This window comes from Bacillus sp. Xin1 (genome assembly GCF_013314535.1).
Taxonomy (GTDB): domain Bacteria; phylum Bacillota; class Bacilli; order Bacillales; family Bacillaceae_G; genus Bacillus_A.
On the sequence record NZ_JABUAE010000020.1, the window covers coordinates 1 to 57,671 of the forward strand.

Consider the following 57,671-nt stretch of genomic DNA (forward strand, 5'->3'; position numbering starts at 1 on the left):
TTTGAGGTCTCTTTTGTTGATTTAAATTAAAAAATTTTTTTAATTGAATGCTCTTTTGCAACTCTTCCTTTGCAGAAAAGATGGTAATGGAAATTTCATTTCAACAAGTTATCCAGTTGACTAATAGAGGGGAAAAAAATATATGCTATTTTAAAAAAATCCAGAAAATCCGGTTTATCAGTTCTTAGCAGCAACATTTCATCAAGATACATTTTACGAAGAAGCACTCCAAGAGTTACTTGAAGAAGAAAGTACGGAATATTTACAAGACACTATTATTTTTCTAGCTGAATTTATTCAAAGTGATTATAGTGATGAAGAAAAAAATGAGTACATACAGTTTTCTGCAGATGGAATATATTTTAAAGGATTAGAAATAACACCATTAGAATGGCTTGAACAAACAGTTAAAACGCTAAAACATGCATTAAAAAACACTTAATAAGAAAAATCGACCGCCCGTAAAAGGCGGTCTTTTTTCGTTAAATTAACGAACATTCACATACGCATCACTAGCCGTAATATAGTACGTACTCCCTTTCGAATTGTCACAAAAACGTTGTTTTATCAAGGTTTTATAAAAGTGATGTTTCATAGTGTAAAATGTACCTTTATGTTTATTTACACTTTTTGCTCGAGAAGTTTTCTGGTATAGATGGTTACCCATTTCCTTGGCAGCAATCCCACAGATTTAGCCATGAGTTTATTTTTAAAGCCAGGGATAATTACCCTTTTATTCTTCATTAATCCTTCAAAGCCGCACTTGGCAACCGTTTGTGGATCCAACATGTTCTGATTGAACACTTTCGTGCCTGCTCCGGCGAATTGCTGCGTGAGCGGTGTTCTGGTAAAGCTGGGACATAATACAGAAACTTGAACCCCGGTTCCTTTCAGTTCTTCAGCAATCGCTTCCGAAAAGGATAAGACGTACGATTTGCTCGCTCCATACATCGACATTCGTGGAACTGGTTGAAAGGCCGCTAGTGAAGCCACGTCTAAAATTTTTCCTTGCTTTCGTTTCACCATGTCATCCGCAAAAAGTCTGGTTAAATACGTAAGCGAGATCATATTGAGCTGCAGATATTCCATTTCCTTCTGAATATCCACTTCCGTCATGAATCCAAACCCGCCAGCTCCGGCATTATTTATCAATATATCGATGTCAATTCCCTCGGTTTTCAAGTGGCGATGCAAGCTCTCTACCGTTGTATAGTTACCTAAATCACCGGCAAAAGTATTCACTTGCATGCCATAATCCTTTTTTAAATTCTCGGCTTGTCGCTCCAACAACGTTGCGTCTCTGGCGACTAACACCAAGTTATAGCTATGACCTGCGAAAATTTTAGCGAATTCCAAACCAATTCCTTTTGTAGCACCTGTAATTAAAACAGTTTCTGTTGTCATCCGTCTCCTCCCCATGTATTATTTATCCGGTTGAGAAATGAGAAATTGCTTTATCCATACCTTGAACAACAGATTCAGGATCTGTTACATCCAGTGCCAGGACAAGTGCTCGTTTCCCTAATACTCAGATCTCTTTCACAACTTTCTCGTAAGCCTCTATACGACGCGAACATACTACAACGTTTGCATCTTCCTTTACCAACGTAAGCGCTTTTAATCTCCGTTAACCTGCTACCATCTTCATTAACTATTTCTGTCTGTCCTGTTAAACCAAACAATTGTTTAGATGACATTCTAGACACCTCCAGTATTTTGAATATTCCTAAACTTATGAATATTCTTATTGTTTTTGATTATACTCATAAATTATAATTAAATAAAATTAAAGATTTTAATGTGTAAGTAAGTATTACTAATATTCAAAAAGGGGGACCGTCATGAACATTGAGCAATTAGTATATATTATTGAGGTTTCAAAACACAGTTCTCTGACTATAGCAGCACAAAATCTTCATGTGACCCAATCCACGATTAGCCAATCCATTACCAGCTTAGAAAAGGAGTTAGGGATTAAGATTCTTAATCGCTCACGGGGACACGGTGCTGTACCAACCGATGAAGGTAGAATCATTCTAAAACTTGCCTACGGAGTACTGAAAAAAATTGAAGAAATAAAAGAGACAGCCAACTCATTCAATTCCGTGGATGTGGGGGAACTAAGATTATCTTCTTTACCCGGATTGACGACGTTTCTAGTAAAAGCTATCGCTACTTTTAGACATGAATATCCACATGTAAATGTGGAGGTTACCGAAAAAAGTGGGCCTGCTGTGATTGAAGATATTCGACAGCATAAGACCGACATCGGACTGATTACGTATTCGGCCGATTTAAATGTAAACATGGAAGGAATAGTTTTTGAAACACTATTTGAAGGGAAACAGAAAGTATATGTTTCTAAGCATTCTCCCTTAGCAGTTCTTGGTGCCATAACTCCTCATGATATACTTGATCAAACTCTCGTTACATATAAAGGTGAATTTATGCAGTATTTTGTTCAAGATTTCTTTAACAAATATAAACCCTTAAAAATCCTATTTACATCAAACAATATGGATGGAGTTCTCCAAGCCATCATCGAAAGTTTAGCTATTACATTTGCCCCTGATTTCGTAATGAAAAATTATTCCCCTGTCATCAATGGTGATATCGTTCCGGTTGATTTGATGAATCATAGGACTGTAAATATTTCTTTAGGGATGGTTCAATCAGAGAATAAACATTTATCCACTTTTGCCAACAAATATATTCATCATCTAAAATCCAAAATTATTAAGAGTTAAGAAAGAAAAAAGAGAAGCATCTTCGCCGCATGTGAACGTCGATCTTCTCTTTTTTACGAATCTATCTTTTAGAATTTAGTCACATCGACAGGTTCAATTCCTTCAGCTGCGCAATGGTCATGGTATTTTTTCAGGAATGACTGCCAATTATCTCTGGCAATAATTTCTCCATTCTCACCTAAATAATCTAATGTTCCTTCAACAATATTAAGCGTAATAACCTCTTCATCTCCTACAGCTTGAGGTGTATGTGAGGAGCCAGCTGGCTCATAAACAACATCACCAGCTTTGGAGACCCAAGGATCCTCGAGATATCTCCAAGTACCTTGGACGGTATAAACAATAACCGTACCAGGATGAAAATGAGCAGGAAGTTGCATAGCCGCAGGAACTTTTAATAGCGTAACCGTCTGTCCTGTCACCGGATTTGCCTTAAGCAATTTAAACTTCGCATCTCCAAAATAAGGAATCCAAGGTAAATCATCTGGACAAATATTATTGGCATGAAATGCCACTACCTCTTTTACACTTTTTACGTTGCTCACTTATATCCCCTCTTTCATTTTTTTGAAATCCGCATATTGATAACGCTTACACTAGTCAAAGGATTAACTATTGAAAATTTATTATTTTCAGCATATTCATAATTAAAGATTAAGTAAAATTATTATTTATAACTTATAATTAAGTTATATTAATTTACACCATCAATTTGATATATTCACGAATTAAGTTTAATTATTTGGGTGGAATTTACTTAGCGCCAAGTCCCCCATCAAGAGTCAATATTTGTCCTGTACAATAATCAGAAGCTGCTGAAGCAAAATAAAGGACTGCTCCTACTAAATCTTTGTCTTCACCTAACCTCCTTACTGGAACTTGGGAGGCGATAATCGGGCCGGCCTTATGCACAAGTGTTCCCGGTATTTCTGGGTTATTCATTCCAGTAGTGAAAACTCCAGGAGCAATGGAATTCACATGTACTCCATGGCGACCCCACTTAACTGCAAGATCCTTCGTTAAAGTCATAACTGCACCCTTACTTGTTGTATATCCTACAGAATCTACAGCTTCTGGGTCAGTACCTTTAAAGCCGATTGAAGAAGAAATGTTAATGATTTTTCCGTATTCGTTGTCTATCATATGTCTTCCTACAGCCTGACACATTAAAAATGTTCCTGTCACATTTGTATCGAGCATAGTTTGCCATTGTGTTAAAGGCATGTCCGTAGCAGGCGTTTCAAAAACCGTTCCGCTACTGTTGACTAAAATTTCGATTTTTTCATAATGAGAAACTGCTATCTCCACACCTTGAGCGATAGATTCAGGAACTGTTACATCCAATGCTAAAGCAAGTGCTTGTCCTCCTAACGCCTCGATTTCTTTCACAACTTCTTCGCAAACTTCTATACGACGTGAGCAAACTACCACATTTGCACCAGCCTCAGCCAACGCCAGTGCCATTACACGCCCTAACCCGCTACCACCTCCGGTAACCATCGCTGTTTGCCCTCTTAAATCAAACAATTGTTTCGATGACATTCTAGACCCTCCTTTGAATTTAGAATATTCAAAATTTTTAAAATGTATTATGTTATTGATTATACTCATAAGTTATAATTAAATAAAATTAAAGATTTTAATGTGTAAATAAATATTATTAATATTCAAAAAGGAGTACAATATCAATATTGAACAATTACCATACATATGGACGGAGTTTTCCAAGTTATCATTGAGAGTTCGATTATTACATTTGCTCCTGATTTCGTAATGAAAAATTATTCCCCTGTCATCAATGGTAATATCATTCCAATTGATTTGGTGATTCATTAGCACTTAAATATTTCTTTGGAGTTGGTTCAATCAGAGGATACCCTGCTTTTTTCCTACCTGCGAAGCTCCAAATTCTGTCATGCAACCTATTTTACTTCATCTTCTATTTCAATATAATCATCAGAGTAAGTCTCGGACATCTTCTCTTGACAATTCCAGCACTCACTGCGATTGCGCTCCATAATGGCTAATTCTTCATGACAATGTACACAACGATCCATTTATGCAACCTCCTTTTCATATTTACTCCTTTCTTTCCCTCCTCGATCCATCATTAATTTTTAAATACTTACTTGCTCCTCTGCTTGTATTGTTGTGTGACTTTGCTTCGCGGGACGTACAACAATCAAAAACAATAATCCGATAACGAACATACCCAAAGCAGTTACTTGAAATCCATAACGATATCCCATTGCCTCAGTCGCTGCATACTGGATGAAATACCCAAATACGAGCGGAGCAATAATACTTGTTGAGCTTGCAAGAGCAACGTAAGTCCCTTGTGCTTTTCCGATGTTTTTGGGAGAAAAAAAATCCATTAATATTGCGGGTGCGAGTGAAAGAATGACATATGCGAAACCTGGAGCAAGGGTGAAGAACAGGATGGACACAGCAGTTGAATTTACAGCATTCGCTAGATATACACAAAGAGCAGATAGCACCATCATGGAACCGGCAAGATTTATTCGTGCTTTACGAATATCCCCAGTTTTACGATAAATCCGGTCTGATAGCATTGAAAATCCAATCTGGCTAATGGCAGCGAAAAGAAAAGGTAACGACACGGCTAGTTTTAATGTTTGATTATCAAAATGTTGAACTTTGGTGAAGTATGCCGGAAACCATATCGCTTGAACAGACAATAACCAATAGGCACACCCTCCACACAAACTGATAAAAACAAAATTTTTAGATAAAAGCTGAGGAAGAAACTGACGCCAAGAAACCTTGGAGAGGGTTGATAAATGCTGATCCTCTTGATGAAAAGAAGGCAACCCGATTTCTTGTGGACTTTCTTTACCGAAAATGCCCCATAAAACTAATACAATCATTCCAACAATCCCCATGACTATAAAAGCAGATTTCCATCCATATTGATTGATTAAGGAGATTAATAATGGTGAAGCAATTGCAGGCCCAATTGTTGCTCCACAGAGAACAGCGCCAAATCCTATACCATGTCTATGTTTTGGGAACCATTTCCCCACTATAACCGTTGATAGAGCAGGAGCTGCGCCTTCGCCTGCTCCCAAGAGCATCCTTGTAAGCACTAGCAGAGACAGACTAGAAACAAAAGGTGTAACAAATTGAACAATCAACCATACCAGCGACATCCAAGTTAACATTTTTTTCGTGTTTTTGGAATCGGCCATACCGCCAAGAATGATAGAGGAAAAGGTAAAGAACCAAAAGAAGGAACTTCCCACTAACCCCCATTGTGAAGGACTTAAATGTAACTCTTTCATTACAGGAACGGAAACCAAACCAATGATAATTTTATCAACTTGGTTGATCATACCAGAAGCAACTAGAAATAATAATATAACCCAAGAATATTTTGGGGTGTTCAATATAAAAATCCCCCCTACCTTAAGTTTTCTACAATACCACCAGCTGTTTTTCCACGTATGGGAATACCGCCGTAACCTGCTTTACTTGTCCTCTCATCACTAAACATCGCAAAATCAGGAGCAATTTCTCGGCCATTTGGAATCGTAAGCCACAATCTTAGTAAATGACGTTTACGTTCCGGTTCTTCATAATCTTCATATACAGTACGTGAATGAAGAACGATATAATTATTAACAAATTGCACATATAAATTATAACTTTTTAAGTGCTCCTTCCCCTCCTTCCCCTATATGAAATCGCTTTAAATAACAACCGTTACGATTGCATTAATTGTTATTTAATTCATTATATTCATAATTTTCAGTTGAATAAAATTAAAAATTTTAATGTACAAGTAAGTATTACTAATATTTAATTACTAGTAAAAGTTAGAGTCACTTTTAGACATGAGTATCCATATGTAAATCTGCAGATTCAGTGCTTCAAATTTTGTCATGTATCTCCCTTCCCTCAATAAAGTGAAAGTTAGGGTTTTCTTTATCCCCCACTTATGGAAAACTCTCACCAATCGGGCTTTTACGAGTAACTATTCTTCTCTATCTTCTTCGCTTCTCTCAACCTTGAGGTGGCCACGAATAGAGGGATAAACGATAATAGGAGTACGTTCATCCTCTTGAAGAGCCTATTCGATCGTACAAGAAAAATAAAAGACCGATACATTTCACTAAGGTATCGGTCCTATTTTCATTATTTACAAAATAGCTTTTTTTGTTTTACATTAATAATACTTAATTACAAATTAAAATTTTTAATTTTATTTAATTATAATTTATCTGTAGAATCAAAAATAGAAATGATTTAATATTCCAAAAATTGATTTTCAAGTTTGGGCTTTTACGGTTAAATCAAAACAGGAGGTTGAACTATGGACTTAAAGTTATCTGGAAAAAAAGCACTTATTGTTGGAGGAAGCCGCGGGATTGGTAAAGCTACTGCCCGCCAGTTGGCCCTGGAAGGTGTAGATTGTACGATTTGTTCGAGAAACGAATCCTCGCTAAAAATTGCTGCAGAGGAATTAGCCCAAGAAACAAAAAGAAATATCTATCCGATTGTGGCAGATACCACTGATCCTGACTCTATCCTAAATTTAGTTGAAAAATCAGCAGCAGCAATGGGTGGCATCGATATTTTAATCAACAGTGGAGCCCGTGTTGGCGGCTTTGAGCCAGAGGATTTTAATAGTATTACAGATGAACTTATTTTGAAAGATTTTGAAGAAAAGTATATGGGCTATTTTCGTTGTATCCGAGCTGTAGCTCCTTTTATGATAGAAAATAATTGGGGACGTATTATAAATATAAGTGGTCTGGCTGCTAGAATTGGCGGCAATTATTTTAGTTCCGGTCCGCGTAATGCATCTGTTGTCCATTTAACAAAATCCGCATCATTAGAATTAGGAAAGCACGGAATTAACGTCAATGCTGTTTATCCAGGGATTGTTGATACGGAAATGTTTAGAAACCGAGTCACTAACGAAGAGGCTGTGCGTCAGATGGCAGCACTCAATGCACTCGGTCGATTGATTACAGTAGAAGAAATTGCTAATGTCATTACCTTCCTGGCTTCACCTTTAGCGGCATCGATTACTGGTGATGTCATTTCGGTAACCGGCGGAATTGGAGATACCGTTTTTTACTAAAAAACTAGGATTGATATTGTAACTGTATCGTAGATTACCAATAATAGTGTATTTAAAAAACGAGCCTCACTAAAAGTTGAGGCTCGTTTTTTAGAACTTTTTGATTTCAATCTATCCCTATTGTATATTTAGCAGTATTCAAGAGCTTGTCAATCTTAGAAACAGTCGATTCAATGTTCTTTGGGAAAATAGCTATGTGTGCAAAAAAGCCGTGGATCATACCGAGTTCACATGCATATTCAACTTGCACACCAAATTTTCTCAGACGTTCGGCATAAGCCATTCCTTCATCCCGAAGCACATCATTTTCTGCTGTGATTACGATTGCTGGCGGGAGACCACTTAAATCTTCAGCAACTAAAGGAGAAGCGTATTCATTATATCTGTCCTCATCATTCCTTAAATAATGATCACGGAACCAAATCAGCTGTTCGCGATCTAGCCCAAATCCTTTTGCAAATGTTTGATGGGATTCCGTATTAAACTCAAGATTTGTCGCAGGGTAGATTAAGACCTGTGCAGTGATGTCAGGGCCCTTTCTGTCTCTCGCCATCATAGTAACTACTGTCGCTAGATTTCCACCTACGCTATCTCCTCCGACTGCCAACCTAGTAACATCTCCGTTAAAGGAGGCCCCTTCTTCATAAACCCATTCCAATGCCGCATATGCGTCTTCAACTGGAGTAGGGAACTTATACTCTGGAGCGAGACGGTAGTTTATTGATACGACAATACTAGCCGTTCTATTTGCGATCATTCGGCAACTTGCATCCATCGCTTCAAGATCTCCTAGAACCCATCCTCCACCATGGTAATAAATAAATATTGGGAAGGGACCTTGCCCCTCCGGTATGTATACCCTACATTTGATTTCTTCATCTTGACTTACCGGTATCATTAAATTTTCTACCTTTGAAACCAGGTCTAATTTTACAGCAGGGCGCGGTGCATTGGAGAGCATATCTCTTACTGCCTTTGGATCCATCATATGAATAGGCGGCATCTGATTAAATGCTTGTAAATATTTTTCTGCCTGCGGATCTAAATTTGCCATGAAACATCATCCTCACTTCAATTTATTTTAAAACTAACTCGGATATTTCCTAAACCTTTATTCCTGTCCTGAAACCTTCACGTGAACTTCATAATAAAAAAACATACAATGGTGATTTTATTCACCTTATTTCGATGAATAAAATCACCATACCGATTGATATAAAAAAATGATGATTTTACTTATCACCAGCTGTATATCCCGCATTAACTGGCGGTAAGAGACCGATTGCACGATCTTTCCATCAGCGGGGATGAAGCCCCCACTGATAGAAGTTTCACTTTATCTATTTACAGGTACCCCTCCGATATAAAACTCGAAATCTGGGGCAATTTTTCGACCATTTGGCATCATAAGCCACAATCTTAATAAATGACGTTTGCGGTCATCTTCTTCATAATCTTCAAATACTGTGCGTGAATGCATAACTGTGTAATTATTAACGAATTGCATATCACCTGGTTCCATCATCATATCAATATGCATGTTCTTATCATGAGTAAGGGAATCTAGTAAATCAAATGCTTCGATTTCTAATTTCGTCAAAGAAACATCTGTTTTCGTTTGTGCAGATTCGATATAATTCCGTATCCATCTGCAGCTCAATTTACCCTCGTAATAACTAAAGATTGGTGATGAAACTACTGGAGATGAACCTGATGCTTCTTCCCCGCGAAGATCATGGAAGAATGGACGATAAAGAATTCCAAGATACTCTGGGTACTTCTCAAGAATTTCATTATAAATAGCCATAGAACTTGCGATACTACTTAAACCACCAGATTTTGCTTTGCGAAGGCATAGTAAGCCAACTACATCAGCAAGGTCTGTGTGATAAGGAAGGTGTACATTCGTTTGGTATCCACGTACACTTGTATTTTTTAAGTCGAGACCTACGTCTTTGATATGCCCTAAAAGGTCACCTTTTTTACTTTGAATGATTGGAATACCTAGGTAAAGTCCGAGACCCCAGTAAATGATGCTCGCTTCTTCATCAGTATAACGTTCCATTGGCAATCCACGAATCAATAGGAACCCTCTACCATTCTCCAACTCATCAACAAAGTCAGTGATTTCGTCAGCAATATCCGAAATCGGGAAATCCTCTTTTCCAAAATCAGGGGCTTTTAATCCCTTACGCTGAACATGTAATACAGCCTTCTCAAGTGCAGCAATCGTTTTCTCGGACAAATAATAAATCCATGAATCATCCTTAGCTAGTTCAATACCCTTCCACGCTGAACGCTCTTGAATTTTTTCCTTTAAAATGATCGACATAAATAATCCTCCTTTATTAAGTTGGTTATTTTCTTACTTAAGATGGCTGAATTTTTTTAGCGTTAACAATGAAGAAAAGCGAAGCATCTTTATCGCCCTTGGACCCGAACCTCTCACTACCTCCCAAAACATTAATAACGTTTACACCGATATTATGACTGAATATTCTGAATCTATTTTTTAAGTATACTTATAATTATAAATTAAATAAAATTGTTATTTTTAATTTGTAAATAAGTTGTATTAATATATACCGTCATCCAATCTCACAAACTAACCCTTTCAAAAAACGAAGTAATAGATTCATTGACCAAATAATCAATCAACATAGTTATGGTCACCTTGTAAGTGACATCCAAGTTAACATTTTTTTCGTATTTTTGGAATCGGCCATACCACCAAGAATGATAGAAGAAAAGGTAAAGAACCAAAAGAAGGAACTTCCCACCAATCCCCATTGTGAAGGACTTAAATGTAACTCTTTCATTAGGGGAACGGAAACCAAATCAATAATAATTTTATCAACTTGGTTAATCATACCTGATGCAACTAGAAATAATAATATAATCCAAGAATACTTTGGAGTGCTCAACGTATAACTCCCCCTTATTTATACCATCAAGGGAAAACCTTTTCCTGATATCTGAAAAGGTGCCCCCCCATTACATGAATCAATTGTTGTTCTTACGAAACGGTTTATATAGATATGTCTTTCGGATTTAAACCCAATTACTTCAAGTTTTCTACAATACCGCCAGATGTTTTTCCACGGACGGGAATACCGCCGCGACCCGCTTTACCTGTTTTCTCATCAATAAACATCGCGAAATCAGGTGCAATTTCTCGGCCATTTGGCATCGTGAGCCATAATCTTAATAAATGACGTTTGCGTTCCGGTTCTTTATAGTCTTCGTATTGAGTACGTGAGTGAAGAACTGTATAATTATTGACGAATTGCATATCACCTTCTTCCAACAGCATATTATAATGCATATTTTCATCATGAAGGATGGAATCCAGTATGTCTAACGCTTCAATTTCAACTTTTGACAAATGGATACCTGTTTTCGCTTGTGCTGATTCTATAAATGTACGGACATATCTGCAGCTCAATTTACCATCATAGTAACTAAAAATTGGTGATGTAAATACTGGCGATTCACCTGGCGATTCCTCACCACGACGATCAAAGTTGAATGGACGACAGAGAATTCCCAGATACTCTGGGTACTTCTCAAGAATTTCATTATAAACAGCCATTGAACTTATGATACTACTGAAACCCCCAGTTTTCCCTTTTCGAAGGCTTAATAATCCAACGACATCAGACCCATCTGCGTGAAAAGGAAGATGCAGTTTCGTTTGGTAACCACGTACATTTGAATTTTCTAAGCTAAGACCTTGATCAATGACGTGCCCTAAGAGGTCACCATTTGCGTTTTGCGATACGGGGATGCCCATGTGAAGTCCGAGACCCCAATAAATGATGCTCGCTTCTTCATCCGTATACCTTTCCATTGGCAATCCACGAATTAATAGGAACCCCTTCCCATTCTCTAGTTCTTCCAGAAAGTACGCAATTTCGTCAGAGAGATCCGGAATCAGGAAGTCTTCCTTGTTAAAATTAGGTGCTTTTAAACCCTTTTGTTTAACACGAAATAAAGCGCTTTCAAGAGATACGATCGTTTTCTCAGACAAATAATACACCCATGAATCATCTTTAGCTAAATCAATACCTTTCCACGCTACTGGTCCTTGAACTTTTTCCTTTAAAATGGACGACATAAATAATCCCCCTTCAATAATATGGTTAGTTAGTTTCTTACTTAACTTCAATCAATTGTCTTAACTCTCTGCGCAAAATCTTTCCTGTTGAGTTCTTAGGTAACTCTTTAGAAAATTCCACTTGTCTAGGAAGCTTGTACTTTACCAGCTTATCCTGACAGAATCGAATAATGTCATTCATGGTGATCTGCTCATCATTGACTACGACATAAGCTTTTACGTTTTCTCCGTATTCTCCATCGGAAACTCCGATTACGGCCGCCTCTACAACAGCAGGATGTTGATACAGAACTTCCTCCACTTCACGGGGATATACATTGTATCCACCAACAAGAATCATATCCTTCTTGCGATCAACGATGTAGATGTATCCCTCTTCATCCATTGTTGCTAGATCATCTGTGTAAAACCATTCATCTATTAAGGCAGCTGATGTAGCTTCCGGCATCCTCAAGTACCCCTTCATTACATTTAGCCCTTGAACTACTAATTCTCCGATTTCTCCTCTGGGCAATTCTTTTCCGTCCTCATTGACAATTTTGCTCTTGAGGCCTGGTATACTTAGGCCGATAGAGCCTGGTTTGCGGGTTCCCTTTAAAGGATTAATAGCGACAAGAGGAGCAGTTTCCGAAAGGCCATACCCTTCCAAGATAAAAACATTATACTTGTTTTCAAATTTTGGTAGCAGCTCGACCGGAATCGAGGCACCTCCTGAGATACACAAGCGAATGGATAAGAAATCTTCCGCAGTGGATTCAGGCAATTGTAAGATAAAATTATACATCGTAGGAACTCCAGCAAACACTGTTGCCTTTTTTTCTCGAATGGTACGGATCACATCAAGAGGGCTGAATTTAGGTAGGATCAGGACAGTTGCCCCGCAAGCAATTGGTGCATTCAGACAAATAGTCATACAGAAAACATGAAACATTGGTAGAACAGCAACTACACAATCTTTACTATGAAGTTCAATTAATTCTGAAATGGCGTCTGCATTCGAAGCCAAATTCCGATGTGATAACATCGCACCCTTTGGTTTCCCTGTTGTTCCGGATGTGTATAAAATGACTGCAAGGTCTTCTTGATCAATGAAAGGGCTTAGACAATCATTATTGCTTGTTTCCATCAGATGCTCCCATTTACATTCCTGATCCTCGGCATCTGTATAAATGACTAGCTTTAGATTGTTCAATTGTTCCTTTACTTCTGATAACTTCGGTTCTACAGATACGTGAGCAATAACCGCTTTAACTTGGCTATTGTCTAAAATGTAGTTGATTTCCTCTTTGGTATACAAAGGATTCATCGGAACAGCAAATGCACCTAGTCGTAAAATACCGTAGTACGTAATGAGAAATTCAGGGCTATTTCCTAATAAAAGAGCCACTCCATCTCCCTTCCCGATTCCCCTGGCAGACAAACCAGCAGCCAATCGTTCTACCTGCTGATTTAGTTCCTTATAAGTAACACTTTTATCTCTATAGATATAAGCGATACTGCCTGGGAAATTACTTGCACTTCTTTTCAGATTTTCGTCTAAATTATAACCCATTAAATGATTCCCCCCTTTTTTCATATGTTAGTGATAGAATAGACACTATTATGAATATTATTACATCAAGTATACTTATAAATTATAATTAAATAAAATTAAAGATTTTAATTTGTAAGTAAGTATTACTAATATTCAAAAAGGGGTGCAGCCATGATGCTGGGAGCCCTTCAGTTTATCAGTTTGCTAGGGGTGAAGGTGATTCCGGTGGGAGTAATCCTGTTGATGAAAACCATACACCTCCACTTTCTAATAGGGAAATTATATCTAATTTACAACATACAGAAAAATTCAGGCCAAATACACTCAAACATATCCTAGAGGGTGAAATAAATTGGCGTGGTGACGCAATGGGTTATCATACTAAAGTATTGGAGAATACACCTGGAAAAATAATTAGCGGAACAGAAGAGATAGCAAATGATCAAGGCATCTATAAAGCTAGAGTAGAAGTAAATGGAATCCCTAAAACCGGAAATAGGGGATTCTCCACATTTTCCCCTAAAGATTGGAGCCCACAAAAGATTGTAGATAATATAAATGAAGCATATAATAATAGAACTTATAAATTTGGTAACACATATTCAGGAATAGGTTCAGATGGTATAAGGATTAGCATGTATATAGATGGAAATGGGAAAATCCTCTCTGCTTTCCCATCGGAATAAATTTTATTTTTAGTATAAAGGAGTACAATAATAATGAAATATCCATATAGCTTTGAAGTACTTACCAACGGAAAATTAGTTATGAGGCTTCCTCAAGAAATTAAACTTATTGAGACTTTTTTAGGCGTTGAAGTTTCTGCGTTTGGAGATTGGATTTTAGAAGAAATACATAGTGTTTTGAATGGGAAAGAAAATTACGTAGTAGTAAATGGCAACATTTGCGGTTTAGAAATTCGGAAAGATACAACTACTGTCCTAGACAATTTGTCTGAAGATGGTAAGGGAGAATTTTGTGAGATAGAAACGATTGAATTAGTAGACTTAATTCATATTTGGCTAGATAAACAAAAAGAATTTAAAAAAGGGAAAAATAAAGAATTGAAATAATAGATAGAGCTGACTTCTACACGAAGTCAGCTCTATCTATTATTTCACATCCCCCCATTATCTTACATTTTAAAGTCGTTTTTCCTAGATAGAAGAGAAAGTTACAAATAAAGAATAATCAATATTGATTCTCATCTCCTTCCCCTACATCACCTTTTTTTATAAATGAACTGATTTTTAAAGTATTATAAAAGCAAACTAGCAACGCAATCTAGTCGTAGTTTCTTTCCAGACTCTCTTGCTCTATTCTTTGCCCATTGTATAAACTGACTACCGATGTTTAATCCCTTGCCCTCTTTCGAGACTACAATTCTATGTATATAATACGCATCTATTTCATCGTTCCATAAACTCGCATTCCATTTTTCCTTATCACATAGAGAAATTGCTGCTTCTTGTAACCAGCCTCTTACGATTACAATTTCTTCTTTTTTTGCTTGGCGAATCATACATTCTCCTCATTCGATCGTAAGTTCTATCTATTAAAAGCATTACATTTTTTACATCTATTTTGTTCACATAATAATATTATGTTTTTAGTAGATGGATGAGAAGTCACCTCATCTATCTACTATCCTACCTCACACTACTCGCACCTTGGATCACCTAATACTACAAATAAAGCTGCTAAATGTGTTTTGATTTGTATTTTTAAAGTAATTACAGCAACTACTTTCGTTAAGAAAAAGAAAGCAACATTTCTATCATTAAGAAAACGAGTATGGCTAAGAAACAATTTTTAATTACTGCTGGTTTATTTATAGCTTTTGGAGTATTAACTAGTATCTCAACTCCCTCTACTGAAAAGATAACAGCAAATGATAAAACAGTTGCATCTGAAAAAGTAGATAAAAAAGATGCAGACAAGAAAAAAGAACTAGAACAGAAAGAAGCAGACGAAAAAGCTCGTAAATTAGAAGAAGAACAGGCTCAAAAGCAACAGGAAGAACAAAAGCGTCAAGCTGAGGAACAAACTAATAAGCAACAAGAACAACAAACTGCTTCGCAGGCACAACCTGCTACTGAAAGTAATAGTAATGTACAATATAAAAATTGCACAGAAGTAAAAAATGCAGGTAAAGCTCCTCTCTATAGTGGACAACCTGGCTATAGCCGTAAACTAGACAGAGACGGCGATGGGATTGCATGTGAACGTTAATATACATAAAAAAGAAGCTCATATTCGAGCTTCTTTTTTTACAATACTTTTTCAATCTCCTTCTCCAACTCTTCCGGCTTCGTCTGCGGTGCAAATCGATCCATCACTTTTCCATCACGCCCGATTAAAAACTTCGTAAAGTTCCACTTAACCGCCTTCATACCAAGTATGCCCGGCGCCTGATCCGTCATATATGTATAAAGTGGATGCGCGCTATCACCTTTTACATCAACTTTCGCGAACATCGGAAAAGATACACCGTAATTTAGTTCACAAAAACTTGTAATCTCCTCTTCTGTACCTGGTTCCTGTCCCCCAAATTGATTACATGGGAAACCCAGTATTTCTAGTCCTTGCTCTTTATACTTTTCATAGATGGCTTGTAATCCTTTATATTGCGGTGTAAATCCACATTTACTTGCGACATTTACAATGAAAAGAACTTTACCTTCATACTCTCGCAACGATTTTTCTTCCCCTGTAATTGTTTTTGCAGAAAACTCATAAACTGTCATATATATCTGCCCCTCTCTATCCTTTCTTACTTATTCTCATCATATATGTATTTCAGTTTCCCGTCTAATGAGAGCGCTTTATTTTTGTTCAAAATTTCGACACAAACTACTAGACAAATAGCTTGGAAAGTTTTACAATTAAATTGTGAACAAGATGTGACATTTTACCTTCTAAATTGTGACATTTTCAATTCCATTATAATGAAAAAAGGATGGTGTTGATAATGAAAACTGCACAACGGGAAATGATTTCAAATCGCGAGTTTTATTTCGTATTATATATGATGGTATTATTTGTTGCTGGATGGTTTATCGATGTAAATGGCCTATTTTTAAGCAAGTACTTTTCACTTGCAGGAATGATTTTCCTTCCACTAGTTGGTGGTATTGTCGGATTCTTTATTATGTCAATTAGTAAAGAGCAAAGTAAATAACAACATTACATAAAGGCAGAAAACGATTTTTCGTTTTCTGCCTTTTATTTTATAATAAAAGAACATAAAGACTATAAGGAGTGATTCATATGAAAAAAGTTGAACAATTATCCCCTCAGTTATATCTCATTGATGATTACGATTTACAACATAACGAGCGTACAGGTACATACGTTTTACTAGGTGATGATATTACTTTAATCGAAACGTGTGCAGCACCTTCTCTTCCGTACATTCTAAACGGCTTACATCAATTACGTATTGACTTAGCAGATGTTAAGAATATCATTGTTACACATGTTCATCTTGATCATGCTGGTAGCGCTGGTTTAATGATGGAGAAGTGCCCAAATGCTACTTTATTCGTCCATTCACGTGGCGCACGTCATATGATTGATCCTACAAAATTAATCCAAGGTGCCAAAGCTGTATATGGCGATGCTTTTGATGAACTCTTCAATCCAATCCTTCCTATTCCAGAAAAACGCGTCCATATTGTACAAGATGGTGACGTACTACAAATTTCAAAAAATCGGACGCTCACATTTTATGATACACCAGGGCATGCAAAACACCATATTAGCATCCATGACTCTTTAACAAATGGTATTTTCACAGGTGATACAATTGGTATTTATTATCGAGAACTAGCTGAACTTGGCGTTGAACTATACTTGCCCACTACGTCTCCTTCACAGTTTCAACCAGATGCGATGATAGCGGCAAAAGATCGCATCCGAAGTATGAAAGTTGATTCAATCTATTTTGGGCATTATGGTGCATCTTCCCATGTTTCTGAAGTGTATAAACAGCTTGAGTATTGGCTACCTATCTTTGTTGAGACTGGAAAACAAGTATTTGAAAAAAAGCAGGATTTTGAAACGGCAAGTCATGAACTATATGTTTTGCTGCTTGAAAAGGTATCCTCACACCTTTCACAGCAAGGCGTACCATCCACACATTCTATTTATGATGTAATAAAACTAGATATGGAAATCAGTGCGATGGGAATTATCGATTATCTTACAAAGCAAGAAAAGGCTAAAACGACTACTAACTAAATGAAAAAACATCCGAGGATATGATGCTTTGTTTCAAGCATATATCCTCTTTCTTTGAATATATTTTTTGAATAATACACATATACAAAAAGGAGGGAAACGATGAAAGAAATAATCAAATACTTATGTTACACTTTATTCATTGTTATATTGCTATTTACAGGAGGGAAAATTCAATTCTATTTAGATCAACAAGCTGAGCTATCCTTTCATATATATCCTCGAATATTTTTCTTTGTATTTTTCCCCTTTTTCATTGGTGGTGTACTGCGCTTCTGCCAGCTTATTCATAACAAAAAAAAAAATCAACACGAATGGAAATTTCAACCAGATAAATTTATAGGCCTTGTCCTTCCTTCAATATTGATTGGTTTTTCACCTATGTTATATTTTTCACCCCTCGGACACTTCTTTCCTTACTTAGCTACTATCATTCTTCTAAATACAACATTTTCTGTAATAATAAACATAATAGCTGGTTACTCATTCTTAGATTGTTTCATAAAAAAAGAAGGCTAACATGACACGAGCCTTCCTCCCCTATCTTCTGGATGTGTATCTGTGAAAGTCGCTATACATGCGGTAAGGAAATTTAAATAGTAAATAGAAAGAAGAGCCCTTTTTATAAACAACGGCTCTTTTTTTCATACTCTTAATTTATTTGTTGTACCTTTCCATTTACATACTCCATAAACCGATCCGCTTGTACAAATTCCTCTTTATACGCTTCGGGAACTTCTTCTACCGTTACATGTCCGCTTGATTTAATTTTCACTTGCACTTTCTCATAGGTCATTAATGCATCTATATACTGTTCGTACTCTTTAGAAGTTAATACTTCTTTACTAGATTTATCCCCATTCAATTTATCAAAGTACGGCTGAAGTACCATCACTATCTTTTTCATTTCCTCTTTTTTCGCCGGTGATAATTGATCATAATCTATGTTACCGTTAGAATCTCCATATGTAAGCTTTGCATTTGTAAGTTTTTTTAAATGCTTTGTAAATTTTTCGTATTCCTTTTGTCCCATTTCTCCTTTTGCTTGTGCTAGTTTCGCATCTAACTGCAAATACCCTTGAAGTGTTGCATTTCCTGCATGTTTTTTCAAATTCTCAAACGAACCATAAATACCATCCGCCATAATAGATTGATATGCAAAACCTGTCGTTGGAATTAATAGTGCTGCTGCTAGTACTCCTGTGATAAGACGCTTTTTCATCGTTTTCCCTCCGCGCTTTACTTTTATTTGAATCATTACTTTTTCTTTCAACTCAGGTGGCGGTACAATTCCCTTTGCTTCTTCTTGTATGGATTCCCTTACCCGATACTCTAAACTCATTTCGCGTCCCCTACCTCTCCTAAAAAGATTTCTTCTACTTGCTCTTTTTGGCGTAATTTCTTTAGCGCTGCATGAATTCGTGATTTAACCGTTCCAACCGGAATATGTAAAATATTCGCTACTTCTTCTTGTGAATAATCGTGTAAATACCGCAAGATAATGACTTGCTTCAACTTGTAAGGTAATTTATGAATGAGCGCAATAAGCTTTTGATTCGAAATCTTATTCACAATATCACTTGAAAAATCAAATTCAATTGGCTTCTTCTGCTCCTCCGCTTTCTTTAAAATCCGCAGACGCATCCACCTTTTTCTCCTATATGAATGAATTTGCCTAATTGCAAGTCCCAATAACCACGGCCGAAAAGGTCTCTCCGGATTATACTTGCTAAGCGATTGATACAACTGTATATATATTTCCTGAACTACATCATCTACATCTATCTTTTCTTCTATCAAAAAATGAACTGTCTTATAAACATCTTGAATTGTCTTATCATACAATTCACTGTATGCTTCTTGATTTCCTGATAGAGTTAGTTGGATGAGATGATGATAGTCTTTTTCCTGATCCATTCATTGTCCCTCCTTTGTCTTACACTATATATTGGCAAATAAAGAACATTTCGTTCGGTTTTTTTAATATAAATTTTTGTATAGATGAATAAAATTAATTATTTCATAATCTTAGCTTATAATTCACCATAACAATTATATAATTTTCCATTTTAAGATAGGTGTTTAAAATAATAAATAGACTCTATGTTGGAGGGATATATGATGAAAGCTATTGTTGTAACAGAATTTGGTGGTCCAGATAAACTGAAATATACAGAGGTGCCTATACCGACTATTACAGAGAAGCAAGTATTAATTCGCGTTATCGCAACCAGCGTCAACTTTGCCGATATTAAATCTCGCTATGGGAAAAAAGGAAATGGAAAACTGCCCTTTATCCCTGGTATAGATGCAGCAGGAATTGTCGAGCAAGTCGGTTCAGATGTTAAAAATATTCGCGTAGGACAGCGGGTAATTGCCTTTCCTTTGAATGGATCTTATGCTGAGTATGTTGTCGCGAATGAAAACCTTACGTTTGTGTTACCTGATGAAGTTGACTTCACAACTGCAGCTGCTTGTCCTATTGTATCTTTTACGAGTTATAATTTGCTTGCAAATATAGCAAGATTACAACAAGGTGAAACTGTTTTGATTCATGCGGCAGCTGGTGGAATTGGAACAACAGCTATTCAGTTAGCCAAAATATTAGGTGCTGGAAAAATTATTGGAACAGTCGGAACAGAAACAAAAAGAAAAATTGCTTTAGATGCTGGAGCTGATCATGTAATTTGTTATCAAAATGAAGATTTTGCAGAGAAGGTAAATACACTTACAGATGGCGAAGGAGTAAACGTGATATTAGACTCTATTTCCGGAACTGTATCAGAGAAAAGCCTAGAATGCCTTGCTTACTACGGTCGGCTTGTCCATTTTGGAAATGCAAGCGGTGAAATTGGTACATTCCGAACAAAAGATTTACATGCAAGTTGTCGTTCAATTCTTGGCTTTAGCTTTGGGACAACTCGTAAAAAGCGTCCTCACTTACTCCGTCATACAGCCGATCAAGTGTTTCAATATTTACGTGATGGCAGCCTGCAAATTAAATTAGGGAAACGGTTTCCATTGCAAGATGCAGGGAAAGCACATGAATGGGTAGAAAGTAGACAAAGTACTGGAAAAGTCATTTTGGATATGAAATTGAGGTGTCATTTATGGGATCACGGATTATGCACTTAATTATCGCAAATGGTATTGCAGAGAAATTATCCATTCAAGATAGAACATCTTTCCTACTCGGTGGAGTCGCTCCTGATGCAGTTTATTCAAAAGCAGAAAAAGAAAAGTCCCATTTCTACGCTGGTACGACAAAAAACTATACGAGAAGAATCGATTATGATACATTTCTTCATAAATATGAACCATTTATAGACTCCTCTTTTATTTTAGGCTATTACACACACCTTATCGCTGATGATAATTGGTTGAACGGATTTTTTCTCCCTTGGCTCAAAAATAGAATCGAGCATGACACAACAATTTTATCCCTGTATCATAATGACTTTAAATTATTGAATGCGAAACTATTACATCATTACGATAAAGAGCAGCAATTTCTTTCTCTACTTAATCAAAAAGCAAACATACCAAAGATCGAGGAAGTGACTGAAGAAAACGTTCTAGCTTTTAAAAAATTCATCTTTGATGATATGCTGTATCCGGAGCAAGATTTACATGCAGACTTACAAGTGTTTACATTTAATCAAATCGTCGGTTATGTAGAAACTACTATTGAAAAAGGTGTTTTCTTTTTAGAAAAACACCTTTAAATGATACTGTTGATAATCGGCTTCACGCCTACAAGAATCAAAAGGTTCTTGTAGGCGTGAAGCTATGTCATTAATGAATTAATGACGCTCTCAAATTACTAATCCCATTTTCCAAATAACCCTTTAAACAAGTTAACACATATACCCAGCCTTCTTTTTGTCCTAGCATTTTATTAACGACCTCGGGGTCATCTTCTTTCAAACCTGATTCATTTACTTCAATGATTGTACTCGTATGATCCAACTCACTTAGTATAATCGTAACAATCGTTTCTTCACCGTATCCTCCCCATGAGAATACGATTTTTTTATTTTCCTCAATTTCTAATACACGTATTACAACTTCTGCATTATATTCATCATATCTCCATGTAATCGTCTTGCCTTGTTCCAGTCTTTCAGTTCCGGATGAAAACCAATAATTAGACATTTTTTCAGGATCTACTATAGTTTCAAACACCTCACTAGCCGATTTGAATATTTTAAATTTCGTAATCACTTGCGTATCCATACTACATCAACCCTCTTTCGATATATTTAATAGCTCTTTTTATTATAGAACGAACGTTCCTGTTATTCAAATATCAACATCGTTATTTGACATAGCTTTTTATATTACATACAAAAACAATAAAAAGACGTGACTGCTTTATACATGCCGACACGCCTTTTTACTCTTATTATTCCAATATAAATGGAAGCTTCACATTATCTAGGCTTCTTCTTCCCAGTGAATGCTGGTTTCTTTTTCTTTGGTGCTTTCGGTTTTGACTCTACAAAAGTACCTTTAAACATTTCTTGCTTTGTAAATTGAATACCTAATTTTTTCGCAAATTGAAGTAGTTTACGCTCTTCTTGCGGTGTAACAAGGGAAACAACTGTCCCCTCTTTCCCCATACGTCCTGTACGACCTGAACGGTGAATGTATTGGTCTAGTGTATCTGGTAATTCTAAATGAATTACGTGTGTTAAATCATCAATATCTAATCCACGTGCTGCAATATCAGTCGCCAGTAAAATTTCTACTTTTCCTTGACGGAATGCACGCATTGTTGCTTCACGCTCTTGTTTACTTGCCTCTGCATGAAGTGCTGCAGCTTTCATTTTGCGATACTTTAATTTTTCAGCAATTTCATCTAAACGATATGGATCATTTAAAAAGGCTACTGCTTTTACATTGCCAATATGCATAATTTTTCTTACGTAATCATTTTTCTCACGACGCTCACAAACAATGTATGTGTGCTCCACTAGGCTTTTCGTTTCTGTACGTTTTACACGAACTAATTGTGGTTCAACCGCAAAATCACGTGCTACTTCTTCTGCGTCTTTTGTCATCGTTGCAGAGAAGAATACTAATTGACGATCGCGCATTGTAGATTTTATAACATCATGTACAGCGTCAACCATCTTTTGTTTTACGATTTGATCAAACTCATCAAATATAATTGTTTTTACTTCATGCATTTTTAACTTTTTCATACGAATTAATTCCAAAATACGCCCCGGTGAACCAACAATTACTTTTGGATGTTTCTTTAATTTTTCTACTTGGCGCTTAATATCCGCCCCTCCAATTAAAGATGCACCTGAAATATCAGTTCCTGCTGTAAATTTTTGAACCTCTTCATGAATTTGCATAACAAGTTCACGTGTTGGTGCTAAGATTACAATTTGTGGTTGTTTTACTTCAGGATTAATTTTATGTAAAAGTGGTAATAAGTACGCTAATGTTTTTCCTGTTCCAGTTGGAGATTCAGCTATAACGTCTTGTCCTTCTAAAATCGTTGGAATTGCTTGCTTTTGAATTTCAGTAAACTCTTTAAAACCAGCCTTCTCCCAAGCTTGTTGCAAAAATGGTTGCATATCTTTTATCATTTGTTTTTCTCCTTTATCTCTATTTTTGAAGAAAATGTTGTATTGCTCGCACCGTTTCTATCATGTGAGAAATAACAGCTATTAAATCATCAACATGGTCTTCTGTAATCGCTTTTTGAAATAGAACTTCTACCTTATTATGATATGAAATCGCTTGCTTATTATATTCGTATGAAATTTGTTGCGTAATCATTCGCTCTTTTCCCCAGATAGATTGTAATAAGCTTTCAATTTGTTGGCAGTCGGTTTCTGGGCATTGCAGCGGAAATGTAAACCTTAATTTCATTTCACACCCCGGTATAAACTGAGGTACTTCCAATATCTCACCTGATAAATTTTTTGCATCTACAGATAATGAAAATGTCGCTTCTACTAACGTTTCAAATGATTCGTTTAATTGAAATGAAATATTGTATATACGACTTAACGACGCAAGGTCCATCATATCTTTTCGATCCGTTACAAGAATATCTCCATGTAAATCAAAATCGTAGACAGCTCCTTCAACGATTACTTTTAAATTGTCAAAAGCAGTTGGATCAAACATAATTTCCTCCAAAAAACAGGCGCCTTTCGATGGAAAGGCGCCACTTGATGTATATATAGTTTACAGATAAACGAGATGAATTACAACCTTTTAGAATAAACCTACTGCTTTTCCATCTTCATTTACGTCCATTTGAAGTGCAGCTGGTTGTTTTGGCAGACCTGGCATTGTTAACATTGTTCCCGTTAATGCTACAATAAACCCTGCACCGATAGATGGTTTTAGTTCACGAATTGTCACAATAAAGTCAGATGGTCGACCTAATTTCGTTGCATCATCAGAAAGAGAATATTGTGTTTTTGCCATACATACCGGTAAGTTACTCCAACCTTCTCCTGTAAATTGAGCCAATTGTTTACGTGCTTTCGGAGCAAATTCAATATCTTTTGCACCGTATACTTTTTGAGCAATTGTACGGATTTTTTCTTCTAAAGATAATTCTAAATCATAAAGTGGTGCGTATTTGTTGTCACCTTTTTCAATTACTTTTAATACTTTCTCAGCAAGGTCTACACCACCTTGACCACCTTTTTCCCAAACTTCTGTTAAGGATACTTCGTAGCCACGTTCGTTGCACCATTCTTGTAAGTATGCAACCTCTGCATCTGTATCTGTAATAAATTTATTAATTGCAATTACGAATGGAACACCGAAACTTTGAATTGTTTCCACATGTTTTTGTAAGTTTTCCATTCCTTTTGCTAGTGCATCTACATTTTCTTCTTTTAACTGATCTTTCGCTACGCCGCCGTGCATTTTAAGCGCACGAATTGTCGCAACGATAACAACTGCTTCTGGTTTAATACCTGCTGCACGCGCTTTAATATCTAAGAATTTTTCAGCACCTAAGTCCGCACCAAAACCAGCTTCTGTAATGACATAATCACCTAATTTCGCTGCCATTGTTGTAGCGATAACACTGTTACAACCGTGAGCGATGTTAGCAAATGGTCCACCATGAATGATTGCTGGGGTATTTTCTAATGTTTGTACTAAGTTTGGTTTTAACGCATCTTTTAATAGAAGTGTTAACGCTCCCTCTACGCCTAAATCTTTAACTGTTACAGGCTCATTGTCCATATTATAAGCAACGACAATGCGAGATAAACGCATCTTTAAATCTTGAATATCTGTCGCAAGGCAGAATACAGCCATAATTTCAGATGCTACTGTAATATCAAAACCGTCTTCACGTGGTACACCTTGAACTGGTCCACCAAGACCAATTACTACATTACGCAGTGCACGGTCATTTAAATCGACACAACGCTTCCATACGATTTTTCGTGTATCAATCTTAAGTACATTTCCTTGTTGAATATGATTATCAATAAATGCTGCTAATGCGTTATTTGCAGTTGTAATGGCATGAATATCACCAGTAAAGTGAAGGTTGATATCTTCCATTGGGACAACTTGTGAATAACCTCCACCTGCTGCACCACCCTTTAATCCCATTGTTGGTCCAAGTGATGGCTCACGAAGTGCAATGACTGCTTTTTTACCAATTTTATTAAAAGCTTGACCTAAACCAACTGTTACCGTTGATTTACCTTCTCCTGCTGGAGTCGGGTTAATCGCTGTTACTAAAACAACTTTTCCGTCCTTTTCAGTTTGTAAGCGCTTAAAAATATCAAGAGATAATTTCCCTTTATAATGACCATATGGCTCTAATTCTTCTTCTAAAAGGTTCAACTCAGCTGCAATCTCTTGAATTTTCTTCATACTTGCTTCTTGTGCAATTTCAATATCGGATTTAACTGTTGTAGTAGTTGTCATATACCCTAGTCCCCCTTTAATTGGTTCTGCTGATATTGTATCAGTTTTTTGTATTTTCTGCACTTATTTCCCTCCTAAATTTTGCACATTTCTTCAGGCATTATTTTTTCAGCATAAATACCCACAAAAATGTTAGTGCTTGCTGCAGTTCTACTGATAATTGTCCAAGCATTTTTTCATTTACACCTCGTTTATATACACCCATCCCATCGACTACTTGAAATCCTTGTTCCTCTGCAAGCTGTTCAAATTCCCAAGGCATCATTGTATTACAAACAACATCTTTTCCATATAAACGAGGATAGCTATTTTCACGTGGTTTTGCTGTCGGTCCTAAAATAGCAATGCACGCATGTCCATCAGGTCTCAAAACACGCTTTATCTCCTGTAACGCCTGTAATGGCTGTTCTGTCCATTCTAACGAGTTCACCGCTAATATTGCTGGAAATTTCTCATTTTCAAAAGGCAATGAAGAGAGATCTCCCTTTATAAATGACAAATTAGGCCCTTCTCCGCGTTCCTTTCCCTTTTGAATCATTTGCTCGGATAAATCTACACCACACGCTTTATATCCTGCTAGACTTAATTTATATGTACCATATCCATCACCGCAGCCAACATCTAAAACTGCCACACCATTTTCTACATACTTTTCAAAAAACGGGATGATTGTGCTACGACTTCCATGATCCCACATTTCCCCGCTATTTTGGTTCCAAGATTCTGCATTGTTGTCCCATTTTTTTTCTGCGGATTTATGCCAATTAAACTTTGTCATGTTTCCCCCTACTTTCACTTGTTTTCATTCATTCCATTCTACATCATTTTCCTATATTCCTGTTTATTCTCATGGAGAGATGGATAAGATAGCAACAGACTTATGTATTCTCCAAATTTTGCTTTACTTGGATATAACTCATACTCATGTTCTCTTCTTTATGAAAGATAATAAAGATACACCCAATTGAAAGAGAGAGATGTACATGCCCAAAAAGCGAACACATCATTTTAAAAGTGGTGAAAAAAACGAAGAATATGCAGCTGAAATCACGCCAGGACATCTTCCGATTAAACATAGACGTAAAGAAATTGCACATGAAATAGAAGGTACAAACACCGGTACACTTATCGGCTATGTAGCACTATTTCTGTCTTTATTCTCGATTGCCTTTTACCCAGTTACCCTTGGTTCCCTTTCCATTTTAGTTGGCTTATTGGCTGTTAATTTTGGAGCAAAAACACTCGGATATACAGCCATTGGATTTGGTAGTTTTTCTGTTTTATTTACGTTACTGTATCCACTTGCTTTATCAGCATTATAAAAACACACCAAGTATTACTTGGTGTGTTCACTCATGATACAACATAATATGTCCACATCCACAGCAATGCTTTGCTGTAATTTCTTGAAACACTGGATAATTTTCTTCATCCCGGTGTTCAATAAATACTTTTTCAAAACGATACATGTTTGGGGCGTATGCCCAGTCTTGTTTCGTACGTGCATATAATGTCGATGAAAAGAATTCGTCTCCACCACAAACCACACATGTTTTTTTCATTCTCATCCCTCCTATGCTTGTCTTATTTCATCTATATGAACATATGCACAAAAAAAAGACCTTCTATCATTAGAAAGTCTTTTCCGTAACAAAAAGAAATGTACCGAATATGCCTGTTCCGCTATACTCTTTCTTTTTACCAGTTTCTGTTTCAAAAGTTTGTTTCACTGTGATAAAAAATACACCGTTTCGTGTATCCGTACTTACAAACTTCATTTTTTGTTCTTTCTTATCTACATTTTGTGTACATTCAAAGCTATCTTGATTACAAATCAATGCATGCTTGTCCTCTAAATAAGACCTGAAATCAGCTTCTTTCGGACAAGTTAAAAGTAGTACTGCAACAAGAATAATGCTGACAATACCTACTGCTGTATAATATTTCTTCATTTTTTCTCCTTTCAAAAAACAAGAAAACTTGACCTAAATCGTCAAGTTCTCTTAGTCGACAACCCATTGCCACTCTTGTTCTTTCTTATCAAAAATAAGCCAGCCCGTCTCGGTTGCAGCTTCTTTTAATTCCTCTACGTTGTCTAGTACTTCATCCGTACTTTCATACGAACCAACTACATATACAGGAATCTCTAAACCTCTTCTTGATTCAATTTTTCCTGCCAAATCAATGTACAGACCATCTTCCATTAATGGAACAAGCCCAAGAATCACTTCTTTTGAAATTGCTGGGAATATTTTTGATTTTTGAAAGAAAGAAAATCGTTTTTTTCCAAATGAACCGAGTTTGTACGGAATTACTTTGCTAAGCATTCCTACAAAATCAGCAATTCTACGGTAATACACTTTGTTGTACCAGCCGTCATCATGTGAAAAGTAGACAAATCTATTTTTCAATAATGGGAAAAACGCTCTCCCAAGTGGTTCTTTTTTGTGAGCCAAATATAACAATTCTGCAATTTCCTTTGGCTCTAATTCATCTAAATCGCTTGCATCATCAAAGTCCACCCAACAAAACTCATCAAATTCATCAATCTCTGCTTTCATTAATTTATGTATGTTTTCTTCTTCGACATATTCGAATAAAGTATGATAGTGAAAATCAGTCCACTCAAAATTATGTTTTAAAAGCAACACTTGATGAAGCGGTGAAGGGATATTACTTGCAAACTCTTCAAATGTAATTCCAGATGTAATAAAACAATGACCCCGACGATTACCATTAATATATATCATATTCTTTACTTGGTCAGATCCTCCAGACAAAGCACCTAGCCACCTTCGTTTTATATGTTTCAATTCTATAGCATATTTTAACATGAAAAATTTTAGAAACATAGAAAAAACTTCAAAAACTATTTACAATTTCATGAGTTTTATTACATACTGATTACAAGAAAAAAAGCCTGTTGAAAAACAGGCTTTTTTAAGCGATTTCGTCCGGATTTTGCGGATGATGATTTTCAGTATGCTTTTCGTTTTTTTGAAAAATAGATTGAATCTTATCAATTGTTTGTGGCGCTAACTCAATCATTTTTTCAGCTAGATGTGTCGCATTTTGTAAGTGAAGAATATTCACACCGTCTTTATTCACTACAAGAAAGGCTACTGGAGTAATCGAAACACCACCTGCACTCCCTCCGCCGAATGCCGGATTACCTTGCGCTTTCAGACCATCATTTGTTTGAAAATCCGATCCTCCTGCTCCAAATCCAAACGCTACTTTGGAAACAGTTAACACTACACCACCGTCAGCCGTTTGAACAGGCTCTCCAACAATCGTATTTACATCGACCATTTCCTTTAAATTTTCCATTGCTGCTTTCATTAATCCTTGAATTGGATGATCCACCGTTCATAACCTCCTTTGTCATATCTTTCCTAGTTTTTCCGAAACCTTGTGAACTAAACATAAAATTTTATATTGATTTCAAAAACAATAAGTAATAATATTTAGAAAAAACAAAATAAAATAAAGAAGGGGATATCAATGATACGAAAATTAACAAAGGATGATCATGAACAAGTACTGACATTTTTATCCGAGGAAGCAGCCATTAACCTATTCATAATCGGCGATATAGACGCCTTTGGTTACGATGCAGATTTTCAAGAGTTATGGGGGCAATTTGAAGAGAATGGAGCGTTACAATCCGTATTACTGCGCTTTCATGATTCATTTATTCCATATGGAAAAGATGATTTTTCCACCGCTGACTATGAAGCAATTCTCTCACCTCACAAGCCACTGAAAATCTCTGGTAAATCGGACATTGTAGAAAGATTTGAGGGTATACACGGCATATATGTAGGGGCAAAAAATAAGATGTACTTTTGTGAATGTAAAGGTGATACTGCACTACCAGAATCAATACTACATACTGAGGTCAAACTAGCAACCACAGATGATGTTAAGCAAATTATGAAACTTCGAAACAACATTGAAGAATTCCCTCACACAGAACAATCAGAAAAGATTTTGCGACAATCGCTTGAAACAAATACAGGACGGACGTACTACATTGAAAAGAAAGGAGAAATCGTTGCTTCCGCTTCCACATCAGCTGAAAATTCCTTATCTGCAATGGTCGTTGGAGTATGTACGCATCCAGATTATCGCGGCAAAGGATATGCTTCGCTCATCTTACAAAAAATGATTCAGGATTTTACTCAAGAAGGAAGAACACTTTGCTTATTTTATAACAATCCAGCTGCCGGACGGATTTATAAACGTTTAGGATTTAAGGATATTGGAATGTGGACGATGTATCGGTGATGAAATACTGTATTAACTCGGAAGTTCACAACCTTGAGAAAAATTATAGACATAAAAGATTACAAAAGTGATGATGACATTGTCCTAGCTTTTTTCATATTGGTGCATCACTATGCTGCAGTATATTTTTACTGTGGACTCTATATTGCCCCCACCTAGCTCTACATAAGCTTATAGCGGGGGCTTCTATTTTTATTAAGGCAACAACAATTCCTCTCGATAAAACTATGTATTCCTATTATAAATTCTAAACATAGCCCACAAAGTAATCTTTATAACATTCTTCATTTATTATCCTGATATTCCTTTTCATACTCTATTTTTGTTTCCCCCCCACCGCAGCCACCAAGCATTAAAACGAAAATCAACATCTTAATTGTTAATCTCATTAACTTTCTCATTTTATCCCCCATGTAATATCCACAATTATCTATTATTTCCATACTGCTTTTTATAATTTTCATAGTCTTTTAATGCACTTTGATTATTATATTTTCTCCCAGCAAAATATGTATTAATTTGTAACATATATGTAACCATTTTCCCCTCTTCATTCTTTTTCTTATAGTCCACATAGACACTCAGTTCTAATAACTCCATTGATTGCTCTTTAGAATCTTTTGCAGCATTGAAATTAAATACAATTGACGCACCATCATATTCATCATATTGTAGCTTCAATGTTTCATTTATCATTTGTTGAAATTCCGCTTCAGTTAAGTCATATCCTACTGAATTTGGTTCATCAAATCCTTTTTTATCATCACCCGGTTTCATCTTTAGTTTCCCTACTCCATGAAGACGATCCATAAGAAGCTTCACTTGAGAAACATCTGGGTTCAGATTTGTACTTTGTACTTGGCCATTTTCATATTTAATATTTGTACTATATATTTTTTCTTTTTTATAGTCTTTAATTTTATCCTTTTCTTTTCGTGTATCAATTTCTGTAATTACTGTTTGCGTTGTCGTACCATATAAGTTTTTTTCTTTCGTGTTATATACTCCATCAGTGGTTTGATATATATTTTTTTTGTGTATGCCATCTTCTTTCTCTTCAAATGTACTATGTATCACTCGTTCTTCTAAATGAGCATATCCATCATTACTCGCTGACATTACCGACTTCATATCTCCTTCATCTAAGTCCTTTACCAATCTTTCATACTCTATCTTTGTTTCACAGCCTCCAAGAATGGATAAAACAATTGACATGATAATTGCTAACTTTATTTGTTTTTTCATTTCAGCACCCCGTGTGGCATTCTCCTTTATTTTTTATCATGATATGCCTTCTCATAATCTACATATCCTTTTTTCGCATCTTGATTGTTATCTTGTTTTCTATTAAAGTATGTGTGTATCTGTAACGCATATCTTACTAAATTCCCCTCATCGTTCTTTTTTTTGTAGTCTACATCAATACTTACTTGCATTATCTGCATTGGATTTTTTGCGGCGTCAAGATGAAGTACAATTGTCGCCCCACGATATTCATCATATTGTATTTTCAGTTTGTCATTAATAACACTTTGAAATTCTGATTCAGTTAAGCTATATCCAACTGTATTCGGCTGATCAAATTTTTTGATATCATCGCCTGGCTTCATCTTTAGTTTCCCTATTCCTTTCAAACGGTCACAATTAAATTAACGTATGAAACATCAAGATTAGAATCTGAACTTTGTACCTGCCCATTTTTATACATAATATTTGTACTATAAACAGTTTCTTTTTTATAATTTGCGTTTGTCCCTTTTTCCTTTTTATTCTCTATGTCAGTAGCAATTGTTTGTGTTGTGTCTCCATATAAACTTTTATCTTTCGTATTATATACACCTTCCGTAGTTTGACGGATTGTTTTACTGTGCCTTCCATCCTCTTTTTCCTCGTACGTACTGTATATACCTCTTTGTGTCACATGCGCATACCCATCATCACTCGCAGACATAACCTTCTTCATGTCTTCTTCATCCAAGGCCTTTACAAATGGTTCATATTTAATTTTCGTTTCAAAAAAGCTACACCCACTAAGTAAACTTCCAACGATCGCCATAAGCATCAGCACCTTAGCTTTCTTTTTCATACTGTCACCTCATTCGTTACTCTTGGTATTTTAAGTTTTATAATGTTTCCTTTTTAGTAGTCATACACTTCGTCTTTTCCTAAAGATGTTTTGTTACTTACGTATTTAATATTGAAAACACTTTGATCGTTTAATAGTATAGTGATGATACCCGCTGTTAGTTTACTTCTCATTTTCAAATTGAAGTCTGCCAACATCTACAGAATAATAATATACTTACTTAACTTATTGTTATTAATCTTAGCAAGTGCATAAAAAGAAAGAGCATATTTTGAAAAAACGATTAAAACATGCTCTTACACTTTTAATACAAATGATTCATTTTACGAACTTATATCATGCTTTCACACCAAATAATAAACGTAAAGAGTGCTTTAGGTTTATTCCTTAGGATACCTTTCTTTTATAAATCCTTCGATGCTATTACTTTTTTTGATTTCTTCTGATGATAACAAGGATGTCCCACTTGTTCTATCCTTGTTGGTTAAAAAGATAGTAAATTCTTTATTATATAGTTCCTCTTTAAGGATAGTGATCACCTTTGTCATATCCTCAGTAAAAAAATCGGGATTATTTTTATATTGGTCCATAATAACTAAAGTCACCTCATACTCCGGACACTCCCCATCTTTTGGATGTGAACAAGTAATATCTTCAAATGCAAAACGGTCGTTTTGAACTTCCTTTAATCTGTCTCCTACTTTTGTTTGAGTTTGAATCAAATATGTCCAATAACTTCTTAAAGTGTTTTTCATTGTTAGTAGCAGTTCTTCTTTCGTTATAACTTTTTGTACGTTTTCAAAAGGGAGACCTAAAGATTCACCATTATGATCTTTAATTTCAAGTTCTGTAATCTTTTTATTACTCTTCTGAATGAGTTGGAATAAAGCATATAAACGATCTAATTCTGCTGATTCAAATTGACTATAATCAATCTTGTTACTCGTTTTTAAAGTTAATAACAACTCATCAGTTGGTTTGTCTTCATTATAATCAACTATATACTGAAGAACACTTTCTTTTTCAGATTCCTCGTAGTCTAATTTTTTAATTTCTTTTAAAATTGGTTTAAATTCCTTATATTGCTCATATGTATTTTTTCCGTATTGGTATTCATCACCTTTTATTGTTGAATAGAAGAAACCATCTACCTCTACTCGAAATTGCATATTTTTGTTATTTTTTGCTTGAACAGTATGATATGTATGTCCCATATTCCCTTCATGTATACCGCCCCAATCTGTTACAACAACATCGATTCCATGTTTTTCTTTTATGTATTTTTTACCTGGTCTTCATTTTCATAATTACAACCACTCAAAAATAAGAAACATACTAATAACCACATTACATTTTTCATTCTTTTCATATAACCCCTAATACCCCTTCCTTACGTAAGAAATGATTCCTTGTTGTGCAGCAAATTCAAAGCCATCTTTTCCCACAATCAAAATAAGCTCCCCTCTTTCCATACAGGAAGAGGAAAGCTTATTTCCTTCTTATTTATTGTTGCTCTTGTGTTTCTACCGCTTGATCTTTTTGCTCTCTTTTATTTTTCTCTATTACTTTTTCTACAAACTCATTCCGCCATATTTTAAATTTAGCCGCAAATTGACCTTCAATTTTATTTCGATACCCTTCAAACTTCACTTCTACAATGTCAGAGTGATTAAATAGTTTATATGTTTCTCCTGTCAAACCGACTGGATGTAGTACTCCTCCATAATCATAGAACGTATCATCATCTAACAAAACACCTCTTGTAGTGATTACATAATCTGCATCTTCTTCTGCGAAGCTTACTCTCACTACACTACCTAAAGGTAATACTTTTTCCATATAATCTTTCATATTAATTAACCGTCCCTTTTAATACTACGATTTTCTCTTCTATTTTTTGTCTCTTTTTTTCTAGTTGACGAATCCGATCAATAAAGGCATCACGTGTTTTTCCTTGCAAGTTGCTATCGATACTACTTTCCAATCTTCTAATATCACTCGTTAAAGCTGATGCTGCTTTTTCAAGTTGCATTACTACGTTCATAATTTGATCTCGTCCACCGTTATCCGGAAATGTACTATGAACTTTATTCATTATCATATGTAAATCCATATTCATTACCCCTTCTTCCATTCTATCAATATCAAATTTTAATAATATGCAACCGCACCTAATTCCTCATCTTTTGCCATCATAGAAAAGATTGCTTCCGAAACATCTTCATTCAATTGTTTCAAATCTTTTGAGAGCTCTTTTACATCTTTTGAGATTTCACCTAATAATGAACGGTTTATTCCTCTACTACCATCATTCATAAAAAGATGAAGCAATGAGTGTCGATGAGTTAAAATATGCTCTGCTACAATTGCAGTAACATTTGTATCTATGTGGAAATCCCCTTTAAACATTTCTAATAAATCCTGCACATAAGAAGCTGCTACTTCTTTTGCAATTTCTAAAATTTCAGTTGCTGCTAGATACACCACGATGCGCCCCGCTAAAAAATCTACAGCAGCTTTAAATACAGATTCTAATACTTCTAACACCTTTTCTTTACATTTAGCTAGAGTTGTTTCGATCCAATCTACAGCGGTATCTACTGCACTCTTAATTTCTATCGTAGCTGTTATACTAAATTTAATAGCTTCTGATGTAATTTTTGATTTCATATTTTCATATTTTTGCTTTAATTCAGAAAGCCCTTCTTCAATTTTCACTTCTATTTCTACAGCATCTGAATAAACTGTTAACGCTCCTATGAATGCAGCGATTGGAGGGGTATTTATGATTTTTTTTATCACAGTTCCTCCTATAGCTTCCTCTACAGTAGACACTTTTCTTTTAAACTTATCATGCACTATCCCTGTATAGAGCGCCCCAGTTGAATTTGAAATTTCTAAAAAACCTGGTTTTAAATCCCACCCTGTGTCATTGTCACTCACTAGCTTATCCGTCCATACTAAATGACCACTTTTATCATAATCATCTTTTGTAAAAGCATACGAATGTCCAGCGCCATTAGGAATTTTATACATTCTTCCAGGAGTGGTAAAATCACCAACGTTTATTCCAATGTGTAACGGATCATTTTCATTAATAATATTCCTAATGTTCTTCATATCGAATCCGTCACCAAATTTTTCAACATCTCGATCCAGAACAGGAGCTGGATTTAATGTTAACGCTTCAATATTATCTTCTTGGTGTCTTAATGCTACCGTGTTAGCTATACCACCACCTAATGAATGTCCTGTTACACTAATTTTCGCAGAAGGATTTTCATGTCTCATCCTCATATAAAAACTATCCCCTTGATCATACTGTTTTACTGCAAGATTCTGTTCCCAAACATTACCCAATGCTATTTTATTTGCATTCGTTATATTGTGACCAGCAATTTCAGCATCCGTTATTGCATCCGTTCCATCTTCTGTTCCTACATATGTTATTACAATTTCTCCTGTTGTCGTATCTTTAAAAGCATATGCTGCAAATCCTGTTTTTTCATCTACTTCATGATCTATAAGCTCTGCATTGAAATTTTTTTGTAATCTTCTTAGATTCTTTTCGTCTGATTGATCATACGGATATTTGCCTGCCTTAAAATTATAGATATCCTGACCGGCTATCTCCAATTTCCCCCAATCAGAACTTATCTTTAACTTTTTATTTTGCTCCACATCCTTACTCATATTACTCCCTCTCCCTCCTAATCATTTATTATTTTTTGTACTGTTCTTTATAATCTACATATTCTTTTTTTGCATCTTGATTGTTATCTTGTTTTTTATTAAAGTATGTTTTTATCTGAAATATATATTCTACTAACTTTCCCTCATCATTCTTTTTCTTGTAGTCTATATCAATACTTATTTGTAGTATCTGCATTGGACCATTTGCGGAGCCAAGATGAAGTACAATTGCCGCCCCATCATATTCATCATATTGTATGTTTAGCTTATCATTGATAATATTTTGAAATTCTGATTCAGTGAGTCTATATCCAACTGTATTAGGCTGATCAAATTTTTTTATATCATCGCCTGGCTTCATCTTTAGTTTCCCTATTCCTTTTAAACGATCCACAATTAAGTTAACATAAGAAACATCAACATTAGAATCTGGACTTTGTACCTGCCCGTTTTTATACATAATATTTGTACTATAAACGACCTCTTCTTTATAATTTTTATTATCTACATCAGTAGTAATTTCTTGTGTTGTATCTCCATATAAACTTTTATCTTTCGTATTATATATACCTTCCGTAGTTTGATAGATTGTTTTACTGTGCTCTCCATCTTCTTTTTGCTCATACGTACTGTATATACCTCTTTGGGTCACACTCGCATACCCATCATCACTCGCAGACATAACCGTCTTCATATCTCCTTCATCCAACGCTTTTACAAATCTCTCGTAGTCTATCTTCGTTTCCCCAAAACTACACCCGCTAAATAAACTCGCAACTATCGTCATAACAATCATCACCTTAGCTTTCTTTTTCAATTTCATACTGTCACCTCATTGGTTACTCTTGGCATTTTAAGTTTCATAATGCTTCCTTTTTGGTAGTAATAGACTTCGTCTTTTCCTAAAGGTGCTTCGTTACTTATATATTTGATATTGAAGACACTTTGGTCATTTAATGGCATTGCGATGATGCCCGCTGTTAGTTTACTTCGCATTTTCATTGGTAAGGCATCACGGTTTCGATCGATATAGTCATGATGACCTGCTAGGACAAAGTAAATACCAACTGTTCGAGATAGATCAATTAAAGTCGCAGCATCGTCTGTTTCTAAGTAAACGAGTCTGCTAAATTCTTCGACGTTTGTCATAATAATAAGCTGTTTTGTAAACACTGGTATTTCTCTACCTTCTTGTCTTGCTTGTGATAGTTCAAGAGATCGTTCGCGAATCACTTCCATCCAGTATTTCACATGAACGTTTACTTCATTTTCTTCTACGATGTAATGCGTCACATTGTCTTTATATTGAACGAAGCTATACTCAGCTGTATCTACTAATGTTACACTCTCAAAATAGTCTTTATTCATTTGAGAAAGTATACTTGATACGATTTGTTTTCTCATACTATCATCTACACTGTAAATCATTAAATGATCGTTAACCGCAATATCATGCGCAACAACTTCTACATTTGTGAAGTCAAGCCCAAGTGGAACTTGTCCTGCTTGTAGTGCTTTGGCAACATCTTTGTTTTTCCGATATATGAGAAGGTCAATGATTTCTGGCATCATTGGAATTGCCTTCGGACGTTCTCCGTCCCATTCTTGATCCATTTCACTTGCTTCTTGTTGCAGTAACTGAATTTGCTCTAATTCGTCTTCTGCTTTTGTCGGTAATGCCGACTGGAATAATGTCGGTGAATCTAATTTTATAATTGCTCGTCCTGCCATTTCTTCTACTTTCAAATCAGATCGGCCTACAATACCTGAGATTTCACTTTGGTCAATCATATATAGACATGTTTGCAGTTTAATGTTGTTGTATAGTTGAATACGCAGTGCATTTTGTCGTCCCGCACTAATTAAGGTATGAATTCCTAGGCTAGCACCTTCTCGGACGATTTGCATAATCAGCATTTCAAATTCCTCATAAAATTTAGCTTCTTTCACTGCATCGTAATTATCAATTGCAACGATGATATTCGGCATTTGTTTACCGCTAGCTTTCTCATACATTTCTATACTTGCGACGTCATATTCACTTAGCATACGTTTACGTTGTTTCATCTCTTGTGTTAATCTTTCAACTAATTTTAAGCACTTTTCTGCTTCGTCAATCGTAATTGTATCCGCAACATGCGGCAGTCCTTTTAATGGTAAGAGACCATTCGTACCAAGGTCTACTAAATACACATGCAAATGCTCCGGACTATTCTGACGCGCTACATCCATAATGACTGATTGTAAGAATGTTGATTTACCGTAACCTGGACTTGAGAAGACGGCAACGTGTCCATCTTTACTTATGTCTAATGTTAATGGTGTTTGTGATTGTAATTCTGGTTGGTCTAGTAAACCAACTGTTGCTTGTAATGGTTTCTTCGCCTCATTCCACGCTTCTTTAAAATGAACTGGGTGTAAGTCTTGCAGGAATATTTTTTCTGGAAGCGGTGGTAACCATGGTCTTGCGAGTGCTTCGATTTGTCTATCTTCTGCGTAATCGTGAATATAATTAATAACTGCATCCAGTTCAGACGGTACAGTAGCAATCTCTTTGTTATCTCCAAGTCCACTTAAGTCTTCACTTAAGATTTCATATTGACCTAAGTCGTTGATCGCATAAATGGTTGTATCAAGGCGATCTTGATCGTCCTTATCTTCTACGTAGTCAGCACCGCTCCATGCAGATTGGAATAATTCATAGATTTCATTATTTCCGACCTGTAAGTATGCTCGTCCTGGCAGTGTAATTTCTGCTGCATCAGGTGTTTTTAATATTTCATTACTGTCTGATGTATTTTGCACTTTAAGCGCTAGTTTAAATTTCGAGTTACTCCAAATTTGGTCATCGACAACCCCGCTTGGCTTTTGCGTAGCGAGTATTAAATGAATACCAAGAGAACGACCAATACGCGCTGTTGAAACTAATTCTTTCATAAAGTCTGGCTGTTCTGCCTTTAGCTCCGCGAACTCATCACTAATTAAGAATAGATGCGGCATTGGCTCTGTTACAGCGCCTTCTTTGTATAGTTTTTGATATTGGTTAATATGATTCACATTATTTTCGCCAAATAAGCGTTGGCGTTTTTGTAATTCTGCTTTAATTGAAGCAAGTGCACGCATACTTTGCGCACCATCTAAGTTCGTAATCGTTCCTAGTAAGTGCGGCAAATTTCTAAATAAGTTCGCCATTCCTCCGCCCTTATAGTCAATTAATAGAAATGCAACTTCATAAGGATGGAAATTGACCGCAAGCGATAGAATATAAGACTGAATAATCTCCGACTTACCAGAACCTGTTGTACCAGCGATTAACCCGTGTGGTCCGTGTGCTTTTTCATGTAAGTTTAAATTCACAAGATCTTCTTTACCACGAAGACCAAGTGGAACAGCTAATGATTTATGAGCGGCATTTTTTGCCCAACGGTCTGTAATATTTAATTCATCAATTTTTTCAACGCCGTACATTTCTAAGAATGTAACACTTTCTGGAATACTATTTTTTAAGTTTTGTAAATGATTAAGTGGCGCAAGTGCGCGTGACACATCTTCTAAGTTAAACCCTTCCGGAAAATGGTCTGGTACGAACTGACGATTGACAAGTTCTCCTTGTTCTAAGATAATATTTCCTTTTTTCGAGTCTCTTATATCTACAACTGTCTTCACATGCTCTGGTAAGCTTTGCATTACATCTTGAACAAATACAAGCGATACACCTAAATCAGTTGGATCTTCATTAAAGAATTCCATTACAACGTGATCTAAGATGAGTTTTTCGTCCGTTATAAGGACAACATAATGCGGTGAAAAATGTATCTTTTCACTTGAATTACTTTTTTCATCTACTTTCAGTTTTCGTTCTTTTAATATTTGATACAAGCTATTCAGTACTTGATCTCGGCTTCTATCATGGTATACAAAACCGCGTACATTAATATCTCTTACACTTGCATGCGGGAGCCAGCGCATCCAATCCCACTTCTTCTTCTCCTCTTCAGGAAAAACAGTAATAAACTGCAAGTCATAATAACTATGGAATAAAGCGGTTTGCATGACTAATAGCTGTAATTGTTCTAGCACTAACGAACGTTGTCCAATATAGCCAACTGGTCCATTCATTAAATCTGTTACAACTGGAACGTCTGCTAAAGAAAGATATCGCTGCCTTAACTCACGTGCCATTGCAGTAAGTTCATCTTTAAATTGGCTAAATTCTTCTTCATTAAACTCAATTTCAAAACTAGAATCTGCATTTCCTTTTCCTGCTCGGTATGTTAAGAAATCGTGGTGCATGATCGTTTTTTCGTATATACGAGGATTCACTTCTATTGTCATTTCTCGAATTTCTGTAACGTCTGGATAATGATAATGAAGTGCATGACGTTGTTTCTCACTTTCAGCATACAGATCCTTTGTTTTTTGTACTAAGTATTCCCTGTAACTCTTATCTCGCTCGGCAATATCAATTTTGTATTGTTTTAAGTTTTTTATGTACGATGTGATCGAAACAACGACAGTCACGATCGTCATTGCTAGTGATGCAAAAATAAATAAGCCGTATGACTGGAATATAGATAACAATACAGTTACCGCAATCATTACGAGAGATGGCGCAATAATTCTCGCTAATTGTTCAGTCGGTTTTGATGGTTTGCTCGAAGGTCTTGCAATTTTCATCTTTTCAACTGGTTCACGATAAATAATTCGCGGTGAACGATGATAATCTGGATACTCATCATGATATAAGTTATCCGCTTCTAGTAGACTAGGTAATTTAGAATTCACCCGATTCTCCACTCCGAATATTTGAACATCTTCATTTCCCATTTGAATTGTTATGCCATCAAAATATAAATGATCGCCAGTTTCTAATTCCACTGCCTCTTCTAACTTAGAATAATTATGAAACACATTCCCTTCATACACGTTTATTTTAAAGGGCTCACTTAAAGTTTCACGAATAAACAAAATATCTGTAGCAGTATCTTGAATCGTTATGTCATCATAGTCATTTTTACTAATTGCTATGGAAAGTTTTCCTGATGTATCATATACAATCATTTCTTCTACAGTTGCAATCCAAATGCGTATCGTTTTTCCATTCTTTAATTGAATCGTATTCGCTTTATTAAAATAAAGAGTTTTCTCTCCTATTTTCCAAGCAGCCAATTCATTATCCCAATTCAGTACTAATGATTCCTCTAAATCAAAATCAGTAATATTATTTGACCATTCTTTCCCAATCGTCACTGTAGGACGTTCGGATGGATGTAAGCGGCATTTATGTAACTGATCGCCGTAACTTAGTGCAAGTAGCTGCTCCATACTTCTCCACTTCTCCTTTTGTTCACTCTATCTGTAAGGAGTTTTTATACGTATATATTCATCTTGATTTTCCAACATATAAGTCGCCGCTATGAAGAATAAAAGATATCCTACACTCGTTTTCTCTTTTTATTTTCACTTGGCATGGGGCTAAAAAAGGACCTGACCGCTTCTATCCATGGGCGGACGCTCTCTCCCACCTAAAAAAGGGTTTATGTCGTTTTTTCATTTTGTATTTATATAGATTCGATATATACGTACTCCCTATCTTTTCTTGTTGTTTATATCCTATTTTCATATAGACTCAGCAAAAATTTTTATCCTTTTACTTTGCTTTTTCTGTATTAGATATATCTTTTTCATTAGATGAATCACTATATTTTTTCTCATACTCTTTTAATTGCTGCTCAAATGTTTTTAGTTTTTCATCGCGCTCTTTTCCTGATAAATCTGGATTATTTTTCACTGCTTCTATTTGTTTAATTAATCCATACATAATTAATTGTGGATCATCGACACTTTTCGCTAAATCTAACGATTTATCGAAATTACCTTTTCCGTTATAAATCCAGTACAATAAATACTTTTCATCACTTTTTAAAGTAACATTTTTCATAATTGCTGCTTTTTGCGCATCAGATAGTTTTTCTACTTTCAAGTAGGAATACGCTAACTCATATTTAGATGCGAATGGTAATGTTTCAAACTCTTCTTCGCTCAAATTATTAATTACTTTGTCATAATCCGTTGCTAAGAAATTTTTATTCGCTTCTAAAAGTTTATTTTGATATGGTACTTTCATAAAGGTATAGTAAACGACTGGTGCTGCTAGAATAACTGTTGCTGCCGCAAATGAGAATGCTAAGTATTTAAATAATTGAAACTGTTTTTTCGGAACAAGTTGCATTGTTTTTTCTGCCTTTTCTTGTTCCTTTAGAAAATTCACTTCAATAAACTGTAGCAATTCCTCAAAGCTTTCCATGTTCACGACATTCTGTTCAAATGTCGTTTCTTTTGCATTTTCTAATAAACCAGCATATAAATCATCATAACTATGTTTTTTAGAAAACAGCGCTACAATAAGGCATTTGTATTGGAATAAAAATTGTTCTTCTGTTAGTGGTTTTGGCGGGACAATATCTCGAATTCCGCGATGTATAATAAATGGCATTAAATTTGCATCAAATACTAAATTGTCAGGATGTAAAAAGAAAGTTGTTCTTCTATGTAAATACTTTTGAAAATGGGCTACATTTCGAATTAAACGTAATTTTTCATTTCTTTCTAATTCCTTCAAATCTCCCCATTTCAATAATTTCTTTTCTACTGTATATGTAAAAATAAATGTATCATCTTGTTCTTCTATTGTTACTGGTAGAAAAATAGATGATACATCTGTTAATAACTCCAATTGACGGTTATCTTTTACTTGCGTTTGTGACTTAGCAAGTTCTAATTTCCAAGTATCTTCTTCTATTTCAAATCGATACTCCATTGAATCAATCTGAATTATTTTCTCCGTCATGTTCTACCTCTTCTCCTTTTCCTCATAAGCCTATATGTATTTTATAAATCCATTTTGATTTTTCGATATATAAGTTAAGTCGCTGTTATAAAAACAAAAGGTGACTTACACTCGTTTTCGCTCTCTGTTTTAACTTGGCATGGGGCAGGAAGAGGATCTGACCGCTTCTATGCATGACCCGATGCTCTCTCGCCTAAAAAGAAAGGGGTTATGTCGTTTTTTAAATTTGGATTTATATAGGCTACATGCTTCGTTCATAATTATGTCATTTATATTACTTGTAATATATCCCCATCTGTTACTTGATGATCTACCAATCTATCATCATCTGTTAATAATAACGATTTATTCACAACTTTAATTACATGATTTGATGTATCGTATTGTTCGATATTCAATGTTTCAATTAAATTTTTAAGCAAATATTTAACAGATTGATGATTTGGAATTCGTAAATCGTATGTATTTCCATTCCATTTATGAAAATCAACAGTGACGTTAATATGTGTTTGTATAGCCATTTGTGATTCTCCTTACATCCAAATTTTCCGAATGATGATTCCAATTCCAACGAAAATGAATATAACCCCACTAATGATTAATCCAATCAATGTTGTACTAATTGGCTCCTGGGATTTCGATTGGCTACTATCCATTTCAGCAGAATTTGCTTTCACAGTATAATCTTTTGAAAATAAGCTTTTCTGTGTGTCTTTCATATCATCTATTTTTTTCGTATTTAAAAATAAAGAGTCATTCAACTCTTTCATCTCTTGCTTTTCTTTTTTTTGTTTTTCCTTAATTTGCTTTTCAACTTCTTCGTTAAATAATTGAATTGCTGCTTTATCAAGTTCTGTCTCTTGTTGCCCTTTTTCATTTCCCTCTTGATTATCTTGGTGTACCCGATCTACTTTAAACTCAAGTTTACCGTTATCATTCAGGTAACTGTCTGCCGCGCCCCTCATGGGTAACGCGGCAAACAAGAAAAGAAAAAAGACAAATGATAACTTAACTAGCTTTATGCACTGTTTCATCATCGTCCTTATTTTCCTCCCACCTTTTATGCCATACAAATAAATTGATAATAAATCCAACAATTGCGATTACAAGAAGTACTGCGAAAGTGACATGGCCATCATTTTTACCACTTATAAAATTGTTGAAGAAGTTTTCTATATACTGTAGTGGTGAAAATTCGCGTAACTTACCAAGATAGGATGTCTTAGTTACTTTGACTCCAACAGCTTCTGTTAAAAATAAATACAGACTTAAGGATGTCAATAAGATAAACATACCTACCATTTTTAATTGACGTAATAGATATGTGGAAACGAAGACAAAAGCCATCATTGTAATTGTTATAAAGGCGATCCAAATTAACTTTTGGTTCCCGCTGAATTCCAATAGTTTTCCAGCAATCATACCAATTATTATCCCTTCAACAATAGCTATTCCAAATGTAATTGCCGTAACTGGTAAGTTCATATCTAAAATCGATAATTTTCCTTCAAAATCATCTTTTTGACTACGCTTTCTTTCTTGATTCGCAATAGCGTATGACGTAAATAAAGAAACAATAAAACATACTAATACAATTAAATATGGTGTGAAGGTATTTCCAGCTGTAATAACACCATCATTTTGTTTTAAAACTGGATTCGCTAAAAATTGGTATAACTGTTCATTTTGTCGTTCACCAATGCGGCTATTCGCTAATACTTTACTGAAGTTTTTCGAGAATGATTTATCATCTGATACTTTTTCAGTTAAATTGTTTAATAATGTATCAGCTTTTGACACAATCGTTACACCACTATCTTGAATCTCTTTTGCTTGATTATTAATTTGATCAAATGTTTTATATACCTCATCAGAGGCTAACAGCGTACCTTTGGAACTTTCAGCTAATGATTGACTCTGCGTGAATAACGATTTCAATCCAGTATCTAATGCTAATATAGCTGTCTGTTCTCCCTCGCGATTACTTATTAATACTTTTTGTTCCTCCATCAGTTTTAAGCTATTTTCACGCCACTTCGCTGCGCCGCTCAAATACTCAGCTAAGTTCGTATTCATGACATTAGCTTGTTCTGATGTTTGCTTTAATGTTTCTGCCAAATGGTCTGAATTTTGGCTAGCATTGTTAGTGATTTCTTGTAAAGCATTGATTTTTTGTTTTACCTGATCCATATCAGACGTAACTTCTGCATGGATTTCGGATGAAACAAGATCTGTAATTATATCTAATACATTTTGCTTATTTAACATGTAATAAAGAGAATTTGGTGTAGCAAGGTTTTTTAACGCTTCTTTCTCTAATTGTCCTGATAAATCTTCGGTTTTCATATCAAGCCCATAATATAGTTGGTATAGGCCTAATAATTCTTCATAATTTTTTACTGTGTTTACAGCATCCTTGATTAAACCATCGGATGATAATGATGAAGATATATTTTCCGATTTCTGATGGACAATATGGTCATTTGTGCGTTCCGTTTTTTCACCGTATTTATTTTCATCACCTGGATCAGTTGTGCCACCGCCTTCACCCGGCTTCGTTGGGTCGGTTGTGCCACTGCCTTCACCTGGCTTCGTTGGATCGGTTGTACTGCCGCCTTCGCCCGGCTTCGTTGGGTCGGTTGTGCCACCACCTTCACCTGGCTTCGTTGGATCGGTTGTGCCACCACCTTCACCTGGCTTCGTTGGGTCGGTTGTGCCACCACCTTCACCTGGCTTCGTTGGGTCGGTTGTGCCACCACCTTCACCTGGCTTCGTTGGGTCGGTTGTGCCGCCGCCTTCACCTGGCTTCGTTGGGTCGGTTGTGCCGCCGCCTTCACCTGGCTTCGTTGGGTCGGTTGTGCCGCCGCCTTCACCTGGCTTCTTGTCACCATCTTTATTAGGCTTTGTTGTTTCATTACCAGTAGTACTATCAGTCAATTGTTTAATTGACTGTACTGGTGTTTTTCCACGATTTGTTAGCTGAACGACTTGACTATTTTGTTCACTATTACTCCCATTATTTGTTTCTGGATCAACAGGAGGAGTAACTTCAGGTTTCGGATACGGTGTTGTTTTTTCAGCGGTATGAGTCAAATCCCATTTCCATGTTACTGGTGTAAAAACATCAATATTTGCGTTTTCATCTGACAATTTGACATGCACACTAACAGATAATTCCCCTTCTTCTCGAGAAGGCAGCACAACACTTCCATTATTTAAATAGTCTGCAGTATAGTCTTGTCCATTAATCATTAAGGCTTCTGTATTTGAATACAGTTCAAATCCCTCTGGAAGTTGTAAACTAAACGTTTGCGATGCATCCATTTTTGAATTCTTTTCTGTATCCTTAAAAGTAATCCCATTAGTCGCAAGATCTTTTTTAATACTCTTGATTGTATTTTCTAAAGGAATATCGTTAGAGCCTTCATAATGGAAGTCATTTTCTTCACTATACTTCTCAGAAACTTTCACTACATTTTTCAGTTGCGTCTTTGTCTCCTCAGGTAAAGTGAGTCTATCAATTTCTTCAACATTCATACTTGCTAACTTATTTATCAAACTTTCAATTTGTTTCTTAATTTGATCGTTTGGTTGTTGCATTAAAGTATTTAAATATACCTCTTTTTTATCATTATCCGATAGCTTCGCTTTTAACTTTTGATTAATTGTTTCTTGAATATTTGTCTTTAGCTTATCTGCTAGCTCCGCATCATAACTTTTCATTTTGTTATTGACGTCTGTTAAATATTGTTGAATTGCTATTGAATCGGATAACGCATTAGATTGTTTATCTGAGTCATTGAAATGGCTTGCTATTACTTTATTCGCCGATTCTAAAGCACTTAATTGCTTTAGCACATCATTTGTACTGAAGTCACTAGTAAACTGATTGAACTGATTCGAAAAATTATTTGCTAACATATTATTATTTGTCTGCAAATTTTGGAGATTACCGAAACCATCTAAATAAGAAACGTTAGATTTCGCATCCTCATCAATTGTTTGCCCAAACCTTTGCAATACACCTTGGAACCCTTTAAAACTATCAACTGATACGCCTGTATAATCTTGTACAGTTTCAAATTGTTTCGTATAGTTTGCCAAAGGACTATGTACATCTGTTTTATATACTTTCATATGGGCTTGTTCTTTATCTACAATTGCCCCAACGTTATCCTGTGCAGCTTGTAATTTCCCAATAATGCTAGCGAAATAAACATCTATAATACGTCGATTAAAATCTTCTAAAATCGATGCTGCCGTCTTTTCTGCTTCTGTTTTTAACTCTTTATTTCCAGTTGCATTAACTTTATAACTTAAAGTTAATTTCTCTGGTGCTTCAGAATTAATTGACACAGCCTTTCTAGAAAAGTCATTTGGAATTACAATCATCATATTATAGTTATTATTTTTCAAACCACTTTCTGCTACCCCACGACTGACTACATACCACTCTTGATTATTGTCTTTATTAATGTTTTTTATAAACTGATCTCCAAACGCTATTTTATTCCCTTCAAATACCGTCCCTTGATCTTCATTTACTAAGGCAACCGTCATTTTTGGAGTGCTTTTTTCATCTTCTTTTTTTAACTTTTTATTTAAAGCTAAATAGGAAGTCCCTGTTGCAAATACAAGGGCTAAAATGATAAACAACAAGATACTCCACTTAAACTTTTTCAATACTTATCACTCCTGCGAATAAAAAAATCTAAAACCTGCCTATTACACATAAAAATTAAAATTTATTCTTTTCTTGAAAGTAAGTTAGCCATACAACAGAAGTCGCATGGCTAACTTTGAAACCTTCTTTTTATGTAGAGAATATCAGTGTTTCTTATTTCAAGCCGAAATTACGTGACAACTCTTCATCATGAGAAGCGACTGCTTCTGCAGTTTTTGAAAGTTGAACATTAATCTCATGTAATAATTGTGAGAAGTTTTCTACTTTTGGTCTTAATTCATTAAATTGTCGATCAAAACCTTCGAAAGCACGACCTTCCCATTCTCCTCGCAATTCATTCTGTAATCCTTGTAATTTACGAAGAATGTCATCAATTTGTTGAGAGCTTTGCCCATATAAAGCAGATTTTGCTTTAAGCTCCTCAGGACTCATACGAATTTGTCCAGCCATTAAAATTTCCCCCTTAATAATGAATGATTTAGTAGAATTAACTAAAATTTAACTCCACCTGGATAATTATAGAATAATAATAATAAATTGAAAAGAAATTTTTTAACGATTCTAAACATATATTAAAATTAATATTTTACGATATGTTATTTTTTTACCAAAATATAGTTGTATATCATTTTTTTGGAATTTATAGCCCGATCTCTTACGCATGTTCCTTAATCCCTTGTATAAAAACTTGTTTATCCTGGTTAAGAATCCCAAACAATTTCTGCCATTATCTTCATCTTATATTTCTACAATTGGCATTCATATATTTCCATCCGGACTCTCTAATCTCATTATAATTACCTTAAGCCCTGTTTCTATACTTGTTTGATGAAATTCTCCTTCATTCCATCAGAACACAACATGCCCTAATTGTACTTTCAGCCCCTCCCCCTTCTCCTTACACAATAAGAAGCAGCTGGGACACAGCTGCTTCTTATTGAATCATTCCTTTTGGCTTTATTCTTTATGTATATAAAACCATTTTTATAGTTTGCAAATTATGCCCTTCAAAATCCTCTTCAAATTGCTCTAAAGTTGCAAAGCCCTTTGCTTCATAAAAGCACTTCCCTTTTTCATTTGCGGCTTCTACATGGATATAAATCTTTCGAACACCTTCTAAAAGGGTAATACCTCTTTGCAATAAAACTGTACCAATCCCTTTCCCTTGGTGTCCCGGTAATATATAAATCGCTCCTAATTCCGCTTCATTTTGATATTTAATAGGTGAAAAATTAGCAAACCCAACAATTTGATCCTCTACTTCTGCTACAAATAGGTGTGAATTCTCTAATCTTCTTTTCATCATCTCATCCGAATACGCTTGTTCTAAAAATTTCTCTTGAACTTCCTGCGGAATAATCCCTTTATATGTATCATACCAAGCCACTTTCGCCACTTCTTGTACAGTAGCAATATCTCGTGCGTTCATTTCTCTAATTACATATGTCATATCGATTTCTCCATGCTTTTCAATGTATATTCCGCTATCACACTACACGAAATTGGATTGCTATTTTCATAGTTTATTCTGATTAATTTCAAACTTTCTATCACTGCCTTTTGTACTTTGAAGTCTTTATATATAAAATCCATTACATTAACAAATTGCTCTCGCTTTAAACGAGTTGCAATCGTACAATGCGGTACCCACTTTCCAGGTACATAATACGACTGTGGTTGGTCATGAAAATCCACGAAATGATTATGGAATGATTGATGAAGTTCTAACAATCTTCCCGTTACTATTGGTGCGAGAAAAATAGTTCCATTTGTAGGAAATGTACCAACAGAAGAAAATTCAACTGGAAAGCACTCTATATGTTCTGTAAACTTTTCTAATTTCTCTCCATACAGCTTTAAATCCAAAGTATGATAATCTGCTAATTTAATATGAGGTTCTAAGTCTTCATTATGTCCAATATTTATTCGTTCCTCTCTAATTTCTTTCACGTGCTTTGAAAACCTTTCATCAAATGCAGCAATAACGGCGTACATCTTTGTTCACTCCTTTTCTTCCCTTAATGCTTCCCACTCTTCACGAATCATTCCCATTCGAATAGAATCATAATATGTCCCATTATAGTAACGACATTTCCGCATTCTACCTTCTAACTTCATCCCAATTTTTTCTGCAACTTTTATCATTCGCTCATTTCCAGACCACGTCGTTAATCCAACCCTACCAATCTCCATATTCCTAAATAGCAAATCTCTATATAATCGCAAAGCTTCTGTACCATATCCTCCATTCCAATACGCTGGTTCATAAATAGTAATCCCAATTTCTAGCCACCGCGTTGCCTTATACTCCCAATAGAAACCAACTGTTCCAATTATTTTGCCATCAACCTCAATAATGAGTTGAGACAAGGGTTCCTCTTTTAACTTAGATTGTAAATTCCCCTTGTATTCTGGGTACTCTTGCATAGAGAATGGAAAGTATGGTGCATCCCACTTCTTCCACTCAGGTTCTTCGTCCTTATATATTTGTGAATATAACAACTGTATATCTTTCTCTTCTATTTTTCTTACTATCACTTTTTCCCCTTGCATATATAGACGTTCCATGTTTGCCTCCCGTACTATTAAATCAAATATTAGAATTAAACATATTAATAATATTATATTTATTTTTCGGAAAAATCAAACAATAACAAAGCTATTTATTGTATAATATTGTAAAAAGTTGTCGGAGGGATTTGATGTTAAACAAAACATCTCAATTTGTGATAAAACTTTCATCCATCGTTTTATCACTTTTACTACTACTAAATCTGCCTTATTTGTTTGTCACGCAAAGCGGCTTCACTTTTCAACCAATTATATTTTTTAAACAAATTTTCACTATGTTAAAGCAGGTATTCTCTCCTGAATCCCTTATAGTTCTATCATCAGACGCGAAGTTTGGTAACTTAAAAAAAATCCCATTATTCCCAACCGTTTTAGAACCTTACACATATTCATTTACTGTTTTATTTGTAGCTTTTGTTCTTGCACTTTTTCTCTCATCTAGTATGGCATTTTTTTATTTTTTGGCGAAAGATTCTATCAAAAAATGGATTAACAGAGTTATTTTTGTATTAGAAGCGATCCCTGATATGATGATGATGATTTGTTTACAAATATTTTTCATTTTGGTACTTCAGAAATTTGGAGAATCTCCTGTCACAATTATTTCTTTTAATGAAAATCGCGCTTATTTACTTCCTATTTTATCTTTAGCAGTCTTACCTACATTACAAATGTTTCGGATGATGGTGTTATACATAAAAGAAGAACATGAAAAACAATATGTAGAGGTTGCATATGGAAAAGGCCTTTCATCAAGTTATATACTATGCATTCACTTATTCAAAAATATATCTATTCACTTTTTCCATCATTTAAAAACAATCTTTGTTTTCTTGCTTTCTAACTTGTTCGTTTTAGAATTTGTTTTTAATATGAAAGGCATTATTCAATTTTTATTTAGTAAAGCATTCATTTCACCCGCTGCTACATTTATCATACTTATTATGATTATTTTACCTTTTTATATAATCTTTCAAATCATTTCATTAATGATGAACAGATGGCAAATGAAAGGAGAAATTTTATGAAATATATTTGGAAATCAAAACGATTTTTAGTCGGATTCATTTATCTTTTCTCATTAATTATGGCTAGCTTTATTTATACTTTGTTCTTTAAAGATAGTATACCAGAAGCACCTCTGTTACTTTATAATGACAAGAATGAGTTACTTGGTAAGGCACCCTTTCCACCATCTTTAATGCCACCTTTTGGCTCTGACCGTTTCGGAGAATCTATATTTTTACAAGTTTTAGACGGAGCGAAATTTACAATTTTATTCGCTGTTGCAATTAGTTTATTACGCATTTTATTTGGGACGTGTTTAGGTATTCTATTAAGTTTATACGGCGCAAAATGTAAAAGATTTTTCCAGGCATGTTCAGAGGTATTTTATTATATCCCGACTGTATTTATCGCATTTATACTTATCACACCAGTTAACATTGTAATCACGTCAAATGCGGATCGACTAAGCCCAAATATCCCATTTGCACTTTATCAAGCTATTATACTCATTTTTATCGCTCTCCCTACAATCTCGTTATATATTTCATCAGAAGTTGATGAATTTATGCAAAAAGATTATATATTGAGCTCACAATTAATGGGAGCAAGCCGTTTCCATATTATAAAGAAACACTTACGTGTCTTATTGCTCGATCGTATATTTGTTTTATTTATGGAGCATATTGTCCAAACACTCATACTCATGATCCACTTAGCATTACTTAACATTGTGATCGGCGGGGTACAACTAAAAGAAATGGATCAAGGTGAGTTCAAACCCGTTTCACTCTCAAATGATTGGGCAGGTCTTATCGGATTAAATCGTTATGAAATGAATCTTTCATTATGGATTATTTTTTATACACTCATTACATTCTTTATTACAATACTTTTCATTAAACTCATGACAACTGGAATTCAAGACGCACTCAAATCAAGAAATTCCCAAACAGTTATGATACAACCTGTTCAGGATCAAAAAATATATGTAAAAAATAAAGATTCTTTTTCAGTTGTTTCTTCAGAAGAACGAAAACAGTCTTCTCTACATTTGTAAAAATATGATTAGACGAAACTGCTGTTATATCATTTTTGAGGAATTTATTATGAAACATGTTCAAGAACTATATCAACAATTTCAAGAAGAAATGGGATGAAGTCACAATGATAGACGTAATGAATTTCAGCACAATAAAGAATTTCTCCTATATATTCATATGTTATTGACGACAGATGTCGCTGAAGTCGCCGAGGAATTTCGGGCACTCTTTTCCAGAACTGAACAACTAAAAAAATAAAGCGTTTCTGAACATGAAACATATGCTCAGGCGAAGGAAGAAATTCGTGAAAATCTTGGTAAAAAGCTTGCTGATTGTCTAGCTTATTTATGTAAGTTGGCTAACTTTTTTGATTTTAATTTAGAAGATGAACTTCGCAACAAATTAGATGAAATACGAATGCGCTCTCAAAGTCTACAAAATAAAAAATAGGAGGATATTTTCCTTCCTATTTTTTATCTATATACTTTTAATTCCTTCTCTTTCACTTTAAGAAGAAGTCCCTTCTCTATCCAGCCTTCCACACCATCTTTTTTAATTAAATCATATCCCGTACAGCTATCATCAATAAGCGAAACAATATCACCTTTCCTTACACTGATTTGCGCACAAGAAATATCCGTTTTAACAGTATAATTTGCTGCTTCATTTTGCTTTATATATTCATTTTTAACATATAAGCGTTTCTTTGTTTCTAGTTGTTTACATATTGTAAAATCACCATTTGTTTCAACTGGTACAATATGATAATACGGATACGTGACTCCGCCTTGCATCATTAGTTCTGCATCAAAATCTGCTAATATTTCATATTGCGGAAAATGATCTACATATGCATATGAAAACACATCTTTAGAAATTGATCTATGAATAATAAATGCATTTAATTGACCCGCTTCTTTAATCGTATTACCGCCATCAATCGCAATTATTTTCTTATTTTCATCAATAACTGGATTATTAGATGGTGCCTCTTCAGAATAATTGACAACAGGCCAATGCCCAACTATTACATACTTATTTGCACGATGTGATTTAGTAAAAAACTCCGGCATTGCAATCGCATTTTTCCGTTCGGTCTTCTTCCAATCTTCTATATCTTCAAGTCCTGCGTGTACAAAAATATAGTCATCTGTTTCAATAACAGTCGGCAATTCTGTAAGCCACTTTATTTCTATTGAAAAATGACTCGTTAATATATCTTTTACCTCACGAATATCCGTCTCTTCGTTAATATGAAAGCCTAATTGATCAAGCCATTCATTAAATATAGAATGCTTTCTCGTACATAAATAGTTTATTAACCCAGGATTTTCATTTAAGAGAGCATCAACTAAGGCTTCACAATTCCCTTCAATAACATGTACGTTTGGATTATGAGCTTCAAGTTCCCTAACATAGTTTACAACACCTATACTATTGCTTCCTTTTTCACAAAGATCACCATTAATGATTAAATAATCCTCTAGACTAAAATTAACTTTGCTTAATAATTTTTTTAAAAGTTCTAATTCTCCATGAATATCAGAAATAACAATAACTCTTCCCTCATTTGGAATAGATATTTTTTTAATTTTATCCACTATAGACGCCCCTTCTATCATTTACAACTTTCTACATATTTAATTATTCCGTTATCATTTCATAAAAACTATTCGACAAAATACCTTACCGTACCTTTTTTACAAATTATTTCTGCTATAACAAAAAAATAGTAGATTCTATATCTTATTACATTTAGAATCTACTATTTCCTTCTCTATTATAACTCTTTATGAAAAGAATAGCTTACCTTATCATAACCTTCTCTCTCATAAAAACGGTGAGCATCTATACGCGAAAAAGCTGATGTCAGAGTAATACAAGTACAACCCTGTTCTTTTCCCCATTTTTCTATATATGATAGTAATTCTTCACCATACCCTTTCGACCGATGCGCCTCTGCTGTTACAAGATCATATACAAAAACGTGTTTCTTGTTATAAAAGTTCGTACAGACTGCTACACCAGCAAGGCTAACTGCTTCACTATCTTCATTACATAAAGAAAACAGTTGGTAATTTTCTTCTTTCATCTGACGAAATAAAGATTGGACTTCCTCTTTTGTAAGTACAGTTCGTAATTGTTGCAAAACGGGTAATACCTCATCTAGTTGTTCTTCTGTTTTTATTTCCTTAACATTCATCAGTAATCTCTCCTAACTATTTATAAAATTTTCTAAATGTTATATCATTAATATAAATAAAGACTGCCCTTCTCTTAAGTGACAGTTTAATTCTTTTTTATAAGGCCAGTTTTAAAGGAGAACCTATACAATGGATTTAATCATTCCACTGCAATTAGAAAGTCAAACACCTATGTATATACAAATTTATAATTACATGAAACAAGAAATCTTAAAGGGAACGCTCCCTGCCGGAACACGTCTCCCTTCTCACCGAAATTTAGCACTACAACTTGGTATTAGTCGCATTACAGTCGAATCAGCTTATCAGCAGTTGTCCGCAGAAGGCTATGTGGAGAGTAAACCAAAGCGCGGTATATTTGTTGTTGAAGTTGAAGTTGATGTAGATGTTATTTCAAATAATCAACAAGCTCCATCTTGTCAAGTTGAAAAAGCACAAAAAAACACGCTCTATTTTGATTGTAGCCAGGGAAATATCGATCAATCAGCCTTTCCACTCTCAAATTGGAAAAGAGTGCTACAAGAATGTTTACTCCAATATGAAAACGACTTATTTACAAAAGAAGACCCACAAGGAGAACAAATACTCCGCACTCACATTGCAAAATATTTGTATCACGCTCGCGGGGTTCACTGCACACCTAACCAAGTTATTATTGGCGCTGGTACCCAGCCCCTTCTTTGGCTACTAATTCAATTACTTGGAAAGCAAAAATCATACGCCATAGAAAATCCTGGTTTTCACCGCGTAAAAGCTATTATTGAAAGCTGTGGCCTTCCTATTCACCCGGTTCCATTAGATGAGAATGGAATGAACATTTCATCTCTTAATAATTGCAATGCGAACGTTGCTTACGTTACCCCTTCTCATCAATTCCCATATGGTATGATTATGCCTTTATCGAGACGACTTGAGTTATTAAAATGGGCTAATAATCGCTCAGGCTATATTATTGAAGACGATTATGACGGAGAATTCCGCTACGTCGGAAAACCCATCCCCTCACTGCAAGGACTTGATACAAATGAACGTGTGATTTACATGGGAACTTTTTCAAAGTCATTTTTACCTTCCTTAAGAATGGGTTATATCGTTCTTCCTAATCATCTTTTGGAAGTTTATAAAAACTTAGGGGGTATTTTTAAACAAACTGTTTCAAAAATACAACAGCTTGCTCTTGCTAACTTTATTCAAAAAGGAAATTGGGATCGGCACTTAAACCGCGTTCGTACATTATATAAGAAAAAGCATCATAGATTAGTGAAATCACTTATGAACCAAATGGGCACAAATGTCGATATACTTGGAGATCAATCTGGGCTTCACATTGTGCTCCATGTTCATAACGGTATGAGCGAACGAGAACTCATTCAATCAGCTGCTGAAAAACATGTAAAACTTTACCCTCTATCCATATACGATTCAATAAACAACTTACAAAAAGAAGCTTATGTATTACTAGGCTTTGGAGGGATACCAATCGATGCAATCGAAACTGTTGTAACATTATTAAAAGAAGCTTGGTTTACTAAAAAAAGCTGCTCCTCGCAAAAATAATTGCAAGGAGCAGCTTTTTTATGTCTAATCATTTGATGGTTGCCCTGAACGCGATGACATCCCTGGGCGTTTCACACCAGTTGTTTCGGTTGAATAAGAAGCTTCAATTATGGCACTTGAATCTACAGAGAGAACGAGATCTTTCATCTTTGGATAAATAAAACGGTTTGTAATACAATAGATAATTCTCTGGTGCTCTCCTAAAAAACCACCTTCTCCATGTAGATACGTAACAGAAAGTTGTAACTCCTTCATAAGAAGTTCACCAATTTCTTTATTTTTACTCGAAATAATCATGACACTCTTGCCTTGATTAATGCCATCTAATATGAAATCTATCATTTTCGTAACAATGTAGAAAATTGCGAGTGAGAACATCGCTTGCTCAATTGAAAACAAAATAGCGACAAATACAAAAATAACAGCATTTACAGCAAGTAAAAATGTACTAATCGGCACTTTAAAATGTTTGTTCATCCAGACCGCTAACATTTCTGACCCGTCAATTGCACCGCCCATCTTTACAACAATCCCAACACCAATTCCAAATAATACTCCTCCATACAATACAATTAGTAATTCAGACGTTGTAATCGCTGGAAATGGCTTCAAATAAATTAATCCGAGAGTTGTTACAACATTTGCATAAGACGTACGAATAAAGAATTTTTTCCCCATTACTTTTGCAGTAAATAATAAAATAGGAATGTTAAGTCCTAAAAACACACCGTACAGCGGCAATCCAGCAACTTTATTTGCCATAATAGAGATAGCTGTTACCCCACCGTCTACTAGTCCATTGGGTGCCAAAATCAACTCCAATGAGCCAGCTACAATAATCGATCCAATTGTTAATAACACATATTCAAATATTTTTTTCATTGATTACCCCCAAAACAAATATATTTTCTTAGTATTATCATACCGAAAATTCTCTATTTTTACAAAGAAACGGCTATATTTACACAAATCTGACACTTTTTTGGGAATTTTTATATATTCTATTTTTAAATCATATATAATCATTTTATCGAACCTTTAGAAAAAAGGAGTTTTTTTATGCTACAAAAGTTATTCGACTCTCCTATCTTATCTGTAGACACATTACACCCAGGTTATGAAAATCATGCAAGTGACGTCTGGCTGGTAAAAACAGAAACAGAAGAAGTCATCGTTCGATCTTCTAAGATGAAAACTGAGCCAAACAATGATTTTTGGTGGGGATGTAAACACCTATTTGGAATTGATCCAAGAAATGTGCATACGCTAGAAACGATACATAAACAACTGCAACAGTATACAACGCTACCGATTCCAACAGTATTACGAAAACATAGGTTAGAGCGAGAATATGTCGTCGTTAAGAAGTTAGATGGTCAAGTACTCGAATCATTTATTGGACAACCCGACTCTATATTATATTGTCTTGGAAAAGGATTAGCACAAATCCACCAGTATAAAACTACTTATATCGGGAATCCGTCTGGAACTTTTCAAATTCCGCTTCATAAATTTCACCAACATATAACAGACGTAAGTAAACAACTTGTAACTATGTTTTACTCTAATCATTCTAAAATAAATGACTCATTCGAAGTTTTTCAATCACAACTTTATGCGCTACCGGCACCAAAAGAAACGACTCTTATTTTAATTAATATGGACCCAACTCAATTTTTAACAGATGGTATAGAGATTACTGGATTAGTAGATACTGAGGCTTACGTGGTTGCACCAAGAGAACTTGATTTTATCGGATTAGAATATATATTTACAGAAAAGGAGGCTAACGCTTTCCGGAAAGGTTACGAGACAATTATGCCTATCCCTAATTTAGTACAATGCAGAGCACCGTACCGATATTTATATCGATTATTATCCGTTCAAGGAAATGTGGACTTAGAGGAATGGTTACAACACCCTGCCTTTTTCTAAAATACTCTTAAGGAGATTACGATATGCAGATTCGAAAAAAAGAAAGGATTATCAATGACTAAAATTCATCATATTAT

General features: G+C 35.2%; 55 protein-coding genes and 7 pseudogenes. 17 read left to right on the top strand and 45 right to left on the bottom strand.

Translation table 11 applies throughout. From position 1 onward, the window contains the following. Positions 1–154: 154 nt before the first annotated feature. A pseudogene (locus HRG09_RS29010) lies at positions 155–442 on the top strand (contact-dependent growth inhibition system immunity protein); the annotation flags it as partial. Positions 443–621: 179 nt separating this feature from the next. Here HRG09_RS29010 and HRG09_RS17030 read toward each other — a convergent pair. Beyond that, positions 622–1,404 (bottom strand): SDR family NAD(P)-dependent oxidoreductase, encoded by a 783-nt coding sequence (locus HRG09_RS17030; protein ID WP_174102092.1) that lies wholly within the window; start codon positions 1,402–1,404, stop codon positions 622–624. Between the two features lie 74 nt (positions 1,405–1,478). Beyond that, a complete protein-coding gene (locus HRG09_RS17035; protein WP_174102093.1) occupies positions 1,479–1,697 on the bottom strand; it encodes a hypothetical protein in 219 nt (72 codons plus the stop codon). Positions 1,698–1,841: 144 nt separating this feature from the next. Between HRG09_RS17035 and HRG09_RS17040 the strand changes: the two genes are divergently transcribed. Beyond that, on the top strand, positions 1,842–2,747 hold the full coding sequence (locus HRG09_RS17040) for a LysR family transcriptional regulator (RefSeq protein ID WP_174102094.1): 906 nt from the start codon (positions 1,842–1,844) through the stop codon (positions 2,745–2,747). A gap of 68 nt (positions 2,748–2,815) precedes the next feature. Here the strand turns inward: HRG09_RS17040 and HRG09_RS17045 are convergent, their stop codons facing one another. From HRG09_RS17045 to HRG09_RS17060, 5 genes are all read right to left on the bottom strand, one after another. Then, positions 2,816–3,292 (bottom strand): 2,4'-dihydroxyacetophenone dioxygenase family protein, encoded by a 477-nt coding sequence (locus HRG09_RS17045; protein WP_098523652.1) that lies wholly within the window; start codon positions 3,290–3,292, stop codon positions 2,816–2,818. A 208-nt stretch (positions 3,293–3,500) separates the two neighbouring features. After that, entirely contained in the window at positions 3,501–4,289 is a 789-nt protein-coding gene (locus HRG09_RS17050) for an SDR family NAD(P)-dependent oxidoreductase (RefSeq protein WP_174102095.1), read from the bottom strand. Between the two features lie 380 nt (positions 4,290–4,669). After that, a complete protein-coding gene (locus tag HRG09_RS29390) occupies positions 4,670–4,804 on the bottom strand; it encodes a hypothetical protein (RefSeq protein ID WP_262386334.1) in 135 nt (44 codons plus the stop codon). Between the two features lie 60 nt (positions 4,805–4,864). Then, entirely contained in the window at positions 4,865–6,154 is a 1,290-nt protein-coding gene (locus tag HRG09_RS17055; protein WP_174102096.1) for an MFS transporter, read from the bottom strand. A gap of 14 nt (positions 6,155–6,168) precedes the next feature. Further along, positions 6,169–6,399: a hypothetical protein gene (locus HRG09_RS17060; protein ID WP_254610110.1), complete on the bottom strand. Its 231-nt coding sequence runs from the start codon at positions 6,397–6,399 to the stop codon at positions 6,169–6,171. 681 nt (positions 6,400–7,080) lie between these two features. Here HRG09_RS17060 and HRG09_RS17065 point away from each other — a divergent pair. Then, positions 7,081–7,854 carry an SDR family NAD(P)-dependent oxidoreductase gene (locus HRG09_RS17065; RefSeq protein ID WP_174102097.1) on the top strand — a complete coding sequence of 258 codons (774 nt, stop codon included), beginning with the start codon at positions 7,081–7,083 and terminating at the stop codon, positions 7,852–7,854. Between the two features lie 106 nt (positions 7,855–7,960). On the opposite strand, the gene HRG09_RS17070 is transcribed toward HRG09_RS17065, so the two are convergent. The 5 genes from HRG09_RS17070 to HRG09_RS17090 form a co-directional block, all read right to left on the bottom strand. Then, positions 7,961–8,857, bottom strand: coding sequence for an alpha/beta hydrolase (locus HRG09_RS17070; RefSeq protein WP_254610111.1), 897 nt, complete (start codon positions 8,855–8,857; stop codon positions 7,961–7,963). Between the two features lie 333 nt (positions 8,858–9,190). After that, positions 9,191–10,186, bottom strand: coding sequence for a TauD/TfdA family dioxygenase (locus HRG09_RS17075; RefSeq protein WP_174102099.1), 996 nt, complete (start codon positions 10,184–10,186; stop codon positions 9,191–9,193). Positions 10,187–10,523: 337 nt separating this feature from the next. After that, entirely contained in the window at positions 10,524–10,778 is a 255-nt protein-coding gene (locus tag HRG09_RS17080) for an MFS transporter (protein ID WP_254610112.1), read from the bottom strand. 137 nt (positions 10,779–10,915) lie between these two features. Next, positions 10,916–11,971 (bottom strand): TauD/TfdA family dioxygenase, encoded by a 1,056-nt coding sequence (locus tag HRG09_RS17085; protein WP_174102100.1) that lies wholly within the window; start codon positions 11,969–11,971, stop codon positions 10,916–10,918. A gap of 37 nt (positions 11,972–12,008) precedes the next feature. Then, positions 12,009–13,523, bottom strand: coding sequence for a long-chain-fatty-acid--CoA ligase (locus HRG09_RS17090; RefSeq protein WP_174102101.1), 1,515 nt, complete (start codon positions 13,521–13,523; stop codon positions 12,009–12,011). 170 nt (positions 13,524–13,693) lie between these two features. Between HRG09_RS17090 and HRG09_RS17095 the strand changes: the two are divergent. Both HRG09_RS17095 and HRG09_RS17100 read left to right on the top strand, forming a co-directional pair. After that, a pseudogene (locus HRG09_RS17095) lies at positions 13,694–14,191 on the top strand (EndoU domain-containing protein); the annotation flags it as partial. Positions 14,192–14,224: 33 nt separating this feature from the next. Continuing rightward, the gene (locus HRG09_RS17100) at positions 14,225–14,578 is read left to right on the top strand and encodes a type II toxin-antitoxin system toxin (protein ID WP_174102102.1); all 354 of its coding nucleotides are present in this window, start codon (positions 14,225–14,227) and stop codon (positions 14,576–14,578) included. Positions 14,579–14,763: 185 nt separating this feature from the next. Here the strand turns inward: HRG09_RS17100 and HRG09_RS17105 are convergent, their stop codons facing one another. Beyond that, positions 14,764–15,027 carry a GNAT family protein gene (locus HRG09_RS17105; protein WP_174102103.1) on the bottom strand — a complete coding sequence of 88 codons (264 nt, stop codon included), beginning with the start codon at positions 15,025–15,027 and terminating at the stop codon, positions 14,764–14,766. A gap of 248 nt (positions 15,028–15,275) precedes the next feature. Here HRG09_RS17105 and HRG09_RS17115 point away from each other — a divergent pair. Next, positions 15,276–15,737 (top strand): annotated as a pseudogene (locus HRG09_RS17115) (excalibur calcium-binding domain-containing protein); the annotation flags it as partial. Between the two features lie 38 nt (positions 15,738–15,775). Here HRG09_RS17115 and HRG09_RS17120 read toward each other — a convergent pair. Then, complete coding sequence (locus HRG09_RS17120) at positions 15,776–16,252, bottom strand: glutathione peroxidase (protein ID WP_174102105.1); 477 nt, start codon at positions 16,250–16,252, stop codon at positions 15,776–15,778. Between the two features lie 224 nt (positions 16,253–16,476). Here HRG09_RS17120 and HRG09_RS17125 point away from each other — a divergent pair, with 224 nt between their 5' ends. The 3 genes from HRG09_RS17125 to HRG09_RS17135 all read left to right on the top strand — a co-directional run bounded on the left by HRG09_RS17125 (position 16,477) and on the right by HRG09_RS17135 (position 18,266). Next, entirely contained in the window at positions 16,477–16,686 is a 210-nt protein-coding gene (locus HRG09_RS17125) for a DUF3925 family protein (protein WP_000844992.1), read from the top strand. Positions 16,687–16,775: 89 nt separating this feature from the next. Further along, positions 16,776–17,747: an MBL fold metallo-hydrolase gene (locus HRG09_RS17130; protein WP_174102106.1), complete on the top strand. Its 972-nt coding sequence runs from the start codon at positions 16,776–16,778 to the stop codon at positions 17,745–17,747. 102 nt (positions 17,748–17,849) lie between these two features. Next, positions 17,850–18,266, top strand: a complete 417-nt coding sequence (locus tag HRG09_RS17135) for a hypothetical protein (RefSeq protein WP_174102107.1) — start codon at positions 17,850–17,852, stop codon at positions 18,264–18,266. A 133-nt stretch (positions 18,267–18,399) separates the two neighbouring features. Here HRG09_RS17135 and HRG09_RS17140 read toward each other — a convergent pair whose 3' ends face one another. Both HRG09_RS17140 and HRG09_RS17145 read right to left on the bottom strand, forming a co-directional pair. Then, positions 18,400–19,089, bottom strand: coding sequence for a DUF3600 domain-containing protein (locus HRG09_RS17140; protein ID WP_174102108.1), 690 nt, complete (start codon positions 19,087–19,089; stop codon positions 18,400–18,402). Continuing rightward, positions 19,086–19,664, bottom strand: coding sequence for a sigma-70 family RNA polymerase sigma factor (locus HRG09_RS17145; protein ID WP_174102109.1), 579 nt, complete (start codon positions 19,662–19,664; stop codon positions 19,086–19,088). Before HRG09_RS17145 ends, HRG09_RS17140 begins: the two co-directional genes overlap by 4 nt. A 204-nt stretch (positions 19,665–19,868) precedes the next feature. Here HRG09_RS17145 and HRG09_RS17150 point away from each other — a divergent pair, with 204 nt between their 5' ends. Both HRG09_RS17150 and HRG09_RS17155 read left to right on the top strand, forming a co-directional pair. Then, the gene (locus tag HRG09_RS17150) at positions 19,869–20,882 is read left to right on the top strand and encodes a quinone oxidoreductase family protein (RefSeq protein ID WP_174102169.1); all 1,014 of its coding nucleotides are present in this window, start codon (positions 19,869–19,871) and stop codon (positions 20,880–20,882) included. Continuing rightward, positions 20,858–21,472: a zinc dependent phospholipase C family protein gene (locus HRG09_RS17155; RefSeq protein ID WP_174102110.1), complete on the top strand. Its 615-nt coding sequence runs from the start codon at positions 20,858–20,860 to the stop codon at positions 21,470–21,472. Before HRG09_RS17150 ends, HRG09_RS17155 begins: the two co-directional genes overlap by 25 nt. A 70-nt stretch (positions 21,473–21,542) precedes the next feature. Here HRG09_RS17155 and HRG09_RS17160 read toward each other — a convergent pair whose 3' ends face one another. The 5 genes from HRG09_RS17160 to HRG09_RS17180 form a co-directional block, all read right to left on the bottom strand. After that, positions 21,543–21,983, bottom strand: a complete 441-nt coding sequence (locus tag HRG09_RS17160; RefSeq protein ID WP_174102111.1) for an SRPBCC family protein — start codon at positions 21,981–21,983, stop codon at positions 21,543–21,545. A gap of 197 nt (positions 21,984–22,180) precedes the next feature. Continuing rightward, a complete protein-coding gene (locus HRG09_RS17165; protein ID WP_174102112.1) occupies positions 22,181–23,350 on the bottom strand; it encodes a DEAD/DEAH box helicase in 1,170 nt (389 codons plus the stop codon). Between the two features lie 19 nt (positions 23,351–23,369). Further along, positions 23,370–23,897, bottom strand: a complete 528-nt coding sequence (locus HRG09_RS17170) for a hypothetical protein (RefSeq protein WP_174102113.1) — start codon at positions 23,895–23,897, stop codon at positions 23,370–23,372. Positions 23,898–23,987: 90 nt separating this feature from the next. Beyond that, on the bottom strand, positions 23,988–25,676 hold the full coding sequence (locus tag HRG09_RS17175; RefSeq protein WP_217448080.1) for a formate--tetrahydrofolate ligase: 1,689 nt from the start codon (positions 25,674–25,676) through the stop codon (positions 23,988–23,990). A gap of 100 nt (positions 25,677–25,776) precedes the next feature. Beyond that, a complete protein-coding gene (locus HRG09_RS17180; protein ID WP_174102115.1) occupies positions 25,777–26,454 on the bottom strand; it encodes a class I SAM-dependent methyltransferase in 678 nt (225 codons plus the stop codon). 205 nt (positions 26,455–26,659) lie between these two features. On the opposite strand from HRG09_RS17180, the gene HRG09_RS17185 reads away from it, so the two are divergent. Then, entirely contained in the window at positions 26,660–26,998 is a 339-nt protein-coding gene (locus HRG09_RS17185) for a permease (RefSeq protein ID WP_174102116.1), read from the top strand. Between the two features lie 27 nt (positions 26,999–27,025). On the opposite strand, the gene HRG09_RS17190 is transcribed toward HRG09_RS17185, so the two are convergent. The 4 genes from HRG09_RS17190 to ytfJ form a co-directional block, all read right to left on the bottom strand. Then, positions 27,026–27,238 (bottom strand): hypothetical protein, encoded by a 213-nt coding sequence (locus HRG09_RS17190; RefSeq protein ID WP_174102117.1) that lies wholly within the window; start codon positions 27,236–27,238, stop codon positions 27,026–27,028. Positions 27,239–27,307: 69 nt separating this feature from the next. Continuing rightward, positions 27,308–27,628 (bottom strand): hypothetical protein, encoded by a 321-nt coding sequence (locus HRG09_RS17195; protein ID WP_174102118.1) that lies wholly within the window; start codon positions 27,626–27,628, stop codon positions 27,308–27,310. A 51-nt stretch (positions 27,629–27,679) separates the two neighbouring features. Continuing rightward, on the bottom strand, positions 27,680–28,456 hold the full coding sequence (locus tag HRG09_RS17200) for an oxalate:formate antiporter (RefSeq protein ID WP_174102119.1): 777 nt from the start codon (positions 28,454–28,456) through the stop codon (positions 27,680–27,682). A gap of 160 nt (positions 28,457–28,616) precedes the next feature. Continuing rightward, positions 28,617–29,042, bottom strand: coding sequence for a GerW family sporulation protein (ytfJ, locus tag HRG09_RS17205; protein WP_174102120.1), 426 nt, complete (start codon positions 29,040–29,042; stop codon positions 28,617–28,619). A gap of 138 nt (positions 29,043–29,180) precedes the next feature. On the opposite strand from ytfJ, the gene HRG09_RS17210 reads away from it, so the two are divergent. Next, positions 29,181–29,966, top strand: coding sequence for a GNAT family N-acetyltransferase (locus HRG09_RS17210; RefSeq protein WP_174102121.1), 786 nt, complete (start codon positions 29,181–29,183; stop codon positions 29,964–29,966). Positions 29,967–30,392: 426 nt separating this feature from the next. Here the strand turns inward: HRG09_RS17210 and HRG09_RS17215 are convergent, their stop codons facing one another. From HRG09_RS17215 to HRG09_RS17295, 17 genes and pseudogenes are all read right to left on the bottom strand, one after another. Continuing rightward, a complete protein-coding gene (locus tag HRG09_RS17215) occupies positions 30,393–31,211 on the bottom strand; it encodes a DUF3952 domain-containing protein (RefSeq protein WP_174102122.1) in 819 nt (272 codons plus the stop codon). A gap of 26 nt (positions 31,212–31,237) precedes the next feature. Beyond that, positions 31,238–32,052, bottom strand: a pseudogene (locus HRG09_RS17220) (DUF3952 domain-containing protein). A 380-nt stretch (positions 32,053–32,432) separates the two neighbouring features. Then, positions 32,433–33,421 (bottom strand): annotated as a pseudogene (locus HRG09_RS17225) (hypothetical protein). 134 nt (positions 33,422–33,555) lie between these two features. Beyond that, positions 33,556–33,903: a DUF4176 domain-containing protein gene (locus HRG09_RS17230; RefSeq protein ID WP_174102123.1), complete on the bottom strand. Its 348-nt coding sequence runs from the start codon at positions 33,901–33,903 to the stop codon at positions 33,556–33,558. 1 nt (position 33,904) lies between these two features. Then, positions 33,905–34,165 carry a hypothetical protein gene (locus HRG09_RS17235; RefSeq protein ID WP_174102124.1) on the bottom strand — a complete coding sequence of 87 codons (261 nt, stop codon included), beginning with the start codon at positions 34,163–34,165 and terminating at the stop codon, positions 33,905–33,907. Between the two features lie 38 nt (positions 34,166–34,203). Beyond that, a complete protein-coding gene (locus HRG09_RS17240; protein ID WP_174102125.1) occupies positions 34,204–35,745 on the bottom strand; it encodes a lipase family protein in 1,542 nt (513 codons plus the stop codon). A gap of 28 nt (positions 35,746–35,773) precedes the next feature. Beyond that, a complete protein-coding gene (locus HRG09_RS17245) occupies positions 35,774–36,568 on the bottom strand; it encodes a DUF3952 domain-containing protein (RefSeq protein ID WP_174102126.1) in 795 nt (264 codons plus the stop codon). Further along, positions 36,565–40,794: pseudogene (essC, locus tag HRG09_RS17250) on the bottom strand (type VII secretion protein EssC); the annotation flags it as partial. The pseudogene essC and the gene HRG09_RS17245, both read right to left, overlap by 4 nt. Beyond that, positions 40,786–41,070: pseudogene (locus HRG09_RS29820) on the bottom strand (FtsK/SpoIIIE N-terminal domain-containing protein); the annotation flags it as partial. The pseudogenes essC and HRG09_RS29820, both read right to left, overlap by 9 nt. A 325-nt stretch (positions 41,071–41,395) precedes the next feature. After that, entirely contained in the window at positions 41,396–42,595 is a 1,200-nt protein-coding gene (essB, locus tag HRG09_RS17255) for a type VII secretion protein EssB (RefSeq protein ID WP_174102128.1), read from the bottom strand. 269 nt (positions 42,596–42,864) lie between these two features. Beyond that, positions 42,865–43,116: an EsaB/YukD family protein gene (locus HRG09_RS17260; RefSeq protein WP_174102129.1), complete on the bottom strand. Its 252-nt coding sequence runs from the start codon at positions 43,114–43,116 to the stop codon at positions 42,865–42,867. A gap of 12 nt (positions 43,117–43,128) precedes the next feature. After that, on the bottom strand, positions 43,129–43,632 hold the full coding sequence (gene essA / locus HRG09_RS17265; protein ID WP_174102130.1) for a type VII secretion protein EssA: 504 nt from the start codon (positions 43,630–43,632) through the stop codon (positions 43,129–43,131). Further along, positions 43,604–47,278, bottom strand: a complete 3,675-nt coding sequence (esaA, locus tag HRG09_RS17270; RefSeq protein WP_174102131.1) for a type VII secretion protein EsaA — start codon at positions 47,276–47,278, stop codon at positions 43,604–43,606. Before esaA ends, essA begins: the two co-directional genes overlap by 29 nt. A 154-nt stretch (positions 47,279–47,432) precedes the next feature. Then, positions 47,433–47,729 carry a WXG100 family type VII secretion target gene (locus HRG09_RS17275; RefSeq protein ID WP_174102132.1) on the bottom strand — a complete coding sequence of 99 codons (297 nt, stop codon included), beginning with the start codon at positions 47,727–47,729 and terminating at the stop codon, positions 47,433–47,435. Positions 47,730–48,243: 514 nt separating this feature from the next. Further along, positions 48,244–48,729 (bottom strand): GNAT family N-acetyltransferase, encoded by a 486-nt coding sequence (locus HRG09_RS17285; RefSeq protein ID WP_174102134.1) that lies wholly within the window; start codon positions 48,727–48,729, stop codon positions 48,244–48,246. Further along, positions 48,726–49,274 (bottom strand): 2'-5' RNA ligase family protein, encoded by a 549-nt coding sequence (locus HRG09_RS17290; RefSeq protein ID WP_174102135.1) that lies wholly within the window; start codon positions 49,272–49,274, stop codon positions 48,726–48,728. Before HRG09_RS17290 ends, HRG09_RS17285 begins: the two co-directional genes overlap by 4 nt. Positions 49,275–49,280: 6 nt before the next feature. Beyond that, the gene (locus HRG09_RS17295; protein ID WP_174102136.1) at positions 49,281–49,847 is read right to left on the bottom strand and encodes a GNAT family N-acetyltransferase; all 567 of its coding nucleotides are present in this window, start codon (positions 49,845–49,847) and stop codon (positions 49,281–49,283) included. A 134-nt stretch (positions 49,848–49,981) separates the two neighbouring features. Between HRG09_RS17295 and HRG09_RS17300 the strand changes: the two genes are divergently transcribed. Continuing rightward, the gene (locus tag HRG09_RS17300) at positions 49,982–50,878 is read left to right on the top strand and encodes an ABC transporter permease subunit (protein ID WP_174102137.1); all 897 of its coding nucleotides are present in this window, start codon (positions 49,982–49,984) and stop codon (positions 50,876–50,878) included. Then, complete coding sequence (locus HRG09_RS17305; protein ID WP_174102138.1) at positions 50,875–51,915, top strand: ABC transporter permease; 1,041 nt, start codon at positions 50,875–50,877, stop codon at positions 51,913–51,915. Before HRG09_RS17300 ends, HRG09_RS17305 begins: the two co-directional genes overlap by 4 nt. 456 nt (positions 51,916–52,371) lie before the next feature. Here the strand turns inward: HRG09_RS17305 and HRG09_RS17310 are convergent, their stop codons facing one another. Continuing rightward, a complete protein-coding gene (locus tag HRG09_RS17310) occupies positions 52,372–53,499 on the bottom strand; it encodes a metallophosphoesterase (protein WP_174102139.1) in 1,128 nt (375 codons plus the stop codon). Between the two features lie 179 nt (positions 53,500–53,678). Further along, a complete protein-coding gene (locus HRG09_RS17315) occupies positions 53,679–54,101 on the bottom strand; it encodes a GNAT family N-acetyltransferase (RefSeq protein ID WP_174102140.1) in 423 nt (140 codons plus the stop codon). 130 nt (positions 54,102–54,231) lie between these two features. On the opposite strand from HRG09_RS17315, the gene pdxR reads away from it, so the two are divergent. Further along, the gene (gene pdxR, locus HRG09_RS17320) at positions 54,232–55,659 is read left to right on the top strand and encodes a MocR-like pyridoxine biosynthesis transcription factor PdxR (RefSeq protein ID WP_174102141.1); all 1,428 of its coding nucleotides are present in this window, start codon (positions 54,232–54,234) and stop codon (positions 55,657–55,659) included. A 24-nt stretch (positions 55,660–55,683) separates the two neighbouring features. Here the strand turns inward: pdxR and HRG09_RS17325 are convergent, their stop codons facing one another. Further along, a complete protein-coding gene (locus HRG09_RS17325; RefSeq protein ID WP_174102142.1) occupies positions 55,684–56,541 on the bottom strand; it encodes a YitT family protein in 858 nt (285 codons plus the stop codon). Between the two features lie 177 nt (positions 56,542–56,718). Between HRG09_RS17325 and HRG09_RS17330 the strand changes: the two genes are divergently transcribed. After that, positions 56,719–57,594: a protein kinase family protein gene (locus tag HRG09_RS17330; RefSeq protein WP_174102143.1), complete on the top strand. Its 876-nt coding sequence runs from the start codon at positions 56,719–56,721 to the stop codon at positions 57,592–57,594. Positions 57,595–57,671 lie beyond the last annotated feature (77 nt).

Bases quoted from the DNA above. Each gene is read 5' to 3' on its own strand.
- HRG09_RS17030 (WP_174102092.1), bottom strand. From the start codon at position 1,404: ATGACAACAGAAACTGTTTTAATTACAGGTGCTACAAAAGGAATTGGT.
- HRG09_RS17035 (WP_174102093.1), bottom strand. From the start codon at position 1,697: ATGTCATCTAAACAATTGTTTGGTTTAACAGGACAGACAGAAATAGTT.
- HRG09_RS17040 (WP_174102094.1), top strand. From the start codon at position 1,842: ATGAACATTGAGCAATTAGTATATATTATTGAGGTTTCAAAACACAGT.
- HRG09_RS17050 (WP_174102095.1), bottom strand. From the start codon at position 4,289: ATGTCATCGAAACAATTGTTTGATTTAAGAGGGCAAACAGCGATGGTT.
- HRG09_RS29390 (WP_262386334.1), bottom strand. From the start codon at position 4,804: ATGGATCGTTGTGTACATTGTCATGAAGAATTAGCCATTATGGAGCGC.
- HRG09_RS17065 (WP_174102097.1), top strand. From the start codon at position 7,081: ATGGACTTAAAGTTATCTGGAAAAAAAGCACTTATTGTTGGAGGAAGC.
- HRG09_RS17070 (WP_254610111.1), bottom strand. From the start codon at position 8,857: ATGCCGCCTATTCATATGATGGATCCAAAGGCAGTAAGAGATATGCTC.
- HRG09_RS17075 (WP_174102099.1), bottom strand. From the start codon at position 10,186: ATGTCGATCATTTTAAAGGAAAAAATTCAAGAGCGTTCAGCGTGGAAG.
- HRG09_RS17085 (WP_174102100.1), bottom strand. From the start codon at position 11,971: ATGTCGTCCATTTTAAAGGAAAAAGTTCAAGGACCAGTAGCGTGGAAA.
- HRG09_RS17090 (WP_174102101.1), bottom strand. From the start codon at position 13,523: ATGGGTTATAATTTAGACGAAAATCTGAAAAGAAGTGCAAGTAATTTC.
- HRG09_RS17100 (WP_174102102.1), top strand. From the start codon at position 14,225: ATGAAATATCCATATAGCTTTGAAGTACTTACCAACGGAAAATTAGTT.
- HRG09_RS17105 (WP_174102103.1), bottom strand. From the start codon at position 15,027: ATGATTCGCCAAGCAAAAAAAGAAGAAATTGTAATCGTAAGAGGCTGG.
- HRG09_RS17120 (WP_174102105.1), bottom strand. From the start codon at position 16,252: ATGACAGTTTATGAGTTTTCTGCAAAAACAATTACAGGGGAAGAAAAA.
- HRG09_RS17125 (WP_000844992.1), top strand. From the start codon at position 16,477: ATGAAAACTGCACAACGGGAAATGATTTCAAATCGCGAGTTTTATTTC.
- HRG09_RS17130 (WP_174102106.1), top strand. From the start codon at position 16,776: ATGAAAAAAGTTGAACAATTATCCCCTCAGTTATATCTCATTGATGAT.
- HRG09_RS17135 (WP_174102107.1), top strand. From the start codon at position 17,850: ATGAAAGAAATAATCAAATACTTATGTTACACTTTATTCATTGTTATA.
- HRG09_RS17140 (WP_174102108.1), bottom strand. From the start codon at position 19,089: ATGAGTTTAGAGTATCGGGTAAGGGAATCCATACAAGAAGAAGCAAAG.
- HRG09_RS17145 (WP_174102109.1), bottom strand. From the start codon at position 19,664: ATGGATCAGGAAAAAGACTATCATCATCTCATCCAACTAACTCTATCA.
- HRG09_RS17150 (WP_174102169.1), top strand. From the start codon at position 19,869: ATGAAAGCTATTGTTGTAACAGAATTTGGTGGTCCAGATAAACTGAAA.
- HRG09_RS17155 (WP_174102110.1), top strand. From the start codon at position 20,858: ATGGGATCACGGATTATGCACTTAATTATCGCAAATGGTATTGCAGAG.
- HRG09_RS17160 (WP_174102111.1), bottom strand. From the start codon at position 21,983: ATGGATACGCAAGTGATTACGAAATTTAAAATATTCAAATCGGCTAGT.
- HRG09_RS17165 (WP_174102112.1), bottom strand. From the start codon at position 23,350: ATGATAAAAGATATGCAACCATTTTTGCAACAAGCTTGGGAGAAGGCT.
- HRG09_RS17170 (WP_174102113.1), bottom strand. From the start codon at position 23,897: ATGTTTGATCCAACTGCTTTTGACAATTTAAAAGTAATCGTTGAAGGA.
- HRG09_RS17175 (WP_217448080.1), bottom strand. From the start codon at position 25,676: ATGACAACTACTACAACAGTTAAATCCGATATTGAAATTGCACAAGAA.
- HRG09_RS17180 (WP_174102115.1), bottom strand. From the start codon at position 26,454: ATGACAAAGTTTAATTGGCATAAATCCGCAGAAAAAAAATGGGACAAC.
- HRG09_RS17185 (WP_174102116.1), top strand. From the start codon at position 26,660: ATGCCCAAAAAGCGAACACATCATTTTAAAAGTGGTGAAAAAAACGAA.
- HRG09_RS17190 (WP_174102117.1), bottom strand. From the start codon at position 27,238: ATGAAAAAAACATGTGTGGTTTGTGGTGGAGACGAATTCTTTTCATCG.
- HRG09_RS17195 (WP_174102118.1), bottom strand. From the start codon at position 27,628: ATGAAGAAATATTATACAGCAGTAGGTATTGTCAGCATTATTCTTGTT.
- HRG09_RS17210 (WP_174102121.1), top strand. From the start codon at position 29,181: ATGATACGAAAATTAACAAAGGATGATCATGAACAAGTACTGACATTT.
- HRG09_RS17215 (WP_174102122.1), bottom strand. From the start codon at position 31,211: ATGAAAAAACAAATAAAGTTAGCAATTATCATGTCAATTGTTTTATCC.
- HRG09_RS17230 (WP_174102123.1), bottom strand. From the start codon at position 33,903: ATGAAAGATTATATGGAAAAAGTATTACCTTTAGGTAGTGTAGTGAGA.
- HRG09_RS17235 (WP_174102124.1), bottom strand. From the start codon at position 34,165: ATGGATTTACATATGATAATGAATAAAGTTCATAGTACATTTCCGGAT.
- HRG09_RS17240 (WP_174102125.1), bottom strand. From the start codon at position 35,745: ATGAGTAAGGATGTGGAGCAAAATAAAAAGTTAAAGATAAGTTCTGAT.
- HRG09_RS17245 (WP_174102126.1), bottom strand. From the start codon at position 36,568: ATGAAATTGAAAAAGAAAGCTAAGGTGATGATTGTTATGACGATAGTT.
- essB (WP_174102128.1), bottom strand. From the start codon at position 42,595: ATGACGGAGAAAATAATTCAGATTGATTCAATGGAGTATCGATTTGAA.
- HRG09_RS17260 (WP_174102129.1), bottom strand. From the start codon at position 43,116: ATGGCTATACAAACACATATTAACGTCACTGTTGATTTTCATAAATGG.
- essA (WP_174102130.1), bottom strand. From the start codon at position 43,632: ATGATGAAACAGTGCATAAAGCTAGTTAAGTTATCATTTGTCTTTTTT.
- HRG09_RS17275 (WP_174102132.1), bottom strand. From the start codon at position 47,729: ATGGCTGGACAAATTCGTATGAGTCCTGAGGAGCTTAAAGCAAAATCT.
- HRG09_RS17285 (WP_174102134.1), bottom strand. From the start codon at position 48,729: ATGACATATGTAATTAGAGAAATGAACGCACGAGATATTGCTACTGTA.
- HRG09_RS17290 (WP_174102135.1), bottom strand. From the start codon at position 49,274: ATGTACGCCGTTATTGCTGCATTTGATGAAAGGTTTTCAAAGCACGTG.
- HRG09_RS17295 (WP_174102136.1), bottom strand. From the start codon at position 49,847: ATGGAACGTCTATATATGCAAGGGGAAAAAGTGATAGTAAGAAAAATA.
- HRG09_RS17300 (WP_174102137.1), top strand. From the start codon at position 49,982: ATGTTAAACAAAACATCTCAATTTGTGATAAAACTTTCATCCATCGTT.
- HRG09_RS17305 (WP_174102138.1), top strand. From the start codon at position 50,875: ATGAAATATATTTGGAAATCAAAACGATTTTTAGTCGGATTCATTTAT.
- HRG09_RS17315 (WP_174102140.1), bottom strand. From the start codon at position 54,101: ATGAATGTTAAGGAAATAAAAACAGAAGAACAACTAGATGAGGTATTA.
- pdxR (WP_174102141.1), top strand. From the start codon at position 54,232: ATGGATTTAATCATTCCACTGCAATTAGAAAGTCAAACACCTATGTAT.
- HRG09_RS17325 (WP_174102142.1), bottom strand. From the start codon at position 56,541: ATGAAAAAAATATTTGAATATGTGTTATTAACAATTGGATCGATTATT.
- HRG09_RS17330 (WP_174102143.1), top strand. From the start codon at position 56,719: ATGCTACAAAAGTTATTCGACTCTCCTATCTTATCTGTAGACACATTA.